53 protein-coding genes, 1 tRNA gene and 1 other annotated feature are annotated in these 53,934 nt (G+C 51.5%); of the genes, 18 read left to right on the top strand and 36 right to left on the bottom strand.

Features of this window, described 5'->3' with window-relative positions:
* The 3 genes from R6U67_RS00945 to R6U67_RS00935 form a co-directional block, all read left to right on the top strand.
* On the top strand, positions 1-732 hold a 732-nt coding region (locus R6U67_RS00945; protein WP_410250797.1), incomplete at its 5' end, for an RNA-guided endonuclease InsQ/TnpB family protein.
* A 120-nt stretch (positions 733-852) separates the two neighbouring features.
* Positions 853-1,284 carry a response regulator gene (locus R6U67_RS00940; RefSeq protein ID WP_410250796.1) on the top strand — a complete coding sequence of 144 codons (432 nt, stop codon included), beginning with the start codon at positions 853-855 and terminating at the stop codon, positions 1,282-1,284.
* Positions 1,285-1,597: 313 nt separating this feature from the next.
* Entirely contained in the window at positions 1,598-3,955 is a 2,358-nt protein-coding gene (locus R6U67_RS00935) for an EAL domain-containing protein (protein WP_410250795.1), read from the top strand.
* A gap of 6 nt (positions 3,956-3,961) precedes the next feature.
* Here R6U67_RS00935 and clpX read toward each other — a convergent pair whose 3' ends face one another.
* The 3 genes from clpX to tig all read right to left on the bottom strand — a co-directional run bounded on the left by clpX (position 3,962) and on the right by tig (position 7,552).
* Positions 3,962-5,290, bottom strand: a complete 1,329-nt coding sequence (clpX, locus tag R6U67_RS00930) for an ATP-dependent protease ATP-binding subunit ClpX (RefSeq protein ID WP_410250794.1) — start codon at positions 5,288-5,290, stop codon at positions 3,962-3,964.
* Positions 5,291-5,445: 155 nt separating this feature from the next.
* Positions 5,446-6,087 carry an ATP-dependent Clp endopeptidase proteolytic subunit ClpP gene (clpP, locus tag R6U67_RS00925; protein WP_410250799.1) on the bottom strand — a complete coding sequence of 214 codons (642 nt, stop codon included), beginning with the start codon at positions 6,085-6,087 and terminating at the stop codon, positions 5,446-5,448.
* A gap of 76 nt (positions 6,088-6,163) precedes the next feature.
* On the bottom strand, positions 6,164-7,552 hold the full coding sequence (tig, locus tag R6U67_RS00920; RefSeq protein WP_410250793.1) for a trigger factor: 1,389 nt from the start codon (positions 7,550-7,552) through the stop codon (positions 6,164-6,166).
* Positions 7,553-8,198: 646 nt separating this feature from the next.
* Here tig and R6U67_RS00915 point away from each other — a divergent pair.
* From R6U67_RS00915 to R6U67_RS00905, 3 genes are all read left to right on the top strand, one after another.
* Positions 8,199-9,257 (top strand): aspartate-semialdehyde dehydrogenase, encoded by a 1,059-nt coding sequence (locus R6U67_RS00915; protein WP_410250792.1) that lies wholly within the window; start codon positions 8,199-8,201, stop codon positions 9,255-9,257.
* Positions 9,258-9,271: 14 nt separating this feature from the next.
* Entirely contained in the window at positions 9,272-10,162 is an 891-nt protein-coding gene (gene dapA, locus R6U67_RS00910) for a 4-hydroxy-tetrahydrodipicolinate synthase (RefSeq protein WP_410250791.1), read from the top strand.
* A 242-nt stretch (positions 10,163-10,404) separates the two neighbouring features.
* Positions 10,405-12,432, top strand: a complete 2,028-nt coding sequence (locus R6U67_RS00905) for a ribonuclease J (protein ID WP_410250790.1) — start codon at positions 10,405-10,407, stop codon at positions 12,430-12,432.
* A gap of 435 nt (positions 12,433-12,867) precedes the next feature.
* Here R6U67_RS00905 and rplL read toward each other — a convergent pair whose 3' ends face one another.
* The 10 genes from rplL to R6U67_RS00855 all read right to left on the bottom strand — a co-directional run bounded on the left by rplL (position 12,868) and on the right by R6U67_RS00855 (position 18,492).
* A complete protein-coding gene (gene rplL, locus R6U67_RS00900; RefSeq protein ID WP_410250789.1) occupies positions 12,868-13,272 on the bottom strand; it encodes a 50S ribosomal protein L7/L12 in 405 nt (134 codons plus the stop codon).
* A gap of 78 nt (positions 13,273-13,350) precedes the next feature.
* A complete protein-coding gene (rplJ, locus tag R6U67_RS00895) occupies positions 13,351-13,908 on the bottom strand; it encodes a 50S ribosomal protein L10 (protein ID WP_410250788.1) in 558 nt (185 codons plus the stop codon).
* Between the two features lie 139 nt (positions 13,909-14,047).
* Positions 14,048-14,185: a sequence feature (ribosomal protein L10 leader region), on the bottom strand.
* 105 nt (positions 14,186-14,290) lie between these two features.
* Positions 14,291-15,010 (bottom strand): 50S ribosomal protein L1, encoded by a 720-nt coding sequence (rplA, locus tag R6U67_RS00890; RefSeq protein ID WP_410250787.1) that lies wholly within the window; start codon positions 15,008-15,010, stop codon positions 14,291-14,293.
* Between the two features lie 126 nt (positions 15,011-15,136).
* Positions 15,137-15,562, bottom strand: coding sequence for a 50S ribosomal protein L11 (gene rplK / locus R6U67_RS00885; RefSeq protein WP_087705582.1), 426 nt, complete (start codon positions 15,560-15,562; stop codon positions 15,137-15,139).
* Between the two features lie 12 nt (positions 15,563-15,574).
* Positions 15,575-16,234 (bottom strand): transcription termination/antitermination protein NusG, encoded by a 660-nt coding sequence (gene nusG, locus R6U67_RS00880; RefSeq protein WP_410250786.1) that lies wholly within the window; start codon positions 16,232-16,234, stop codon positions 15,575-15,577.
* Entirely contained in the window at positions 16,234-16,458 is a 225-nt protein-coding gene (secE, locus tag R6U67_RS00875) for a preprotein translocase subunit SecE (RefSeq protein WP_410250785.1), read from the bottom strand. Before secE ends, nusG begins: the two co-directional genes overlap by 1 nt.
* 216 nt (positions 16,459-16,674) lie before the next feature.
* Positions 16,675-16,747: transfer RNA gene (locus R6U67_RS00870), tRNA-Trp, on the bottom strand.
* Positions 16,748-16,900: 153 nt separating this feature from the next.
* Positions 16,901-17,278, bottom strand: coding sequence for a 50S ribosomal protein L19 (gene rplS / locus R6U67_RS00865; RefSeq protein ID WP_087705585.1), 378 nt, complete (start codon positions 17,276-17,278; stop codon positions 16,901-16,903).
* Between the two features lie 53 nt (positions 17,279-17,331).
* Positions 17,332-18,309, bottom strand: coding sequence for a class I SAM-dependent methyltransferase (locus R6U67_RS00860; protein WP_410250784.1), 978 nt, complete (start codon positions 18,307-18,309; stop codon positions 17,332-17,334).
* 42 nt (positions 18,310-18,351) lie between these two features.
* Entirely contained in the window at positions 18,352-18,492 is a 141-nt protein-coding gene (locus R6U67_RS00855; RefSeq protein WP_410250783.1) for a hypothetical protein, read from the bottom strand.
* Positions 18,493-18,533: 41 nt separating this feature from the next.
* Here R6U67_RS00855 and R6U67_RS00850 point away from each other — a divergent pair, with 41 nt between their 5' ends.
* The gene (locus tag R6U67_RS00850) at positions 18,534-19,163 is read left to right on the top strand and encodes a phycobiliprotein lyase (protein ID WP_410250782.1); all 630 of its coding nucleotides are present in this window, start codon (positions 18,534-18,536) and stop codon (positions 19,161-19,163) included.
* Between the two features lie 189 nt (positions 19,164-19,352).
* The gene (locus R6U67_RS00845) at positions 19,353-20,108 is read left to right on the top strand and encodes a phycobilisome rod-core linker polypeptide (RefSeq protein ID WP_410250781.1); all 756 of its coding nucleotides are present in this window, start codon (positions 19,353-19,355) and stop codon (positions 20,106-20,108) included.
* A 184-nt stretch (positions 20,109-20,292) separates the two neighbouring features.
* Here the strand turns inward: R6U67_RS00845 and R6U67_RS00840 are convergent, their stop codons facing one another.
* A complete protein-coding gene (locus R6U67_RS00840) occupies positions 20,293-21,216 on the bottom strand; it encodes an RluA family pseudouridine synthase (RefSeq protein ID WP_410250780.1) in 924 nt (307 codons plus the stop codon).
* Between the two features lie 281 nt (positions 21,217-21,497).
* Between R6U67_RS00840 and R6U67_RS00835 the strand changes: the two genes are divergently transcribed.
* From R6U67_RS00835 to R6U67_RS00825, 3 genes are all read left to right on the top strand, one after another.
* Positions 21,498-21,773, top strand: a complete 276-nt coding sequence (locus R6U67_RS00835; protein WP_159785454.1) for a SemiSWEET family sugar transporter — start codon at positions 21,498-21,500, stop codon at positions 21,771-21,773.
* An 81-nt stretch (positions 21,774-21,854) separates the two neighbouring features.
* The gene (locus R6U67_RS00830) at positions 21,855-22,670 is read left to right on the top strand and encodes a YdcF family protein (RefSeq protein ID WP_410250779.1); all 816 of its coding nucleotides are present in this window, start codon (positions 21,855-21,857) and stop codon (positions 22,668-22,670) included.
* A 128-nt stretch (positions 22,671-22,798) separates the two neighbouring features.
* The gene (locus R6U67_RS00825) at positions 22,799-23,029 is read left to right on the top strand and encodes a hypothetical protein (protein WP_410250778.1); all 231 of its coding nucleotides are present in this window, start codon (positions 22,799-22,801) and stop codon (positions 23,027-23,029) included.
* Positions 23,030-23,047: 18 nt separating this feature from the next.
* Here R6U67_RS00825 and R6U67_RS00820 read toward each other — a convergent pair whose 3' ends face one another.
* The 8 genes from R6U67_RS00820 to R6U67_RS00785 form a co-directional block, all read right to left on the bottom strand.
* Positions 23,048-23,584 (bottom strand): hypothetical protein, encoded by a 537-nt coding sequence (locus R6U67_RS00820; RefSeq protein WP_410250777.1) that lies wholly within the window; start codon positions 23,582-23,584, stop codon positions 23,048-23,050.
* A 414-nt stretch (positions 23,585-23,998) separates the two neighbouring features.
* Complete coding sequence (locus R6U67_RS00815) at positions 23,999-24,586, bottom strand: TetR/AcrR family transcriptional regulator (protein ID WP_410250776.1); 588 nt, start codon at positions 24,584-24,586, stop codon at positions 23,999-24,001.
* A gap of 86 nt (positions 24,587-24,672) precedes the next feature.
* The gene (locus R6U67_RS00810; protein WP_410250775.1) at positions 24,673-25,617 is read right to left on the bottom strand and encodes a hypothetical protein; all 945 of its coding nucleotides are present in this window, start codon (positions 25,615-25,617) and stop codon (positions 24,673-24,675) included.
* Positions 25,618-25,813: 196 nt separating this feature from the next.
* Positions 25,814-26,947 (bottom strand): HetZ-related protein 2, encoded by a 1,134-nt coding sequence (locus R6U67_RS00805; protein ID WP_410250774.1) that lies wholly within the window; start codon positions 26,945-26,947, stop codon positions 25,814-25,816.
* Between the two features lie 49 nt (positions 26,948-26,996).
* The gene (locus tag R6U67_RS00800; protein ID WP_410250773.1) at positions 26,997-27,773 is read right to left on the bottom strand and encodes an SDR family oxidoreductase; all 777 of its coding nucleotides are present in this window, start codon (positions 27,771-27,773) and stop codon (positions 26,997-26,999) included.
* A 45-nt stretch (positions 27,774-27,818) separates the two neighbouring features.
* Positions 27,819-28,778, bottom strand: coding sequence for an aldo/keto reductase (locus R6U67_RS00795; RefSeq protein ID WP_410250772.1), 960 nt, complete (start codon positions 28,776-28,778; stop codon positions 27,819-27,821).
* Between the two features lie 107 nt (positions 28,779-28,885).
* A complete protein-coding gene (locus tag R6U67_RS00790; protein ID WP_410250771.1) occupies positions 28,886-31,999 on the bottom strand; it encodes an efflux RND transporter permease subunit in 3,114 nt (1,037 codons plus the stop codon).
* A gap of 20 nt (positions 32,000-32,019) precedes the next feature.
* On the bottom strand, positions 32,020-32,730 hold the full coding sequence (locus R6U67_RS00785; protein ID WP_410250770.1) for a cobalt transporter: 711 nt from the start codon (positions 32,728-32,730) through the stop codon (positions 32,020-32,022).
* A gap of 173 nt (positions 32,731-32,903) precedes the next feature.
* Here R6U67_RS00785 and rppA point away from each other — a divergent pair, with 173 nt between their 5' ends.
* Complete coding sequence (gene rppA, locus R6U67_RS00780) at positions 32,904-33,608, top strand: two-component system response regulator RppA (RefSeq protein ID WP_410250769.1); 705 nt, start codon at positions 32,904-32,906, stop codon at positions 33,606-33,608.
* Positions 33,605-34,990: a two-component system sensor histidine kinase RppB gene (gene rppB / locus R6U67_RS00775; protein WP_410250768.1), complete on the top strand. Its 1,386-nt coding sequence runs from the start codon at positions 33,605-33,607 to the stop codon at positions 34,988-34,990. Before rppA ends, rppB begins: the two co-directional genes overlap by 4 nt.
* Positions 34,991-35,072: 82 nt before the next feature.
* Here the strand turns inward: rppB and R6U67_RS00770 are convergent, their stop codons facing one another.
* The 3 genes from R6U67_RS00770 to R6U67_RS00760 are packed head-to-tail and all read right to left on the bottom strand — an operon-like array spanning position 35,073 to position 37,588.
* Positions 35,073-35,885 carry an alpha/beta hydrolase gene (locus R6U67_RS00770; RefSeq protein WP_410250767.1) on the bottom strand — a complete coding sequence of 271 codons (813 nt, stop codon included), beginning with the start codon at positions 35,883-35,885 and terminating at the stop codon, positions 35,073-35,075.
* Positions 35,886-35,910: 25 nt separating this feature from the next.
* Positions 35,911-37,176, bottom strand: coding sequence for a glutamate-5-semialdehyde dehydrogenase (locus tag R6U67_RS00765; RefSeq protein ID WP_410250766.1), 1,266 nt, complete (start codon positions 37,174-37,176; stop codon positions 35,911-35,913).
* Positions 37,177-37,180: 4 nt separating this feature from the next.
* Positions 37,181-37,588 (bottom strand): hypothetical protein, encoded by a 408-nt coding sequence (locus R6U67_RS00760; protein ID WP_410250798.1) that lies wholly within the window; start codon positions 37,586-37,588, stop codon positions 37,181-37,183.
* A gap of 150 nt (positions 37,589-37,738) precedes the next feature.
* Here R6U67_RS00760 and R6U67_RS00755 point away from each other — a divergent pair, with 150 nt between their 5' ends.
* Entirely contained in the window at positions 37,739-38,383 is a 645-nt protein-coding gene (locus R6U67_RS00755) for a YqiA/YcfP family alpha/beta fold hydrolase (RefSeq protein WP_410250765.1), read from the top strand.
* 53 nt (positions 38,384-38,436) lie between these two features.
* On the opposite strand, the gene ftsY is transcribed toward R6U67_RS00755, so the two are convergent.
* From ftsY to R6U67_RS00730, 5 genes are all read right to left on the bottom strand, one after another.
* Entirely contained in the window at positions 38,437-40,014 is a 1,578-nt protein-coding gene (gene ftsY / locus R6U67_RS00750) for a signal recognition particle-docking protein FtsY (protein WP_410250764.1), read from the bottom strand.
* A 47-nt stretch (positions 40,015-40,061) separates the two neighbouring features.
* Positions 40,062-40,739, bottom strand: a complete 678-nt coding sequence (gene nusB / locus R6U67_RS00745) for a transcription antitermination factor NusB (RefSeq protein WP_410250763.1) — start codon at positions 40,737-40,739, stop codon at positions 40,062-40,064.
* A gap of 144 nt (positions 40,740-40,883) precedes the next feature.
* Positions 40,884-41,636 carry a DUF502 domain-containing protein gene (locus R6U67_RS00740; protein WP_410250762.1) on the bottom strand — a complete coding sequence of 251 codons (753 nt, stop codon included), beginning with the start codon at positions 41,634-41,636 and terminating at the stop codon, positions 40,884-40,886.
* A gap of 253 nt (positions 41,637-41,889) precedes the next feature.
* On the bottom strand, positions 41,890-42,789 hold the full coding sequence (locus R6U67_RS00735; protein WP_410250761.1) for a glycosyltransferase family 2 protein: 900 nt from the start codon (positions 42,787-42,789) through the stop codon (positions 41,890-41,892).
* 135 nt (positions 42,790-42,924) lie between these two features.
* Entirely contained in the window at positions 42,925-43,758 is an 834-nt protein-coding gene (locus tag R6U67_RS00730; RefSeq protein WP_410250760.1) for an HpsJ family protein, read from the bottom strand.
* 140 nt (positions 43,759-43,898) lie between these two features.
* On the opposite strand from R6U67_RS00730, the gene R6U67_RS00725 reads away from it, so the two are divergent.
* Positions 43,899-44,816, top strand: coding sequence for a cation diffusion facilitator family transporter (locus R6U67_RS00725; RefSeq protein WP_410250759.1), 918 nt, complete (start codon positions 43,899-43,901; stop codon positions 44,814-44,816).
* Positions 44,817-45,018: 202 nt separating this feature from the next.
* The gene (locus R6U67_RS00720) at positions 45,019-45,768 is read left to right on the top strand and encodes a DUF6920 family protein (protein WP_410250758.1); all 750 of its coding nucleotides are present in this window, start codon (positions 45,019-45,021) and stop codon (positions 45,766-45,768) included.
* Positions 45,769-45,841: 73 nt separating this feature from the next.
* Here R6U67_RS00720 and R6U67_RS00715 read toward each other — a convergent pair whose 3' ends face one another.
* From R6U67_RS00715 to R6U67_RS00705, 3 genes are all read right to left on the bottom strand, one after another.
* A complete protein-coding gene (locus tag R6U67_RS00715) occupies positions 45,842-46,681 on the bottom strand; it encodes a metal ABC transporter permease (protein ID WP_410250757.1) in 840 nt (279 codons plus the stop codon).
* Between the two features lie 26 nt (positions 46,682-46,707).
* Complete coding sequence (locus R6U67_RS00710; protein ID WP_410250756.1) at positions 46,708-47,475, bottom strand: metal ABC transporter ATP-binding protein; 768 nt, start codon at positions 47,473-47,475, stop codon at positions 46,708-46,710.
* 85 nt (positions 47,476-47,560) lie between these two features.
* Positions 47,561-48,697 carry a metal ABC transporter solute-binding protein, Zn/Mn family gene (locus R6U67_RS00705; protein ID WP_410250755.1) on the bottom strand — a complete coding sequence of 379 codons (1,137 nt, stop codon included), beginning with the start codon at positions 48,695-48,697 and terminating at the stop codon, positions 47,561-47,563.
* 206 nt (positions 48,698-48,903) lie between these two features.
* Between R6U67_RS00705 and R6U67_RS00700 the strand changes: the two genes are divergently transcribed.
* Entirely contained in the window at positions 48,904-50,106 is a 1,203-nt protein-coding gene (locus R6U67_RS00700; protein WP_410250754.1) for an RNA-guided endonuclease InsQ/TnpB family protein, read from the top strand.
* A gap of 54 nt (positions 50,107-50,160) precedes the next feature.
* Here R6U67_RS00700 and R6U67_RS00695 read toward each other — a convergent pair whose 3' ends face one another.
* The 3 genes from R6U67_RS00695 to larC all read right to left on the bottom strand — a co-directional run bounded on the left by R6U67_RS00695 (position 50,161) and on the right by larC (position 53,519).
* Positions 50,161-51,222 carry a WD40 repeat domain-containing protein gene (locus R6U67_RS00695; RefSeq protein ID WP_410250753.1) on the bottom strand — a complete coding sequence of 354 codons (1,062 nt, stop codon included), beginning with the start codon at positions 51,220-51,222 and terminating at the stop codon, positions 50,161-50,163.
* Positions 51,210-52,181: a CobW family GTP-binding protein gene (locus R6U67_RS00690; RefSeq protein ID WP_410250752.1), complete on the bottom strand. Its 972-nt coding sequence runs from the start codon at positions 52,179-52,181 to the stop codon at positions 51,210-51,212. The genes R6U67_RS00695 and R6U67_RS00690 overlap by 13 nt, the downstream gene beginning before the upstream one ends.
* Before the next feature lie 93 nt (positions 52,182-52,274).
* Positions 52,275-53,519, bottom strand: a complete 1,245-nt coding sequence (gene larC / locus R6U67_RS00685) for a nickel pincer cofactor biosynthesis protein LarC (RefSeq protein ID WP_410250751.1) — start codon at positions 53,517-53,519, stop codon at positions 52,275-52,277.
* Between the two features lie 110 nt (positions 53,520-53,629).
* Here larC and R6U67_RS00680 point away from each other — a divergent pair.
* Positions 53,630-53,934: L-threonylcarbamoyladenylate synthase (locus R6U67_RS00680; RefSeq protein ID WP_410250750.1), on the top strand; the 305-nt coding region annotated here is incomplete at its 3' end.

Below are 53,934 nucleotides of genomic sequence, written 5' to 3'. Positions count from 1 at the left end.
GTCCGTCGCGCTGATGGATACTACGTTCAGTTCTGTATCGACCAAGAAAGGTTGGAGAAACGAGAACCCACTGGAACAGTTATTGGCTTAGATGTCGGATTAAATCATTTCTACACCGACTCAGACGGTCAGACCGTGGAAAATCCCAGATATCTCAGAAAGTCTGAGAAAGCGCTTAAGCGCCTTCAACGTCGATTATCTAAAACCCAGAAAGGGTCTAAGAATCGACAGAAAGCTAGAAATCGATTCGCGAGAAAGCACCTCAAGGTAAGTCGGCAACGTAAAGACTTTGCTGTGAAGACGGCATTGTGCGTCGTCCGGTCTAACGACTTGGTCGCCTATGAGGACTTGAGGGTGCGAAATTTGGTAAAAAACCCTAATCTCGCTAAATCTATTTCAGATGCGGCTTGGTCAACCTTCCGTCAGTGGGTGGAGTATTTTGGTAAGGTGTTTGGGGTGGAAACGGTTGCTGTGGCTCCCCAGTACACGAGCCAGAATTGCTCTAACTGTGGGGAGAAGGTTAAGAAATCTCTGTCAACGAGAACCCACCGCTGTCCCCATTGTGGATTTGTTGCTGACAGAGACCATAACGCAGCTATTAACATCCTTGAATTAGGATTGTGTACCGTAGGGCATACGGGAATTAACGCCTCTGGAGATATCGACCTCTGCCTGGGTGGGGAAACTCCTCAAGGTAAGTTGAGTCGTGGAAAGAGGAAACCCCATCAGTGATGGTGGGAATCCCACGCTATATTCTTTGAATTAGCGTGGGAGGATGTCAAGCTCCCCGTCGGTCGGCTTGAACCCATTGAAGCTATTTGAGGAGCGGGATTCACTTTGGATGTATTTTGGATGAAACGTCGAAAAATTTTGCTGGTTGAAGATAATTTGGCTCATGTGCGCTTGATTCAGGAAGCGTTTAAGGAAAGCCAGTTATCCCATGAGATGGTGGCGGTGAAAGATGGGGTTGAGGCGATGGAGTATTTACATCAACGTCCGCCCTATGAGAATGCGGTTTTGCCGGATGTGATCCTCCTCGATTTGAATTTACCGCGAAAAGATGGCCGGGAAGTGTTGGCGGAACTGAAAGGAAATCCTAATTTATCTCAGATTCCGGTTTTGGTCTTAACCACCTCAAATAATGAGAAAGATATTCAAGAAAGTTATCGCCTCCATGCCAACTGTTACATCCAGAAATCGCAAAATTTGCAGCAGTTGTTATCAATTGTCGAGACGATTCAGCGCTTTTGGCTAGAGATTGTCACGCTCCCTCTCGATGCTTGAGAGACGGTAGAAGTCATCTCACGAGGACGGAAAAGAAGCGAAATTCTCGACGAGGACGCTTGACAATCTGCACTCAAATCAGACCTCTTGTAGTGGGGATCATTAAGATAATCTTAGAAAAACCGACTGATGTGCGATTTTATGATTGCTACAGTCAGTTCTCTATCGTAAGCGACTCCTGATGGCTTTGGGCTAAGTTGTGATTATTCCCTAACAAATACTAAGTTTTGTATCTATATTCAGGTTCGAGTCCGATTTGGAGGAGGAAAGATTGCATAATATAGACAAGACTTTAAAATAGTTTACTTTTAATATGTCCGTTAACTCAGTCAACATCCTACTGATTGAGGATAATCCTGCCGAAGCTAGGCTACTGCAAGAGCTACTCAAACAAGCCTCCCATACTTGTTTTAGGTGGACTTGTCAGTCTCGGCTACAGGCAGCGATCGCCATCCTGAATGAGCAGTCCTTTGATGTGATTCTGCTCGATCTGACGCTGCCTGATAGTCAGGGGTTGGAGTCTCTGACTGCGATCGCCAGGGTTCGTCCTCAAGTTCCCATTGTGGTGTTAACCAACACCGATGATGATGATTTAGCCCTCGAAGCGATGCGAACAGGGGCTCAAGACTATCTCTTCAAACGCCAGGCCAACACAGAACTCCTGGCCCGTTCCGTGCGCTATGCCATTGAACGCAAGCAAGCCTCAGAGGCGGTTCGCCAAGCCAAGGAGGAACTCGAACAGCGGGTTCACGAGCGCACGGCGGAACTGGCCCGCACGAACCGGCAGTTGCAACGAGAAGTCCGCGATCGCCAACGGATTCAGCAGGCCCTAATTCGCGAGAAAGAACTCGCTCAAGTCACCCTGCACTCGATTGGCGATGCTGTCATCGCCACGGACGCCAACGGCCGGATTCAATCCCTCAACCCCGTAGCCGAAACCCTGACGGGGTGGAAATCCAACGCCGCTCAGGGCCATTCCCTCGATACGGTGTTGCGGCTGTGGGATGAGGCGACGCATACTCCCGTGCAAGATTTACTCGAACAGGTGTTGCGCCACGGGGTTGCGTTAGATCCCTCGGAACGCCGTTTAGTGGGGGCCAATGAAACCCAAGAATTTTTTGTAGAACTCTCAGCGGCCCCGATTCGCCTCGATGATGGCGACATCGTTGGGGGCGTTCTCGTCTGTCGTGATGTCACCCCCGCCCGTAGTTTAGCCCAACAACTCTCTTGGCAGGCTTGCCATGATGCCCTAACGGGACTTCCCAATCGGCGGGAGTTTGAACATCGTCTCGAAGCGGCGATCGCCAATTCTCGCCTGACTAAGACCACTCATGTCCTCTGTTATCTGGACTTAGATCGTTTCAAGGTGGTCAACGATACCTGCGGCCATATGGCCGGGGATGAACTGCTGCGCCATATGAGCGCCTTATTGCAACACCATACCCCCAACGCAGACCTCTTAGCTCGTCTCGGGGGGGATGAGTTTGCGCTACTGCTGCATCACTGTAGCCTGGATGATGCTCAAGAAAAAGTCCAAGAGTTAATTGAGCGCATTCGCACCTTCCGCTTTGTCTGGGACGATAGCACGTTCACCGTGGGGGCGAGTGCCGGACTCGTCGAAATTAACGCCCAAACCGATAGTTGGGCTCATGTTCTCAGTGCGGCTGATACCGCCATGTATGCCGCCAAGGATGCTGGGCGCAATCGCTTACAGATCTATCAAAGTGATGACCATGACATCGTGCAACGTCATGGCGATATGCAGTGGGTGTCGCGGATTGTCAAAGCTCTCGAAGACGATCGTTTCTGTTTATACGCGCAACGGATTATTCCAGCTGATCCACAACGGCGATCGCGCGATCGCTACGAAATCCTACTGCGTCTCCAAGACGAAGATGGTAACATCGTCAGTCCAGGGGCCTTTATGCCAGCGGCGGAACGCTATGATCTCATGCCGGCCATTGATCGCTGGGTGGTGCGGCAACTGTTCTCGCAACTGCGTCATTTACCGGAACAGTGGGAACAGCCAAAACCCCTTTATATGGTCAATCTCTCAGGGGCCAGTTTCAATGATGAGCGCTTCTTGGCCTTCCTGCGAGAACAGTTCTGGCTGCATCATATCGCCCCCTCGATGATCTGCTTCGAGATTACCGAAACCGTGGCGATCTCCAATATCAACCAGGCGGTGCAGTTCATCTATCAACTCAAACAACTTGGCTGTTGCTTCGCGCTCGATGACTTTGGTAGCGGGATGTCGTCCCTCAACTACCTGAAAAACTTACCTGTGGACTACCTCAAGATTGATGGCCACTTTATCCGCAACGTCGAACATGATGCCATTGACGCGGCCACCATCGAGGCTATCAATCATATGGGCCATGTCATGGGCTTACAAACCATTGCCGAGTTTGTGGAAAATCCAGCCATTCTACAAAAAGTGCAACATCTGGGTGTAGATTTTGTCCAAGGCTATGGCATTGCCCGCCCTGAACCTCTAACCGTCCCAAAGTTTGCCCCCTCCCGCAACCGCTCACGACCCCGAAAAAACCGCCCAGCCGTCACCCCGAAAACCCCAAAAGCCGCTGAGGTAGTCTCACTACCTCAACTGACGGCTTCAGGCTACCCGAAATTCCAACCCATGGGCGATTCAGTTGCACCAACGGAGGGCTAGACGGGTTTAAGCGGACTCAGGTTTTGGGAGAGACGATGGGTGCATCACCACCTCACTGGTTGAGCGTTTCTCCACCATTTCTCGGGTAATGACACAACGAGAGACATCCTTACGGGAGGGCAACTCGTACATCACTTCAAGCATCAGTTCTTCAACGATGCTGCGTAAGGCCCGCGCCCCGGTCTTACGACGATAGGCTTCCTTGGCGATCGCTCGCAAGGCATCAGGACGAAACTCCAACTTGACATTGTCCATATCCATCAGCTTCTGATACTGCTTAATCAGAGCGTTCCGGGGTTGGGTGAGAATCTGAACTAGGGTGTCCTCATCTAAGGGTTCTAACACCGCTTCGATGGGAATGCGCCCAATAAACTCAGGAATCAGACCAAACTTGACTAAGTCTCCCGGTTCGAGATTACTGAGGACATCCACCGTCCGTTTATCACGGGGTTTGCTGTCACCCGGCTGCACAAAGCCAATACTCTTTTTACCCATACGCTGTTCGACCAGCTTATCGAGACCGACAAAGGCCCCGCCACAGATAAAGAGAATATTACGGGTATCAATTTGAATACAGTCTTGATAGGGATGTTTGCGGCCGCCCTGGGGTGGGACATTGGCCACAGTCCCCTCCAACATTTTCAGCAGGGCCTGCTGGACGCCTTCCCCAGAGACATCCCGCGTAATGGAGGGATTTTCACTCTTACGGGCCACCTTGTCGAGTTCGTCAATGTAGATAATGCCCCGTTGGGCTTCTTCCACATCGAGATCGGCCACTTGTAACAACCGCAGCAGGATGTTTTCGACATCTTCCCCCACATACCCCGCTTCGGTCAGGGTGGTGGCGTCAGCCACCGCGAAGGGAACTTCCAGGATATTGGCCAGGGTTTGAGCCAAGAGGGTTTTACCGCTACCGGTTGGGCCAATCAGCAAAATGTTCGACTTTTGCAGTTCGACATCATCGCCTTCGCTTTTATTTTGATTGGCACTCAGGCGCTTGTAGTGGTTATAAACGGCGACCGATAAGACCTTTTTGGCGGCCTCTTGTCCGATGACATGGTCGTCGAGATAATGTTTGATTTCAATCGGTTTAGGGATCTGCCCTAGGGAGAGCTTCGCCGAACGAGGGCGACGACGTTCAGGGGATTCAGATCGTTGTGCGCTAGGGGGGGCTGCGGCACCCGAATCGTACAACTCTTCATCGAGAATTTCGTTGCACAAGTCTACGCATTCGTCACAAATGTACACGCCGGGACCGGCGATGAGTTTGCGAACTTGCTCCTGAGACTTGCCGCAGAAGGAGCATTTTAGGTGAGAGTCGTACTTGTTCGGCATAAGCTTTCTCTTGCGGAAATTCAGCCTTGATGGGTTAGGGACAATTTAATCACGAGGGCATGGGGCCGGTGGGTAGCACCAGACTGAGGTAATCCTCAGCTTATGCCTGACGATGAGCTTGGAGAGTGTGTCCCCAACACACTCTCCAAGGCCGATTAGTTTGAGGCGGCTACGGCAACGGGAGTTTGTTCGATAACCGTATCAACTAACCCATACTCTCGGGCTTCTTCTGCGGACATGAAGAAGTCCCGTTCGGTATCGGCTTCGAGACGTTCGAGGGGCTTACCGGTATGTTTGGCTAACAGGCGGTTCAAGGTACTCTTATGGTAAAGAATTTCCTTGGCCTGAATTTCGATATCCACGGCTTGTCCTTGAGCGCCGCCGAGAGGTTGGTGGATCATAATCCGGGAGTTGGTCAGGGACATGCGTTTCCCCGGAGCGCCCGCCGCTAGGAGAAAGGCTCCCATGCTGGCGGCTAAGCCAAAACAGATGGTGACGATATCGGGGCGCACCTGCTGCATGGTGTCATAGATGGCCATTCCGGCGGTTACAGAACCGCCGGGGGAGTTGATATAGAGTTGGATGTCTTTTTCGGGGTCGTCGGCATCGAGGTAGAGCAGTTGGGCGACGATTGAGTCGGGCACGGCGTCATCGACGGGAGTTCCGAGAAAGACAATCCGTTCTCGCAGCAGACGGGAGTAGATATCGAAGGCACGTTCGCCCATCCCAGACTGTTCGACCACCATAGGGATGTTGCCTTGGGGGCCAGAATAGATTTGGGGGTGGGACAGGCTCATCAAGTCATGTCCGTGGGCTTGGGATCTCAACATAAATTTAGATGTTCAGCTCGCAGTGGGTAAACCGTGAGAGTGGTTAGGAGTCTTGGGTTTCGTTCTCGTCGGCGTCGGCCGTCTCCTCGGCCGCTTCATCGTCGTTTGACAAACTGCCTTCGGGAACTAGCTCGATCTTAGCGCGTTCTCGTAGCCAATCGAGGGCTTTCTGAGAAAGGAGATCTTTGGCAACGAATCCTTGGAGGCGTTCTTCGTCGATGTCGCGATCGCTCAGTTGCTCACGAATCTCGGCGGCCCGTTCTTCTTTCTCGCTTTCGGTTGGTTGTAAGTCCTGGAGTTCGGCGATTTTTTCGAGGGCTAGGTCTTGTTTGAGTTTGGCGATCGCCTCGGGACGAGATCGTTCGCGCATCTCGGCCATGTTCTCCTCGTTATAGAGGCTGCGGATATCCATGCCATATTGCTGCAACTGCATGGCCGTTTGGGTCAGCAGGAAGTCCACCTCTTGTTTGATGAGGGTTTCAGGCAGTTCGACTTCGATGCAGGCGGCCATGTTCTCTAGCAGGGCGGCATCGATGTTACTTTTGGTTTTCTGTTCGGCTTCGTCCTTAAAGCGGGTTTCGATGGATTCCCGCAGTTCGGCCATGGTGTCGAAGTCGCTGATGGTTTGGGCAAAGTCATCGTCGAGTTCGGGCAGTTCCCGAGCTTTGATGTCTTTGACGGTGACGGTGAAGATGGCCTCTTGGCCGGCCAGTTCTTCGTTGGGGTAATCCTCGGGGAATTTGACATCGAAGGATTTGGTGTCATCGATGTTCATCCCGACGATGTTTTCGACGAAGCCTTCGATAAAGCGCCCTTCGTTGAGTTCAACTTGGGTATCTTCGGCACTGCCGCCGGGGAAGGGTTCGGGATCGCCTTCGCCATCTTGGGGCCGGAGTTTGCCTTCGTAGTCAACGGTGAGAACGTCGCCAAGTTGGGCGGCGCGATCTTCGACGGGAATGAGGTTGGCCTGTTCGAGGCGCTGTTCTTCGAAAAAGGCATCAACTTGGGCCGGATCATAGACCACTTCTTCGGCGGTGATGTCGAGTCCTTCGTAGTTGCTGACGTTCGCGTCGGGGGGAACGTCTACGGCAATGGAGAAGGTGAGAGGATGACCGGGGGTAAACTGTTGAATCAGCTCTTCAACGGGAGTTTGCAGGGTGTAGTTGCCCAGAACATCTAGGTTTTCTTGGTCGATGGCCTGTTTGAGGCTGTCTTCGATGCTGTCTTCGAGAGCGGCAGCTTTGATGCGTTCACTGCCGAGACGCTTGACCAGAATCTGTTGGGGAACTTTGCCTTTACGGAATCCCGGAATGTTCGCCGCTTGTGTGAATTTTTGCAACGTGCGATCGTAGGTTTTCTGGGAAATCTCCGAAGGAATTTCGATTTCCAGACTAATTTGGGATGCGGGAAGCTTTTCCTGGGTTACTTTCATGCCTTGCTTGACTGTTTGATTCTAGTTTTAACTTGGGTGTAGTTTGCTGCCTGTTGATTTGAGATCATCGTCAATCCCATGGGCGATCGCCGGCTCACCGAAACGACCTCTCAGCGTCCGTTACGGCATCTATGGCACTCTCAGACTGATGGCGTCGGGACTCTGAGCTATCGTCTCTTAGCCATCGTGCATAGCCATCGTGCAGATCGCTGCGGCTGTACGTTGTCCTTAACAACAAGCGAGGCAATCCAATCTAGTCTAGCCTAATACCGAACGGCTGGTCAGATGGTTGAGGCAGCGAGCGATCGTCGAATCTGCGTTATGCTAGATTATAGTCGTCTCTAGGACAGCGCTCTGGCCGGCCGAATCGCCACCATTGCACTCAACAGCTAACTCTGCTATCGTGGCTGTCGATGAGAGTGATCGCCCCAATTTCGGTCAGCCGCGACATCTGTTATATTCAAAACCTATTTGCTGATGGACACTCTTCGCAAGCCCCAACTGGGAGTTTCTGAAGTCTGAGTCCCGAAGCGCCCCCTATTAAACCCCTATAAAAATCGTCATACGAACCGTTACGGCGTTTATCAAACCCTATCAAACCCTATTGCCTAACACAGGATTGAAGACCATTAGGAGGATCTGAAACTTGCCCAAGTCTTATCGAGTTGCTATTCTCGGTGCCACTGGCGCAGTGGGTACTGAGTTAATTGAACTGCTAGAGCGCCGAAACTTTCCGCTATCACAGCTCAAACTTCTGGCCTCCCCTCGCTCAGCGGGGCGGACGGTCTCGTTTCGCGGCGAATCCCTAACCGTCGAAGCCGTGGCGGAGGGCTGTTTTCGGGATGTGGATTTGGTTCTCGCCTCAGCCGGCGGATCGATCTCGAAGCAATGGCTGCCCCAAGCCGTTGAGGCCGGGGCCGTGGCCATTGACAACTCTAGCGCCTATCGCCTCGATCCCCAGGTTCCGCTTGTGGTTCCTGAGGTGAACCCCGAGGCGGCGTTTCAACATCAGGGCATCATCGCCAACCCCAACTGCACGACGATTTTGATGGCGGTGGCCATTTACCCACTACATCGGGTGCAGCCGATTCGCCGCATTGTGGTCTCGACGTATCAGTCTGCTAGCGGTGCTGGGGCGCGAGCGATGGAGGAACTCAAAACCCAAGCTCAAGCGATTCTCAATGGGGAACCTCCCACCCCGTCGGTGTTGCCCTATCCCTTGGCCTTTAACCTCTTTCCTCATAATTCTCCGATTTCTGAAGGCGGCTATTGCCAGGAAGAGATGAAAATGGTCAATGAGACGCGCAAGATTTTTGCGGCTCCTCAGTTAGCGGTGACGGCAACTTGTGTCCGGGTTCCCGTACTACGCGCTCACTCCGAAGCGATTAACCTGGAGTTTGAGCAACCCTTTTCTCGGGAACAGGCCTGTGACATCCTGCGGACAGCTCCGGGCGTGATCTTGCAGGAAAATTGGCAGAGTAATTATTTCCCGATGCCGATGGATGCAACGAGCCGCGATGAGGTTCTGGTGGGCCGTATTCGCCAGGATATCTCTCATCCCTGTGGCTTGGAGCTTTGGCTCAGTGGTGACCAAATTCGCAAAGGGGCCGCCCTGAATGCGGTGCAGATTGCGGAATTGCTCAGCTATCATGATGCGGGCAATCCATCCTCCCCATCGTTGTCGTCTAGCCGCTTACAGCCGTGAGGGAGGGAAGTCACGTGGTCGATTTTGGACGAGTTCTCACGGCAATGATTGTGCCGTTTCACCCGGATGGCACGGTGAATTTTAAGTTGGTTGAACAGTTAGCGGTTCATTTGGTCACTCACGGAACCGAGACGTTGGTGATCTGTGGCACGACCGGTGAATCGCCAACGCTAACTTGGGATGAGGAATATGAGTTGTTCCAGGTGGTTCAGGGAGCCGTCAGCCAAACCGGTGCGAAGGTGATGGCCGGTACTGGCTCTAACTCAACCCATGAGGCGATTCGGGCGACGCAGAAAGCGTCGGCGTTGGGCTTGGATGGCTCGTTGCAGGTGGTTCCCTATTACAATAAACCACCGCAAGCTGGACTTTATCGACATTTTTGTGCGATCGCCGAGGCTTGTCCAGAGTTTCCGCTGATGCTCTACAACATCCCTGGGCGGACTGGGGTGAGTTTGGAGGCTGAAACGGTGGCTCGTTTGGCCCAATTGCCCAATGTGGTAGCTATTAAAGAAGCCAGTGGGAGTCTCGAACGGGCCAGCGAAATTCGCCGCCTAACCGATCCTGAGTTCGCGATCTATTCTGGGGATGATGCTCTAACCTTGCCGCTGTTGTCCATTGGTGGCAAAGGAGTTGTCAGTGTGGCCAGTCATTTGGTGGGCGATCGCCTCCAGGAGATGATTCAAGCCTTTGAGGCGGGACGAAATGCCGAGGCGACGGCGATTCATTTACAGTTAATGCCCTTGTTCCAGGCGTTGTTTTTGACCACTAATCCCATTCCCGTCAAATGTGCGTTGCAACAATTGGGTTGGCCCGTCGGGGGGACACGATCGCCCCTCTGTGACGCTCCAGACTCGGTGGTTGAGTCGATTCAGTCGGTTCTCAAACAACTCAACCTCCTGCACTAGCGTCTTCTCCCTTTAGCTAAGTCATTGTCGTCGTCGGCGCGGCGATCGCGCCACTGAGGTTTAGAGGCCTGCACCGCCCCATCCCTGAACCAAGTCCGACATCAGCGGTTTTCCCAGCAATTTTATCCTCACACTCGACCGTCTAGGCGAACATCCACCTTGCCCTGGGCCGACTCGAACACCGTTTACATTGCTCCACTCTAATCAATCACAGTTACATACAGTTCACCATGAATAAACCCATGCCTTCTAAACAAATCCGCTCTCGCAACAGTAAAACCACCTCCCCGAAAACCACCTCAAACCAAGGTGGCGATCAATCATCTCCCCTGAAGGTGATTCCTCTGGGTGGCCTCCATGAAATCGGCAAGAACACCTGTGTCTTTGAATACGAAGACGAAATCGTGTTGGTTGACAGTGGCCTAGCCTTCCCCACCGACGCCATGCACGGGGTCAACATCGTGCTACCCGACATCGCCTATCTCAAAGAGAACGCCCATAAGATCAAAGGTTTGGTGGTTACCCACGGTCACGAAGACCATATTGGTGGCATTCCCTATCACCTGAAACAGTTTGATATCCCCGTCATTTACGGTCCCCGCTTGGCCCTGGCCCTGCTCGGTGGCAAACTCGATGAAGCGGGACTGCGTAATAAAACCGAACTACGCACCGTCCAACCTCGGGATGTGATTACCCTTGGAGACCATTTCTCCTTTGAGTTCATCCGCAACACCCACTCCATGGCCGACAGCTTCACCCTAGCGGTGACGACTCCCGTGGGTGTGGTGGTCTTTACCGGCGACTTTAAGTTTGACCATACTCCCGTCGATGGCGAAAACTTCGACGTGCAACGGTTGGCAGAATACGGCGAGAAAGGCGTTCTCTGCTTGTTTAGTGACTCCACCAACGCCGAAACACCGGGACTTTGCCCCTCCGAGCGATCGGTCTATCCGAACCTCGATCGCGTCTTTAGTGAAGCCAAAGGGCGACTGATGGTGACCACCTTCGCCTCTTCCGTCCATCGGGTCAATATGATTTTAGACCTAGCTCAAAAACATGGGCGGTCTGTGGCCGTGGTGGGGCGATCGATGCTCAACGTCATCTCCCATGCTCGCAACCTCGGCTACGTCAAATGTGACGAAAGTCTCTTCAAATCCATTCAAGAAGTGCGTAATCTGCCCGACAAAGACGTGCTGATTCTCACCACCGGCTCCCAAGGGGAACCGATGGCCGCACTCAGTCGCATCTCCCGTCGTGAACACCGACAAATTCAGGTCAAACCCGGAGATACCATTGTCTTCTCCGCCAATCCGATCCCCGGTAACACCATCTCTGTGGTCAACACCATCGATCGCCTGATGATGCAAGGAGCCAATGTCATTTACGGTCGGCGTCAGGGCATCCATGTCTCAGGTCATGGTTGTCAGGAAGATCATAAATTGATGTTAGCCCTAACTCGGCCCAAATTCTTTGTTCCGGTCCATGGCGAACATCGGATGTTGATCAAACATTCTCAAACCGCTCAGATGATGGGAGTCCCGGCCGAGAATATGCTGATTATCGACAACGGCCATATCGTGGAACTGCGCCCCGATAGTATCTCCCTTGGCGGCAACGTTCAAGCCGGTATCGAGTTGGTGGATTCCTCCCACGCCGGGACTGTTCAAGATACAGTCCTCAAAGAACGTCAGCAGTTAGCCGAAGATGGCGTCGTCACTACCGCCGTCGCGGTTGGCTGGGATGGCAAATTAGCTATTCAGCCCGAAGTGCATATTCGCGGTGTCGCCACTGGCGTTGACGACCAACACTTACAGGAAAAAATTTCGGAAACCTTACAAACGGTGCTTGAAGACCGTTGGGATCATTACAACAATTCTGACAACGGTGAGCGTTCCGCCGATTGGTCAGGGCTGAAGTCTCGTCTGGAACGGGAGTTACGCCGCACCATTCGCCGTGAACTACGGTGTGATCCTCTGTTGGTGTTTATGTTACAGCCCCCGGCTGATGCGGACTATACACCTGAGACTCAAACGAATGGCAGCTTGGTGACGAGTCGCTCCACCAATGGTCGCTCCAACGGCAGCTCTAATGGCCGCTCCAACGGCAGTAAACCCAGCAAAGTGACGCCAAAACCCTCAACTGCGGTTGAAACCTCGGCGGATTCATCCGAGAAGAAATCTTCGGAACCTTCTAAGACGACTCTCGATGCGGAAAAACGCAACCGCAATCGTCGCCGTCGTACTCGTCCGACGGCCCGAGCCGCCTCCTAGGCGTTGTCTCATCCCCCGGCTCTCTCGTCTCCCTCGTGCTTCCCTCCTCCCTCGTGCCTCCCTCGTGTCATGGCTCTGCCATGATACGGGCGGCTGGCGGCTCTGCCGCCTGAGAGCGGGAGGCAGAGCCTCCCCTGGGGCATTCCTTGGCAGAGCCAAGGAACGAGAAAACGAGAAACCCCTCGTGCCTCCCTCCCTCCCTCGTGTCATGGCTCTGCCATGATACGGGCGGGTGGCGGCTCTGCCGCCTGAGAGCGGGAGGCAGAGCCTCCCCTGGGGCATTCCTTGGCAGAGCCAAGGAACGAGGAGAGAGAAAACGAGGAGAGAGGAGACAACGAGGAGACAACACCAGACAACGAGAGAAGACAAGAAAGCGGGATGTTGTTTACCACAACACCCCGCTTTTGTCAAAGAAACGAATCGGTCAAGACCCGATTATTTAACGGAAACTTTTCCGCCGGCTTCTTCGATTTGTTTCTTAGCATCTTCAGCTGCATCTTTAGCCACAGCTTCTTTGATGGCTTTAGGCGTGCTTTCGACCATTTCTTTGGCTTCTTTGAGGCCAAGTCCGGTCAAGCCGCGCACAACTTTGAGGACAGCGATTTTCTTGTCGGCGGGGACTTCTTCGAGAATCACGTCAAATTCGGTTTTCTCTTCTTCTTCCTCAGCCGCAGCGGCACCGCCACCCATCATACCAGGGGCCATCATCATCATACCGCCGCCAGCAGAGGCAGAGGCATCCACACCGAAGGCTTCTTCGATTTGTTTGACGAGTTCAGAGGCCTCTAACAGGGAGAGGGTTTTGAGTTGTTCGAGAATTTGATCGGTTTGTTCAGACATTGAGTAACACTCCGTTGGGATTAATGAATTGTTGGACGTAAATGAGTTGCCAATACTCACCACATGGGTTGCAGTGATTTATTGTTCTTTTTCGGACACGGCTTTGACGGCGCGAACCAAAGAAGATGGAACCTCTTTGATACCCACGGCCAGTTTCTTGGGAACGGCGTTGGTGCCGACTGCCAGTTTCGTCGGAATAGAATTGATTGCGGCGGCAATGCGTGCAATAAGTTCTTCCTTGGTTGGCAGTTCTGTCAGCGCTTTGACGTCATCAGCACTGAGCTTTTGCCCTTCTAAAACACCACCCCGGAGTTCGGTTTTTTTGGTGTCTTTCTGAAACGCTTGGTAGGCTTTAATGGCCGTTCCAAAGTCGTCTTTCGCGAACAGGAATGCCGAAGATCCTTCGAGGAACTCGGTCATGGATTCCCAGTTCTCATCCCCTTCTACGGCGATGCGCATTAGGGTGTTTTTGGTTACCTTACAGACGGCGTCGGTTTCCCGTAGTCGTCCGCGTAGGTCGGTCATCTGGGCGACGGACAGCCCTTTGTAGTCGATGACTACAGCAAGCTGAGATTCGCTCAGTGTTTCTTTGAGTTCAGCGACGATCGCTTTTTTGTTTTCTAATGTTCTGCCCAATCGGACTCACCTCCTTGTTTGCTGGGCATTCACTCAGTTGAGAAACCCCCTTGAGAATGTCCCAAACTGACACCCGTAAACTTCCGTTTTTGGGTCGTGTTTTGGGTCGGATGCAATTGGCTCAACTGACCCCCCTCCCTCCCTCCACAAAAAGCCCCCAGTCGAGATGCCGGGGGAAGTGTTGGGGGACGCAGGTTGCGACCTCCAGACTCCTCACCTCGGCAGGATATTACGTGTTGAACACCCCTGCTGTCTCGGGTTGAGAGCATATTCAGTTAAGCCAATCTGTTTCGTGTTGTGGTTACCCGGTTGTTTGTGGGTTGTTGATTTGGTTTGGGGAGAGGGCCTCTCCCCACTTCGATGACGGATGTAAGAGCGGGTCTTAGGCCGTCAAGTCTGCCATTTTGAGATCTCGCAGAGCGTTGACATCAACTTCTACGGATGGCCCCATTGTCGAGGAGACGTAGATGCTACGCCAGTAGCGTCCTTTGGCTCCTGAGGGGCGATTGCGCTCGATGCAGTCTTGTAGGGCTTTGAGGTTGATTAACAGGTCTTCGACTGCAAAATCTGCTTTGCCGAACATGACATGGACGATGCCGGTGCGATCGGCACGAAATTCTAGTTTACCAGCTTTGAACTCAGAAATGGCCTGTTCTAAGTCTGTGGTGACGCTTCCCCCTTTGGGTGAGGGCATTAAGCCTTTTGGACCGAGGACGCGACCGAGTTTTGCCACCTGGGGCATCATGTCGGGGGTGGCAATGAGCAGGTCAAAGTCTAGGCGACCTTGTTGGATTTCTTGGATGAGTTCTTCGGACCCATAAACGTCGGCCCCGGCGTTGGCGGCTTCTTGGACTTTCTCGCCGCGAGCGATGACGGCAACACGGATGGTTTGCCCGGTTCCTTTGGGTAGGGCCACGGTGGTCCGCAGTTGCTGGTCGCTGTATTTGGGGTCGATGCCTAGGCGGATGTGAGCTTCGGCGGATTCGGGGAATTTAGCCGTTGCCGTCTCTTTGAGGAGGTTGAGGGCTTCGGTGGGTTCGTAGGGACGCTCCTCGACTTTCTGATGGAGTTCCCGCAAGCGACGTGAGAGTTTTCTGGTCATAGTCTGCGTTGGGGTGGTTAGCGAAGTGAGACACTTCTCCCCCATTCAAATGGGTTTGTTTTGATTTAGGTGGTCTAACTTGGGATGGCTTGAAGTCGGCTCCACTGTTTGGCTCTACTGTGGAGGTTAGCCTTCGATTTTAACACCCATGTTACGTGCCGTTCCTTCGATGATTTTCATGGCTGCCTCGATGTCGTTGGCGTTGAGGTCAGGCATTTTGGTTTCGGCAATTTCGCGCAGTTGTTCCCGGCCAATGGTTCCGACTTGGCTACGGTTGGGTTCACCGGACCCTTTCTCGATGCCGGCGGCTTTTTTAATCAGTACGGACGCCGGAGGGGTTTTGAGGATAAAGGTGAAGCTACGATCTTCGTAAACGGAGATCTCAACGGGAACGATGGTCCCAACTTGTTCGGCGGTTTTGGCGTTATATTCTTTGCAGAATTGCATGATATTCACGCCATGCTGACCCAATGCAGGACCAATGGGAGGCGCAGGATTGGCTTTACCCGCCGGAATGGCGAGCTTAATGAGCGCAACTACTTTTTTAGCCATTGATGATTAACTTTAACTCTGTTTTTCGACTTGGTTGAATTCTAATTCTACAGGCGTATCGCGCCCAAAGATAGACAGCAAGGCTTTCAGTTTGCTGCGTTCGGGGCTAACTTCAATGACTTCGCCTTCGAAGTCTTTAAAGGGTCCGGACAAGACGACGATTTTATCGCCGGCATCCATGTCAATTTTGACGACGGGTTCTTGTTCTCCGGTTTGTTTGAAGATGCGTTCGACTTCTGAGGGACTCAGGGGCATGGGTTTGACATGACCTCGCCCACGTCCGTAACGCCGCTTCTGCTCGGCCCCGACAAAGTTAATCACATTGGGGGTGTTTTTGACAACCTGCCAAACTTCGTCATCCATTCGCATTTGGATGAGGACGTAGCCGGGAAACACTTTTTCCTCGATACTCTGTCTGGCCCCGTCTTTACGAACTTTGACGGCGGGGGTTTGCGGAATGGCAATTTGCAGGATGCGATCGGCAACGTCTAAGGTTTCTTTACGTTGGTCGATGTTGGCTTTGACTCGTTTTTCGCAGCCAGAGGCAACTTGCACCGCATACCAACGAGGGCGCGGCTGTTGAGACTCTTGTGGAGTGGTTTGAAGCTCGTCTGAGTCGTTGTCGTCCCAGGGAGCATCGGATTCGTAGGATTGGTTGGATGAAAACGTCATCAGAATATCTGTTGTGCAGCCCAACCGAACAGGTTATCGACTAAGTAAACGGCACTGGCCAACAGCGTCACCATCAACAGAACGGCGATGGATTCGCTAATGACTTGTTGTCTTGAGGGCCAGACGACCTTAGAGAGTTCCTCTTTGGCTTCTTGAAGGAACTTGATCGGATCGAATTTTTGGGGGCTTGTCTGTTGCAGATTGGCTTCTTTTTTCTTCGCCACAACGGTTAACCTCTTGGGGACGGACTCCAGTCTGGGCTGAACTTAGCCGACTGTGTGCTTCGGGTTGGTTGGTCATTCGGGAGTGCTGAGGCTCGGGCTCGATCCACGCCATACATCAGACAACGCTCACCCGAAAGCTGAACACTCCCTGTTTCCAGGGAAGCAGTTGTCAAGCTTTCGGGTTAAGCGTCTTTTCAAGAAGTTGGAGCGGTTCAACGCGCCCTGGAGGACTCGAACCCCCGACATCAGGTTTTGGAGACCTGCGTTCTACCAACTGAACTAAGAGCGCATCTCGTCTGGTTCAGACGTTGAACCTCTTCCCTATGAGTCTATCACGAGTGGGGGGCGCTTGGGAACGATTTGGCAATTTTTTTTTTGAGTCTCGGGTTGAGACTCGCCAGTCGCCCCCAGGATCGCACCCGGTGATCGCGCCCGGTTAGGCTTATTTACGCGCTTTGGCGATGGGGCGATCGAAACGCTGTTTGAGGCGGGTGGCTTTACCGACGCGATCGCGGAGGTAGTACAGTTTGGCCCGACGGGCTTTACCCCGACGTACGACATTTATGTAACTGACTCTCGGGGAATGAAGCAGGAACACCCGTTCAACGCCAACGCCTTGGAAGACTCGACGGACGGTGATGGTTTCATTGATGCCACCATTGCGCATGGCGATAATGGTTCCCTCGTAGGGCTGAACCCGCTCTTTGCCGCCTTCTTGGATGACGATCCCGACGCGGATGGTGTCACCGACGTAGAGTTTGGGGAGATCGGATTTGAGATACTCAGATTCGATCGCCTGAATGATTTGTTGACCCTTCATAGCTGCCTCGTTACGTTGCAGCCTTTTATCATAGACGCTGTTGAGGCATCCCGTCAATCAACCTGCCGCGCGATAATGGTTCGGTGGCGCGGATCGGTGGGAATGGTCTCGATATGGCTCAAGCCGACCTGATTTAAGGTTTCCTCGACGTTAAAGGTGTAGTAATCGTCGCTCCACGGCTCGGTACTTTTCATCAGGACGAATAACGCCGGGGGTAAATTCTGAATCACTGAGGATTTAGGATTGTTGTCCACAATGGCCAGGAGTCCACCGGGACGCAATAGGCGGCGCATTTCTTGGAAAATCGCTGTGGTGGCCTGACGGGGCAGTTCATGGAGGACGAATTGGAGGCTGATCAGGTCAAAACTGCGATCGCGAAAGTCGGTGGCTTCGGCGTTGCCATGAACCCATTGGCTAATCTGCCCCGTCGAGTCTCGTTGTTGGGCGACGGCCAACATATAGGGGGAGAGATCGAGTCCTACGGTCTGAATGGGCTGGGATTGACGAGTCTGTAGGTTGCGGTGAAGAAATTCTGTGGAAATGCCGATGGAACAGCCGACATCGAGGACATTTTCGATGGTTTGGGGCAAATGAGGGGCGATCGCCTCTAGGAAGGAGTGTCGCAGTCGTTGCTGGGCGACATCGGGGCTGAGGGATTCGTCTTTCCAAACCCGTAACGCCATCGATTGGGTGGCCGGTTCGGCTTCGAGGGCCGCCAACCAGCAGAGATTCCCGGCATCATAGGCATGGAAGGGAACTTGGTAATAGTCGGGATAGCTGAGATCGGGGTTGCTGATCTCGGCTAAACTGGCTCGTAACTGTTCGCTGTCGAGTTCAGCGACGCGATCGCGCCAGCGAACGCCGTTTTTCTCGGCAGTTTTAATCAAAACCCGTCGTGCTTGCTGTTTCATAAGCCGATACAGCAGCGGTGTGGCAATGAGTTGGTTGACGAGACGAGCGAGCCAGTCATCGCCGGCCCAGGCGGGTTTGTTGGATTGATTCTTCGACGGATTGGCAGAGGTGGAGGTCATAGAAAGGCGCTGATAATTAAGGTCGGGAAACTCTGGGGCTGATTATCGAAGAATCGTCATCGAGTCGTCAAGCTCGGGAGCGATCGCCGGTTTCCTCTTGCGGGACGTCCCCGCGATCGTCAACCATGAGGGAACATCAAACAAACTGTTACCCATTAGTCGTCGCTCATTGTCGTCGCTCATTGTCGTCGCTCATTATAGAAGTATTGGAGACTCAGCCCACCATGACACAAACCAGCCAAGTGATTCCCGCTGACGCGATGGAATTCTTCAAACAAAGTGCCGGAACCTGGCATTCTCAACGAACCACCCATCATCTGCCCTTCCGTCGGGCTGAATTGGGCGGATCTGAGATTTTTGTCGAAACCCTCCCCCCCGACGATCCCCGAGTGGTGGATATTTGCCAAATGTACGAAATCGACCCCAAAACTGCCTCCGGTGGCGCTTTTGTGCGCTGGAATGGCTCCATGCAGTGGGATCGTGACAATGACGAAAACCATGCCGGTTCAACGGTGTTCGCCATTGTCCCGGATGCAGACAATCCCCGTCAGGGTAAGATGTTGCGGGAACGGGGCTATGCGGAAAAAGTGCCGGTAGCTGGGCGATATGAACTCGATGATGACGGGGGCATGAGTTTGATTACAGAGTATGAAACCATGAGTTCGGTGGAGCGGTTTTGGTTTCCCAGTCCGGGGGTGCGGATGCGCACGAGTACGGTGAAACGGTTTGGCGGCTTTAACACGGCTACCTTTTGCACCGAAAGTCGGGTTGAGACCTCCAATCCGGACATGAGCGGCATTCCTGAGGCTGGAGATGAGGCCAGTCAGACCTTTTACTCGTTGTTGGGCTGGTAGACGACCGGGAGATGGGGAAAGGCGATCGCCTGACAACCTCAAGGGGCAAATCGTAAATTTTCTTTACCTTGAGTGTTAAAAATTGTTGCTGACGTTCATAAAAATGGGACTCGGTTGAAGCCAATCCCCTAATCTAAAGGTTGACTAGTCCACAAATAGCAAACCCTTTAAGCTTACGGAGATATTAACGTGGCACTTCCCTTACTCAGTTACACGCCGAAAAGCCAGAACGTGCGTGTCGCGGGATACGTCGTTCCCGGCGACGAAGAACCCTATGTGTTCGATACGGAAAACCTGCCCACAGGTTCGGACATCGACGAGTTCATCTGGGCGGCGTACCGTCAGATTTATAGCGAACACCAAATCCTCAAAAGCAACCGTCAGACCTTTTTAGAGTCTCAACTCAAGGATGAGCGCATTACGATGCGTCAGTTCATTCGCGGTTTGCTGCTGTCGGACCCGTTCCGCCGTCGTAACTTTGAACCCAACAGCAACTACCGTTTTGCTGAACTCTGCGTGCAACGGGTTCTCGGACGCGATGTCTACAGCGAACGCGAGAAAATCGCTTGGTCGATTGTCATCGCCAACAAGGGCATTGAAGGCTTTGTTGATGAACTCCTCAATAGTGAGGAATACTTGGACAACTTCGGCGATACGATTGTGCCGTTCCAACGCCGTCGCAATCTGCCTCAGCGGGCTATGGGTGAAACGCCCTTCAATCTGAAAACTCCCCGCTATGGTGCGTACCACCGTAATCAACTGGGCTTCCCCCAGATTGTTTGGCAAAACGCTGTACGTCGCTTCCGTCCTCAAGAGAAGCAACCCACCGAGGGCAATCCCGAACGGTTCCTCGGTATGGCACGGGCTGTGTCGTCAGGTCAACCCTCGGCACCTCGTCCTTCGGTTCAAAACCTCAACTACATGGCTGCGGTTCCCCGTCGCTAAGGGGGTTTAACGGTTATCGAATTGTTTTGATAACCGTTGTGACAGCGACTGATGATTGCTCAGAGATGGGTGGTTGTCGGTCGCTGTTTTTTGGGGAACAGGGAACAGGGGAAGAGAAGGCAAGAGGCATAACCCACCCCTAACCCCTCCCTAGAGGGGATGGCAATAGGCAAGAGGGGGGACTTTAGCGGCGGCGTTTGAGGACTTGGAGGAGTGTGTCGAGGTGGGGGGGAAGGGGGGCGATCGCCTCGATGGTGTCTCCCGATTGGGGATGTTCTAGGGTCAACTTCCAGGCGTGGAGGGCTTGGCCGGGTAGGTTGACGCCTAGGGAACGACCGGAACCGTAGAGGGGGTCAGCCACAATTGGATGCCCAATGGAGGCACTGTGGACGCGAATTTGGTGGGTGCGACCGGTTTCGAGACGAAAATGAACTAGGCTGTAGTTTCCTAGGGCTTCCTGGACGTTCCAATGGGTGACGGCAGTGCGGCCGCCTTGGTCTTCGGGGACGATCGCCATCTTTTTGCGATCGACGCGATGACGCGCGATGGGGCGATTGATGGTTCCTGACGGCTGGCTCGGCGATCCATAGACGATGCCTAAATACTCACGACGGGCGGTTTTGGCCTGGATTTGGGCTTGTAAATGCTGATGGGCGCGATCGCTTTTGGCAATGACGATCGCCCCGGTGGTATCTTTATCGAGGCGGTGGACGATTCCGGGACGCTGTACGCCGCCAATCCCGGAGAGGCGATCGCCGCAATGGGCTAACAGGGCGTTGACGAGGGTATCGTTGTAATGGCCGGGGGCGGGATGAACCACTAGCCCAGCGGGTTTATTGACGATGAGGAGATGGTCGTCTTCGTAGAGGATATCCAGGGCCATCTCTAGGGGTTGGATATCTAGGGGGGTGGCCGCCGGAATCTCGATGCTGAGGCGATCGCCGGCCTGAACTTTGAGTTTTTTGGAAAGACAGGGTTCTCCGTTGACACGAACACAGTTCTGTTCGATGAGTTGCTGGATGCGCGATCGCGAGAGATCGGCGAGGTTTTGCGAGAGGATGCGATCGAGGCGATCGCCCGATTCGGTGACGTCGAGGGTGATAGTCATGGAACAGCGAAATTGGCAAGAGAATTCGGGTTTTATAATTCTAGGGGATAGTCTCAGACAAATTTGATGAAGATTGCTTATGGTCAAACAAGTTATGGTCAGATGCCCGTCATATCTTCTATAATTGCCTATCGACGCGCTCAAAATGCGTCAAGTTCGTCCTTCCAGTCTCTTAACCTCGCGTTTCCAAGGCTTAACGAGATTATAAACTCAATTTAATCTCACTCATTGATCTGCCAAATATGCCGGGGCAAACTTACGCTTAACAACAGGAGCCAGCTATGCAAGATGCAACCATTCTAGGATTGTTGGCGGGAACGATGACCACAATCGCCTATCTCCCCCAACTGATTAAAACTTGGCAGTCGAAATCGGCTGACGATATTTCTTGGAGTATGTTAATTATCCTCTGTTTGGGGATTCTCTTGTGGCTGGTGTATGGAACTTCGGTTCACGATTTACCTGTCATTTGCGCCAATATTCTGACATTAATTCTTTCATCGACCATTTTGGGTTTAAAGGTTCACTATCGCTTGCGGCGGGCTTCTATTGATTAGATACTGGGGTCGTGAGTTGGTCTAAGTCACCTGTTTTAAATCACCGGTTTTAAATTAGCCCTTTTAAATCCATGGCAACCCATGGATTTTTTGTTAAGCCTGCCCATGTTCTTTTTTCTCTCAAAGCTGCTTCCGTCCCTAGTCTATCCTTTGGGGTTGGCTTGTTTTTTGATGTTACTGGCGTTGGTTCTCATCTGGAAACGTCCCGCTTGGGCGAGTCTTGCGATTCTGGTGGGGTTTGTGGCCTTGATGGCGGGAGGAAATGGGTGGGTGGCGTCGAGTTTGGTGCGATCGCTCGAACGACAACAACTTCCGGTGGGGGAACTTCCCCAGGCTGAGGCGATTGTGGTGTTAGGGGGGGCGACGCGATCGCCGACACCGCCCCGTCCTTGGGTTGAAGTGAATGAAGCCGGCGATCGGCCCATTTACGCGGCCCGCTTGTTTTTAGAGGAGAAGGCTCCCTGGGTGATTCTCTCGGGGGGACGCATCAGTTGGACTGGGGAGATTGGTTCTGAAGCTGAGGATATGGCCCAACTGCTACAGGCCTGGGGAGTCCCTGAATCGGCGATGTTGCTGGATCATACCTCTCTCAATACTCGTCAGAATGCAGAAAACGTTAAAGTCATTTTGGACGACCAGGGAATTGAGGAGATTTTGCTGGTTACCTCGGCTATTCATATGCCGCGATCGCTGCGAGTGTTTGAGAAACTGGGCATTGAGGCGATTCCGGCCCCAACAGATTTCCTGATTGCTGACGATCCCAGAGGCCAAGAGTCCCAAACTTGGCAGACGATTATCCTCAACCTCATCCCTGACGCTCACCGCCTGGCGTTGACAACCCGGAGTCTCAAGGAATATCTAGGCTTGTGGGTGTATCAGCTACGAGGATGGGCCTAATCCATGGGCCTAATCCATTGATGTTCCCTGCGTAAATTGGCAAAAATCTTTTACCATGGGGGGAATCAGGGGTGGCGATCGCATCCCACCCACCCGCCACGAGTCTGTTATTTTCTCAAAAAATCGTCATGTCTGATGGAATCAACCGGATCGTCTTCATTCCACCGCCAACGATTGATGAACAGATTGAGCGTCATCATGTGACGCGGGAGTTCCACCGGGAAGTCCATTATCGACAAGATTTTCAGGCCCATTGTCAGTGGTATCGGGAAACCGCAGAACGCCACCGTCAAGAGTTAGAAAAGATGCGAGGCGATATCAATCTGTTCGGCTGGTTTTCCCGGCGGCGTGGTTCTTAAACCTCGATTGAGGTTATCTCAGTTTCGTATCTCCGTAATTTGCAATTGTGCGCCTCCGCCGGAGCTTTCTCCAAAGGTTCCCACCCAAATGTCATATTGTCCAGAGAGGGCAGGTTGAAACATGACCCTGGGACTCACGGCTCCATCAAAATCATCGTTGCAATACCAGTTTCCATCAGGACCATTGATGAGTAATGTTGTGTCGCCGCCTCCGGTCACATTGAAGCTGAGGAAGCTAGAGTTACCGGCTTCGTAATTGACCCGGACATCGGGATTTGAGGCGTTGATAAAGCCCACACAATCACTGCCTAAATCTAAATTGGAGGCATTCGTTGAGCCTCCGGGCATGACATCCACTGGGTAGGGATCTGGGGTAAAACCAACGGTTAAGTTGACCGTTCCATAGAGCGGGTTGGCGCCGACGTTTTGGGCGATCGCAGCGGGAGATTGAAGCGCGAGAACGGTCAGTCCTAAGCTCAATGTCCCCAAGCCAAGGGCAGATTTTAGCCCAGGTTTGGAAGCAGGAATACTCGGAATGATTGCATTGTGTTTCATGATAATCGACTCGGCTTTTAGTTGGAGTGTTTTGGGGTTGAAAATATGCGGTGTTTTCACTCTAATCCTTCACTCAAATGCTTGACTAGAATCGAGTTAATACCAGTTTTCGAAATACTTGCTAGACATCTGACATCAAGGAGGGCGAACAGCCGTCCCCTCCACGGTCGGGGTTAGGGGTGGGTTCCCCGACAGACATCTAGGACACGACTTCTGAAAATGGGTAGAAGATTGAATAATAATCAAGCATTAATATAGTGATAGACTTGCTGCGTTAGTGATATTCAAGTCTGCTCTAAGTTTAATCGAGTTTCAAGCAAGTTAGGGATTTAGTTTGCATTTCTTAATATATAAGGATTGCCAAATAAAAAAACGCGAAAACCAATCCCTAAAACCCAAACTTAGGCAATTATTTTAATAGCTGAATAAGGTTGACAGAGTAATATCAGCTAGGTCTTGAAGAGTTGGCTGGTTGGGCTGAATCTTCGCTGTAATTCGTAATCCCTGTAGGTTAACGAGCAGGTATCGAGCTAAGAGGTGAATTTCTCCGGAATGGGTTAACTCTCCGTTCTGACGCGATCGCCATAAAACGGCGGCAAACGTCTGTTCAATTTTCTCAAAAGAAGCCGCGACTTGTTGGGCGATATCAGGATCTTGAGATGCCAATTCAGCAGCGGTATTGACTAACAAACAGCCTTTGCGATCGCCGTCGTTCAAACTCCAGTCCACCACTGACTTAAAGAAATCGACTAAAGCGCCCCTAGACGCATCAGGCTGCTGGAGAGGGGCAAAATTATGAGCAATAACCGTGCGATCGTAATGCTCCAGACTCGCTTTAAACAAAGAATGCTTATCCCCAAAGGTATCATAAAGGCTACCTCGATGAATCCCCATCGCCTCAAGCAGAGTGCGAATCGAGGTCGCTTCATAGCCTTGTCGCCAAAAGGTTAGCGTGGCCTGGTTGAGGACATCGTGCCGCTTAAATTCCTTAGGTCGGGCCATCAGCTTAAGTAAGACATAAGAACACTTCCCATCTTATACCAAACGTTAGCCTAGCCCATTTGCCTCACCCATACCGCCAATCCGACCTAGCCAGCAGATTCCAAAATTTCGACCTGAGCATCGACTTGTTGTAAAACTTGAGTTAAGGCCGGCAGCACCTCTAAATGCTTCTGTGACAGACTGGGATAGCGTTGACAAGTCTGATGGATTTCTCCGAGTTTCTTTTGCAGAGTTTGAGCAGTCATCAAGGCTTCTTGGCTCAAATCAATCAATTTTTGTTGCTGATAGAACTTCAAGGCCGCACCACGCAACACTTGTAACGTGGCTTCTTCTCCCTCCTCGCCTCGCATCACCCGTAACCGTAACAAGACAGGGTTGGTTTCATAGGAGCGTTCTAACTCCACTTCCTTTTGCTGACGCACGGGCAACAACGGAAGGCCCATAAAGCGTTTTAACTCATTAATCACACCCTGAAACACCGTCAGCGGCAGAGCTTTTAAAACCGATTTAGGAACACCATCTTGACTCCAAAGAATCGTCCCTGATTCAGCTTCTCGGGCAAAATGTAAGCGTCCAATCCCCCCCATCAGGACTCGTGCTAACAATTCCTGAATCATTTGGGGGGGGGACAGGAGTGCTAACGCGGTCACAGGACCGGTTAAATGTCGGGGGGTTAAGTTGAGGGAGGGCCATGCTGGCGGCGGTTGGAACGCCGAGGGTTCACGGGCGTTGGTCTCTTGGCCCGGTTCAGTTGAACCCGCCTGATTGGTGTGATTGAGATAAGCCGTCAATAAGTCCTGATGGTCCTGATTGGCGATACTTTGGGGAACCAGAGAACAGTTGAGATAGCCCAATAAGGTTCGGAGGTATTCTAAGGCGGCTGTGTCATCAGGATTGACCATCCCGAGGTAAATCCGGCTTCCTTCCATGGACAGCGGAATCACCTGGTGGTACAAGCAAACCTCAAAGGGCAAAATCTTATCGATGGAGTGAAAAATCCAATCGGAGTTCATGGTGAGGGTTTTCAGCATAAATGGACGAGTTTGAGAAGAACCCAAACCTAACTACGATGCAACCCTGATGAATTCATGACAATCGAGACGTGACGGTCAACGAGAAACTGGCTAGATGCGTTGGTTGCTGCTGGCTCATTGATGGCCAGGGGAGTGTAAAGCTGAGGCGCGAGTAGTTTTATTTTAGTTGAAATTACAGAGATGCGATCGCCGATTACTCCGTAGAATTACGGATTTGTTGAGCGGCGAGGTAGAGTTTCCCCCATTCACTGGTGATCTGACTGCGTTTCAGGTTCAGATGTTGAGCGATCGCCTCAGGAGATTCCCCGGCCTTGAGGCGATCGAGGATGTCTTGCTGTCGAGCATCCAGGCTGTGATAATACTGCTCCCACTGGCTACTCGTGAGTCCGAGTTGATGGTCTTGTAAGGAGGTTTTGAGCCAATTGGCCACCAGTTCCGGGGAATGTTTGAGACTAAAGACGCGAATGGCGTGATAGCCGACCTTTTCCCGTAAACGGTAGAGCTGTTTGATGGGGACATCAAGATAATCGGCGATCGCCTCTTGACTGTATCCTTGCAGATAGAGTCCCAACCATTGGGCCGCCAGAGGACTCACTTGATCTTCGAGATATTGAGCAAATTCGCGGGCGACAATGTCTCGGAGGGTTTGCTGTTCCTCCCAAGCGCGATCGCGGTCATAATGGTCTAAGGTTTGAGTATCGAGGAGATTCACCCGCTCTTGACGATGATTGGGAGCAATTTCGACAGACACCAGGCGCACCAGTTCCTGAGAGGGAACCTGAGTCAATCCCCCTCGTTGGCTACGTCGTAGATAGTTGACAAAGCGATACACCAATAGCGGCTGATTGCGAATCGGCCGTAGACAGTATTCCTCTAAGCTGGCGAGAACCAGGGCATTTTGCAGATGGCGATCGCCGCCACAGCGAGTAATGCGGCGCATTTCCCCTTGTAGATAGCGATCGCTGTTGAGCATTTCTTGCAAAACCTCCTGCACGACATCCACCACCGTCCGACGGCGATCGCGACTCAGGGAAACCCAAGTGCGGATTTTATGACGCAGCAGCACCAAACTCCCGAGACGGCGGATTAAATGGCGATAGGCGGACTCCGGTGACACCCCAAGATAGCGTTGACAGAGGATGCTATAACAAAACTCCATCGACTGTTCGAGGACTTGCTGATGAGAGGCCTCTAATTGGTCAAAGTCCTCCCCCTGGTCCCCCAACAGCCAGCACAAAATCGCCTCCCGTGTTTCCCGAGGGCGTTGTGGATGGTCTGCATTTAGTCGCGATCGCCACTGTTGGACGACCTTCTCCCATGTCCTCATAAACCGTCTCAGGGGGGACTTAGGACTCGTCTAGGGAATTTTAACAAAATCAGGCGATTGACCCCGATTCAGTGGACCCCGGCGTTGTTCGGGCAAACAACGCCGCAAAATCGCGAGTGGCCAGACCGTCAGGATTTGAAATCACATCAAAAGCCGTATTGCGAGCCGTCGGTTCCCGCAGGGCCTGAACCACCAATTCAGCCACATCAGCGCGAGGAATAGACGGTTTAACTCCCTCTGGGGGCTGGTTCAACAACTCATCGTTATCGCCAACCAATAACTCGCGATCGCCGCCGGGTTCATCCAACAGCCCCCCGGCCCGGATAATCGTATAGGTCAATCCCGAGTCCATCAGATACTGTTCAGCCTTGCGTTTCCAAACCAAAATCTTGCCATTCCCGATGCGATTGAGAAAATGATTCTCATCAGTTCCCCCCATCGAACCCACCAAAACCACCTGTTGCACGCCAACAGCCTGAGCAACGTCAATCTGATTGACTTGGCCCTGATAGTCTACAATTTCCGGTTCAGATCCCGGCGCAAACCCCATCTGGGGTCGTTCTCCCGGTTCCGACGGCGGCGCGATCACCTGGGGAACCGCACTGGTGAGAATCACCAATCCTTGACAGCCGTCCATGGCGGTTTGCAGACTCTGGCGATCGCAGATATCGCCAAATACCAGTCCTTCCGTCGATCCGAACCGCTCCTGAGCCTTTTCGGGCGAACGAGCCAAACCGACGCCAGCAAACTCCTGAGACTGTTGCAATTTCTCAAACACGAGTGATCCGGTTCGCCCCGTTGCACCCGTTACTAAAACCCGTTTCATGGTTACGTATCTCCTTTCGTTTGTCCCAACAAATTTGTCTAAGTCCTACAACCAGGGGCGACTCGCTTGCTCTAAGCGCGTCCAATCCTCCGGCGAGAGAGTCCACCCCAAGGCCCCGGCGTTTTGTTGAGCTTGTTGGCCATTTTTGGCTCCGGGGATGGGAATCACGCCTCCTTGAGCCATGAGCCAATTGAGAGCCACCTGGGCCGGGGTTTTATCATACCGTTGTCCTAACTCACGCAATATCCCTAATAGGGGTTCAATGCGTTGTAAGCCTTTAGCACTGAATTTCGGGTCCATTTTGCGCCCGCCGCCGGGGTTGCTGGCGTTTGAGGTATATTTGCCGGTGAGCAAGCCTTGAGCGAGGGGACTATAGGCCAAAAGAACCACTCCTAAGTCTTTGGCGGTGTCGAGAATCCCTTGGGTTTCGATCGCCCGAGATAGTAAGGAGTAACGCACTTGATTCACCGCCAGGGGAACCCCGCGACGGGCCAGAATCTGCTGTGCTTGCGTCATCTCGTCGGCGGAATAGTTGCTGACTCCAATCGCTTGAATCCGTCCCCGTTCGACTTCATCGGCTAGGGCGTTGAGTAGGGTTTCCTGGGACATGAAGCAGGTGAAGGGCCAATGGACTTGGTAGAGGGGAATACAATCGAGTTGTAGGCGCTCTAAGCTGGCGCTGACGGCATCATAGACGGAGGATTTGAAGATGCGCCAGGGGAGTGGCCCGTATTTGGTGGCGATTTGCACGGGGGTCTCGCACTGTTGGCTGAATTTTCCTAGGAGTCGTTCTGATTCGCCCTGTCCATAGACTTCAGCGGTATCAAAGAAGGTGACTCCAGCGGCGATCGCCGCTTCAAAGGCTTCCCGCACTTGGGTTTCACCGTACTCGCTACCATATTGCCAGAAGAAGCGATCGCCCCAGGCCCAGGCCCCAATGCCCAGGGGACGGACTTGGAGGCCGCGATCGCCTAAGTTCACTGTTTCGTCGATCTGTTCTAGCATCTGTTGCCAATCCTCTTTATTCAGGACTTTATCATAATTTCCTGGGGGGGTTCGATCTTCTGATGAGTTATCTTTGATTCTGGGCGCTGAGTAACCTGGGGAGTTGGTCAGCGTCTTGCGCCTAAATGCTGACGGGGAATTAACCATTTCCCAAAATTAGCATATAAAGCTGGAATGACCAACAAGGTTAAGGCCGTTGAGGTAAACAATCCTCCTAAAACCACAATCGCAAGAGGCTGAAGAATTTCATTACCCGCTCCACTGGCGATCGCCAACGGGAGCATCCCCAATGCCGAGGTTAATGCGGTCATTAAGATAGGATTTAAACGCTCAAGAGAACCTTGAGTAATCACATCTTTTAACACCATCCCTTGAGCAAATTTCTGATTGTAATTATCCACCAACAGCAACCCATTACGAACCGCAACACCAAATAGCGTAATAAAACCAATTAGCGACGCAATTGAGATAACTCCTCCGGTTAAGAGAATCGAGATAATCCCACCGACTAACGCCAAGGGAAGGTTAAGCATAATCGCCACCGTTGCGGGCAAAGACTTGACCGAAAAAAACATCAAAATTGTAATTACAATTGCCGCAATCAAGCTATATAACACCAGATTTCCGGTTGCCTTTTGCTCAGCTTCAAACTGTCCTCCATATTGAATAAAATACCCCTGGGGTAACTCAACAGAGTCACGAATTGCCGCTTGAATATCATAGACAACGCTCCCTAAGTCGCGCTGATAAACATTCGCAGACACCACAATTAAACGAGATACATTTTCTCGATTGACCACATTCGCACCCAGACCATAGTCAACGCGAGCGACATCACCTAGAGAAATCATGTCTCCGGTGGGAGTCGATAGAGGAATTTCCCCAATAGCATCTAAATTATTACGGGCAGATTCTGGTAAACGAACCACAATATCAATCAGTTGTTGATTCTCAGGAATTTGCGAGACCACTTGACCATTAAGCGCCGTTTGCACGACCTCAGAAATTGCAGCCATAGTCAACCCATACCTCGCCGCCGCCTCGCGGTCATAATGGATTTGAACTTGGCGAATCGGTAATTGCGGTTCTAATTGTAAATCCACCACGCCGGAAATGGGTTTTATCGCATCTCGTACCTGTTCCCCCACTTGGCGCAACTGCTCTAAATCGGGTCCAAAAATCTTGACGGCGATCGCACTTCTAACCCCCGACAACACTTCATCCATACGATGAGAAATAAAACCGCCAATATTGGGCGCAACTCCCGGCAATTGCAGGAATTTTTCCCGTAATTGCTGAACACTCGCCTCCCGATTTTCCAGAGCAACATCACTCAATTCAACATCCACATGAGCCATACTGACTCCAGCGCCATCAGCATCCCCCGGAGCGCGTCCAGCACGAACTTGCACCCAGTCATAAAGGGGATTATCGTCTAGGGAACGCGCCAGCGCCATCCCCGCTCGATTGGTCATCTCCAAAGAGACACCGGGGAATAAAACCATGGAGTTGACCATCGATTTTTCCTGAAATTCCGGCAGAAAAACTCGTCCCAAGGATGGAATAACGGCTATTGTTGCCACCAAAGACGCTAAGGCTAATCCTAAAATGAATTGGGGCGTTCTCAGAGAAAAATTGAGCAAAGGGCGATACAAACGTTCTGCACCCCGTGAAATAAATGTACCGTCTTGGGGGAGTCTATGCTGGGTTAATAAAATGGCACAGAGGGCAGGAGAAAGAGTCATCGCGACTAAAGTTGAGGCGCCAATCGAGAGCAAATACGCCAATCCCATTGGCGCAAAAATTCGCCCTTCTACCCCCGTTAAACTAAAAATTGGCGCAAAGACAACGATGATAATAACGGTTGAAAAAATAACCGCTAAACGAACAGAAACAGAGGTTTCATACACCACTTGAAACGGAGGTTTTGGGGTCTCTAGAACTTGATTCTGTCGCAAACCCCGATAGCAGTTTTCCATATCGACAATGGCATCATCGACGACGGAGCCAATCGCCACCACTAAGCCGCCCAAGGTCATTGTATTGATGCTTAACCCCACCGCTTTCATTAACATTAAGCCAATCAGCAAAGACAAGGGAATGGCACTTAACGTAATGATGGCCGTGCGCCAATTCATTAAAAAGAGCAACATAATCACTGAAACAATGATAATTCCTTGAATCAGAGAGCCACTGACGTTGTGAATGGCAGAATCAATAAAGTTTGACTGACGGAAGGTGCGTTGAACGTCCACATCAGCGGGAAAGGTAGCCTGTAATGAGTCCATCACCGCTTCCACAGCTTGGGTGACGGTGGGGGTGTCTACATCCGGTTGCTTGTTAATCATTAACACCACCGCTGGCTGTCCATTCAAGCTGGCGTCTCCTCGTTTGAGTGCAGCTGAGGTTTTGACCTCGGCGACATCTTGCAGCAAAATCGCTTCACCATCTTGAACTTTCACCACCGATTGCTGCAAGTCTTCGAGGCTGTTTACCTGTCCCAGACCTCGGATGAGTAACTCTTGACCGCCACCGACGAGAAACCCCCCTGGTGCGTTGGAATTAGCTTTCCTTGCTGCTTCAGTGACGTCGTTCAGGGAAACTTGACGCGATCGCAACTGTTCGGGATCAACCAACACCTGTTCTTGTCGTTCATCTCCCCCATAAATAGTCACCTGAGACACACCAGGAACCGAAAGAATCCGATTTTTCAGAGTAACGTCCACCAGACGGCGCAAATCCATCAGAGAGGTGTTTCCCTGACTATTCACCGTAAAAGCGTACTGCAAAATCGTCCCCAACGGTGAAACTAAAGGAGACATTTCTGGGGGATGAATCCCCTGGGGAAGTTGACTCATGACTTGTTGGAGTCGTTCCGTTACCGACTGTCGCGCTTGGTAAATATCAGCCTCTTGGTCAAAGACAACATGAACCATAGAGAGTCCCACTTTAGAGGACGAACGAACCAAGGTTACGCCGGGTAAGCCATTAACGGCACTTTCAATAGGAACGGTAATTTGAGCTTCGACTTCCTCCGGGGCCAAGCCAACAGCCTGAGTTTGGATATCCACTTGCGGCGGTGCAAAGGGAGGAAAAACATCTAAAGGCATTTGAGTGACACCCACGACACCCCAGATGGTGATGAGCATGGCTGCTATCACGATTAACCATCGTTGAGCAATGGAATTTTTGAGAGTCTGATTGAGAATTGTATTGAACATTAATCAACAATAATCCCCCCTTATTTGTCAGAAAAAATACGTTTCTGACGACGACTCTTTGTCCAGAAGAACACTCCACCGCCGATGATTAAAACGGCTCCTCCCACTGTGGCTAATGTCCCCACTGGGAAACCGTTGCTTGTGGGTTGCGCTAGAGTCTCTTCCGCATCCTCTTCTTGGGGGGTACTTTGAGTTTCAGCTTCAGTGTCGGCTTGAGTTTCAGCTTCAGTGTCGGCTTGAGTATCGGCTTGAGTATCGGCTTCATCAGTGGGAGTGGTGGCGGTGTCTGAACTCGTTACCGTGTCGGCTGTTTGGGTTTTCCGAGATTCAGCATAGAGGGATAAACTACCCTGAGTGACGAGTTGTTCGCCAATGGATAACCCTTCGGTGATTTCGACCAATTCCCCTTCCGTTGCGCCAAGTTCAACGGGAACGGGTTCATAGAAACTTTCATACTGTACGAAGGCTAACGGCTGGCCATCGTTATCCACTAAAGCCGTCATGGGAACCAGAACCCGAGACGTACCATCAGCTGCTGGGGTAATGGCGGTGACTTCAATCCCGAGGAGAGCGTCGGTATCTGTGTTGACGGGAACCCGGTCAATTCCGCCTTCAGCCTGAAATTCGTCCCCATGTCCAACATGAGCCAGGGTGAGGGTGGGTGCGCCGACGACTAGGCTGAGCGCGAATAGGGGGCCAATCATAGAGCCAATCATAGATGTTGTATTCATCAGCGTTCCTGCAAAGAAGATCGGTTTGTCTGGTAAAGCCGCTCTAGTTTGCCAAAGGGTAGATGAAATCCAGGTGAAATCCCCCCCCTTTTTCTGCCACGGTCTGCTAATCTCGATCGCAGTCGTCTGCTAGAGACATCAGATTGACGCTGTTTGGTCTCTCACCGCTCACCATGCGAATTCTGTTAGTTGAAGATGAAGTTGAATTAGGTTTGGCGATTAAGCAAGTCCTAGTCAACGAGAAATATGTGGTCGATTGGGTGGCGGATGGGATTCAGGCTTGGGATTGTTTAGAGAGTCAATGGACGGATTACACCGTTGCAATTATTGATTGGTTATTACCCGGATTATCGGGGTTAGCGTTATGTCAACGTATCCGCTCTCAGCGGAACCCTCTGCCGATTTTGATGTTAACGGCTCTCGGACAACCGGAACATCGAATTACGGGTTTAGATGCGGGGGCTGATGATTATTTAGTGAAGCCTTTTGTGATGGCGGAGTTATTGGCTCGATTACGCGCACTTCAGCGGCGATCGCCGACCCTTCAACCTCAAACCCTGACTGTTGGTGCGTTCTCTCTCGACTATGCCAATAATACGATCTGTCACCGATTCACCCAACCGCCACAAATGATTCCCTTAACGGTCAAAGAGTTTCAGATTTTTGCCTATTTAATGCAACATCCTGATCGAATTATTCCGGGGAGTAAACTTCGTTATCAACTTTGGGATTTAGACAACGAACCGATTAGTAATGTTGTCGCGGCACAGATGCGTTTATTACGGCGGAAATTAGCTCGTCATGGCTGCGGCTGTCCGATTGAAACTATCCGAGGCCAAGGCTATCGTTTTAATAGCACCTTGTTCATGGAGTCATGAATAGCTATCAACTGTTTCGCCGTAGCAGAATCCGTCTTGCGCTCTGGTACACTCTAGTTATGGGAGGAATTTTAGGGTTATCGGGGTTTGGGGTGTATCGCTCCCTAATTCAGTCGAATTGGACGGCGATGGAACGGGAAATGGAGTCGATTGCCGGTACACTTCATGATAGCTTAGAACCCATGCTCCCCCAATCGGGAGATCTCACGGGTATCCTACAACAAATTTTTCCCGACTTATGCCGACAAGGACAACCTTGTAACCATAATCCAACCTTAATTCAGCGCCATACGATTGGCATTAGCGATCGCAGTACCTATTATATCCGGGTGTTCAATTATCGCGGCGAACTTTTAGCGTTTTCCCCTAACCATCCCCTCCCCTTACCTCAAACGTTAAACCCGACCACTTGGCAAACTTTTCGCAGTTCCAGGGGGACACGCTACCATCAATTTACGACGATTCTTCATAGTGGTAAGCTGAACTCTCAAACCGCAGTACAGTCGAATTCCTCTTGGGGATATATCCAAATTGGTCGAACGTTGGCGACGTTTGATGCAGAAGTTAACCGCATCAGATGGATTTTAGGTCTTGGTTTTCCTCTGGCGTTAACGTTAGTTGCGGTTGCGGGTTGGTGGCTGTCGGGATTAGCGATGCAGCCGATTTACGAGTCTTATCGACAGCAACAACAGTTTACGGCTAATGCGGCTCATGAGCTTCGTTCTCCCCTGGCGACTCTTCTGGCTACGATTGAGGCGATTGTACGGGTTCCTCCCTCGAATCCTCAGCAAATGCAGACGATGCTACAAACTCTTGAACGACAGGGACGACGTTTAAGCCATTTGATTGCGGATTTACTGTTTTTAAGTACTTTGGAACATCAGTCTTCAAGCCAAGTGTTTGAACCCTGTTGTTTAAATGATTTAATTGATGATTTAACGGAGGAATATGCAGAATTTTCAACGTTGGCGGACATCAATTTAAGGCAAGAGGTTCCGGCTGAGGATATTTATGTGTTGGGTCATGAGTCTCAGCTTTATCGTTTAGTGTCAAATTTAATCGCGAATGCGATTCAATATACGCCTAAAGCGGGGGACGTTGTGGTCAGTTTAAGGGTCCGCGATCGCACCGCTTGGATGACAGTCCAAGATACAGGAATTGGCATTGATCCGGCTGAACAAACTCGGATTTTTGAGCGGTTTTATCGAGTCGATAGCGATCGCTCTCGACAAACTGGGGGGACGGGATTAGGTCTCGCGATGGCACAGGCGATCGCCTATCATCATCAGGGTTCTATTATGGTCAAAAGTGAACTGGGACAAGGGAGTTGTTTTATCCTGGAGTTACCTGGAGTCATCAAACCTAAGACGCGGCTTCCCTGAAATCCCAAAGAACTCCGCATCAGGAACCCAGCATCTCGATGTCTTGAATCCGGGATGATACTGGGAGTATGATTGTTTTTGTCTAGCGTTGTTCTTTGCGGACAAGTTGGCTGAAGGCCGCTAAGGTTTGGGAGTAGCGAAGGTCCGCGACATTTAAGAGGTTATTATGTCCCGCGCCTTCGACCCAGAACGACTGTTTGGGGTCATTCGCCGCCTCATAGAGGCGTTCCCCATGCCAGATGGGAATAATCTCATCTTCGGTTCCATGAATAATCAAGACAGGACTATAAACATCCGCCATTTTGTCGAGATTATTGAATTTATCAAAGGGAAATAGACGCGCTCGTGTCACTACCCGAAAGGCACTGACAAAACCACTCTCAACCGCCAAGGCGGCAACAGCTTCTCGGGAGGCTAAATCCACCGAGGGACCACTGCCGACGGAACGACCATAGACGAGAATATGACTCGGGGAGATGTTCAGAGTTTCGGTCAGGTAACGATAGGCGGCGTTAATATCCCGATAGCTGTTATATTCCGAAGGACTCCCCTGACTGGTTCCATAACCTTGATAATCGTAGGCGAACACCCCAAATCCAAAGCTTTGTAATTCTGCCAATCGTGGCAAGATCATGCCTAAATCCTCAGCGTTTCCATGACTATAAAGAATGGTATAGTCCGCTTCAGCTTGGGACAGGTAAACCGCTGAAATCTCCGTGGTTTCGTCCACCGGCAATTTAATGATTGCTTCGCTGTCACTATAGCTGGCTGGAGGAGGCAAAAAAATCGACCGCTCGGTGCCAAAGTAGGCATAGAGGCAGATGCAGAAGTAGATAAACAGAACAGAAGCAATCATGCGTTTGAGCGAAAATTCACCGATGAGATATCGTCGCATTTTTTATTTAAAGACGAATTAAAGACTAATTATGTCCTTGAATTACGTGTTTGATGCGCGTTAGTGCTTCGAGGTTAATAAAACCTCGATAATACCCACTTCGATTAGACATCCCTAAATAAACAGTGTGATTAGGTTTCGGAAGTCGAGAAAACCGAGGAGAGATATTAATATAAACCGAGGCACTTTTAACACCTAACGAAAACTGACAACTTTCTTGATAGGACTCGGTGACTAAACAATCGGCATGACCACTACTATGTTGGTTAATCCAACGCATTCCATCGTCGAGGCTGTCCACCCGTTTAAAGGCAATGGTTTTGGTTAAATAGGCTTGTCGCCACTCGTCGGGTTCTGCTAGTTCTAGGTCAGGAAATTCCCCGACCAGCGTTTCATCGCCGCGAATTTGAAAGCCTTTATCCTGCAATCCATTCCAGAGACTGAGCAACGATGAGGGTTTTTGTTCGGGGTGAATCAGGACTTTTTCGATCGCATTGACTGGATCCGGTTCACTTTGATGACTATCCCAAATCATCGAGCGAACCAGGTCAAGACTACCGCTAGGCGACCAATACAGGTAACAGTTACCGATCGCAGAACGCAGAACGGGAACGGTGGCTTTTTCCACAATCGGCTGCACTAAACTCTCGCGGCCATGGGGAATGATCAGACTCAAATACCGGTCTTGACTGACCAATTCGCGAACAGAGGTTCCCGTATCAGAGGGGAGGAGTTCGAGACAATGATCCGGGAGTTGGCTATCGGCGAGGGCCTCTTGCAAGACGTTCGCGATCGCGATATTGGAGTGACTGGCTTCGGTACTGCCTTTCAAGACGAGGCTATTCCCGGTTTTCAGACACATCCCCGCCGCAATGGCCGCCAGTTCTGGGAACGCTTCATAGATGAGGGCGATGGCCCCGAGGGGCATCAGTTGACAGTAGGTTTGAGCTTGTTCAACCTGGAAGGGAGCGTTAATCACCCGCCGAATGGGGTCTGGAAGCTCGCTTAAACAGTGCAGAATATTGATGGCCCCTTGGACTCGTTCCGGGGTCAATTTGAGCCAATCCAGGAGCAGTTCCGGGACGGCCATATCGCGACTGGCTTCTAAATCCAGGGTATTGGCTTCGAGGATATCGCTGGCGCGATCGCTCAAGGCCTGGGCCATTAACCGCAGGGCCTGCGATCGCTCGCTACTCAGAGTCTGTGACAACTCCAGGGAAGCTTGATGAGCGCGACGGACGGCCGCTAAAGGATTCTCGCTAGTCTCAATCTCAAATGAGTCGTTCGCCATGACGCTAACGTCGGTATGCCAACCAAACTAATACTGCGGGCAACACTGCTAAGAGTACCACTAAAATAATCCAAGGCAGAGTATTGGCCCCAACGGATAACCGTAGAGCAATGGGCAACCAGACAATGGCTAAGACTAACACGACCCCCACCGCTAGGGGAAAGTACATATCTTTAATCCCGGTTCTCGCTCGTTTCCAGTGAGTTCCCGTCCAACGCCACATCTGTTTATAGGGATAGTGGGTGGAGAGTTGCTCAATTGAGAAGCCGCTGTCATCAACCACAAAAATTTGCTGACAGCGATCGCATCCCAAGGCCTCCGTCAAGGTAATTGGCTTCAAATGGCCGGGACGGCGACAGGGACACGGGTACTCGCGATCGAGTTCGATTTTCTCTCCTTTGGGGGGATACACCAATTTAAAAACCCTCAACCAGTGCTTGTTTACAGGGTTGGTGCTGAGTCGAGATTCAGGCAAAACTCAGCGCCTCAGATTTGGCAAAACTCACACGGGACAATGACCTCAGAAGTTGATCCCGCCGCCGCTCAATTCTAACAAAAACCCATGTCAAGTGATGATTACCATTCAGAATTAACCGTCCAATGGTTTTATCTCCACGGCTTGGCCTCAAGTCCCCAGTCTCGGAAAGCTCAACGACTGCGCGATCGCCTCAGGGAACAAGGACAAGTCCTACATCGGGTCGATCTCAACCTGGGCGGCTTTTCCCAGCTTACGGTCAGCCGCCAAATTCGCCAGGTTTCGGCGCTGATTTCCCCACATTCTAGGGTCGCCCTCATTGGCTCCAGTTTAGGGGGCTTAACGGCGGCCTGGGTCGCCCAGGAGAGCGCCCATGTCGAACGACTACTCCTGCTCGCTCCCGCCTTCGGCTTTCCCGATTGTTGGCTGACTCCCGCACAATTGCAGCATTGGCAAGACTCAGGGTATCGGGACATTTACCACTATGGCGAAGGGCGATCGCTCCCCCTGCATTATCACTTCGTCGAAGACGCACGCCGCTACCTACCCCAAGGCCTCACCCATCCCGTTCCCACCACCATCCTCCACGGAATCCATGACGAGATCATTCCCATCCAGGCCAGCCGCGACTACGCCGCCACCCGTCCCTGGGTTCACCTCATCGAGGTCGACAGCGATCACGCCCTAACCCACCTCGATCGCCACCTCTGGCCATCCCTCCTGAACCCTTAACAGCAACCAATCCCCCCTATTCCCTATTCCCAGTTCCGGTGTTCCCTATTCCCTCAACCATTCAACAACGCCTCAACAAACTCATAACTCGAAAAGGGGCGCAAATCTTCAATCCCTTCCCCCGCACCAATAAAGCGGATTGGTAAACCCAACTGTTTCACCACCGCCAGAGCGACACCGCCTTTAGCACTTCCATCGAGTTTTGTCAAGACCACGCCACTCAATTGAGCCGCTTCCGCAAAAACTTCCGCTTGACGTAAGCCATTTTGTCCCAACGTAGCATCGAGAACTAAGAGAGACTCAATTCGACAATCGGGGGCTTTTTTATCGATAATGCGGCGAATTTTGCTCAACTCTTCCATCAAGTTTTTCTTATTCTGGAGCCGGCCCGCCGTGTCAATCAGCAACAATTCCGTGTTTCGGGATGTTGCGGCGGCGATCGCGTCAAAGACGACGGCCGCTGGATCGGTATTTTTACCAGGGTTGGCGATGACGTCGGTATTACTACGTTGTCCCCAAATTTTGACTTGCTCAACGGCGGCGGCCCGGAAGGTGTCGGCGGCTGCAATCAGACAGCGATAGTCGGATTTTTGGGCCAGATGAGCGAGTTTACCGATGGTGGTGGTTTTTCCGGCACCATTGACTCCCGTCATTAGCCAAATGTTGAATTGGTCTTTCTCGGGGATGAAGTCCGGCTCGTAGCCATTTTGGTAGGGTTGGTCGAGCAAGTCCCGTAGAATTTGCTTGAGATAGGCGATCGCCTCGTCGGGGGGAAGACTCTCGGCTCGTAATTTCTCTTGTAGGGTTTCGATCACGAAATCCGTCGCCTCAATCCCAACGTCGGCTTGCAACAATAAGGCTTCGATTTCAAAGACCGCATCTTTATTCAGCGGCCCCTGACCCACGATCGCCTTTAATTGGTTAATCAGTCCTAGACGGGTTTTCCCTAACCCCTGACGCAGTTTTCTGAGCCAAGTAATCTCTTCGACGGAGATATCCTCGGGTTTACGTCCCTGAGCGGCCAGGACTTCTGCAGACCAGACAAAGTTTTCGTCGAAGCTGATGGCCGGTTCAGGTTCGGCTTCGGGTTCGTCTTCAACTGGGGTTTCGATCGCCTCGGCTTTTAACCGTTCGAGTCGTTCTTGACGCTCCTCGCTCGCTTTCATCCAAGCGGGAACCGTCTCAGCTTCAGGTTCTGGCTCAGGTTCTGGCTCAGCTTCCGGCTCAGGTTCTACGGGAGTTTCGGCAACTGGCTCAGCTTCCGGCTCAGCTTCCGGCTCAGCTTCCGGCTCAGCTTCCGGCTCAGCTTCCGGCTCAGGTTCTACCGGAGTTTCGGCAACTGGCTCAGGTTCCGGCTCAGGTTCAGGTTCCGTCTCAGGGGAGTCTGTTGTGATGGTCGTCCCCTGTTGCTGTTGAATATTCTGATACGCGGCTTTGGCCCAAGCGAGATAGTCCTCTTGGGGAGATGAGTCAGATGTCGGTTCAGACTCAGCCGTCTCCTCCTCGACAGGCTCAGAGACATCCTCGGACTCATCCGCCGTTGTCGCCTCTGGACTGGGGGGAGTTTGCTCGGGTTCGTCTTCTTGACTGCCGCTGCGATCGAATTTACGACGAAACCAGTTAAAAACCATAATGCGCGTATTAAAACTAGACGAGTTAAAGGGGTTAACCTATGCGATCATAAACTGGAGCGGGTTTCTGAGGCGATCGCATCATCAGATTGCCCGTTTGGCTCCTCTTCCGGGCGATCGCGCAGTTCCACCAGGCGGCGTAATACGCCATTGACAAAGCGATAGGCCTTCTCACTACTGTAGCGTTTGGTGAGTTCGACGGCTTCATTAATGGCAATCTGATCCGCCGTACCGACATAATAAAGTTCTGCGGCAGCTAAACGTAAGATATTCTGCTCAACATGGGGGAGTCGTTCGAGTTGCCAATCGACAATGGTGCGATCGAGGCGTTCATCAATCTCTTGGCGATGTTGCACCACCGCCAGCAACAGTTCCAAGGCGTAATCTCGAACTTCGGCTTGATTGGCCAACTGGACAAATTCCGGGAGTTCGATGGCCATTCCCAGGCGATCGATGGCGTGGCGAGTCAGTTCCATCGCCTCGCTCAGACTCGCTTTTGAGCTAGTGATATCACTGTCGCGGATCTCCTCATCCATGAGGCGATCGTAACCCCGCTTCAGTTCAGCCGCCGCCGTCTCCAGAGACTCATGAACCTCCAGCGTCATGGCCCGAACCGCCGCCACAATAAAATCATTCAGTTGATGTTGGCTGAGTTTACTAGAACGTTTAGGAAGTTGACTTAGACTCAACAAAGCCAATTCACGGGAGATGCTACGAGCTTGCATTTTAAGTTAAAACTGTCAGTTAAAAATGAATAAAGCGAAAAGGGAAACGTCAGACTCAATCCGGCACTGAACGCTGAGAACACCGTCACAGTTGAGACGGTTCAAGGATGAAGCCTCAACCCTGAACCGGGGGACTAATTCCCCTTACCCTTCAACGGTTTCGGCATCCTCTTCAATCACAGGGACGTTGGTCTCAATCTCCGACTTGTTTTTACGACGGGAGAGCAGTTGTTCTAGGGTCGGCCGTTGCGATTCAGCCAGTGCTTCCGGCGGTGCGGGACAGACAATTCCACCAGAAATTAGGATCTTAAACGCATCTTCAATCGAGAGATTAACGTTGATGGCCTCATGTTCGGGAATAATAGCGTACCATCCCGACGTCGGGTTGGGGGTCGTCGGGACAAACACACTCAGCATCGACTCCGACATATGGCTTTGAATGCTGCTGCTGATCGTTCCCGTCACGAAACCGATGGCCCAGATCCCCTTGCGGGGATATTCGATTAAAATGACCCGACGAAACTTGCTATTTGAGTCTTGTAGGAGTGTCTGTAAGAGTTGCTTTAAGGTTTTGTAAACCGATCCCGCCAGGGGAATCGCTTGGACTAGAGTTTCTCCAAAATCGAGTAGCCAGCGGCCAACGATATTTCGCGCCATCAAGCCAATCAAAAGAATCCCCAACAACGGAACAGTCAACCCCACCAGGAGATTTAACAGATTCACCAGAATTGGGTTGAGTCCATCAAAGGGATTAATTTGCTTAGGAATGCTGGTTAAAAAGTCAATCGTCCAGTTGGCAATGACCAAGGAAATCCAGATGGTGGTAGCCAACGGAATAATAACCAGCAATCCTGCGATTAAATCGTTTTTTAAATCTTGCCGTAAACGTTGCAGCACGGATACCTTACTCTCATCCAAAAGAGCGATAACTGAGTTGACGGACCTCATCCCCTAAACCGGCGTCAACCAGCGCCAGGGCTTACGGATCGCCGTTAAACGTGATGTCCTTATCTTAGAAGATGTGAAGAATTGTTGCAAAGGGGGCAGGACGGCCAACGGAGGTCGCGACTCGGGCGACTCGTTGAGGGGATCGCTAATCTCCCTAGTTCAAGGGTAACATCCATCGGATCGTCCCTAGGGACCCAACCCATCAAAAGGGGGTTTTGACGACTGAATTTTTTTCCGAAGAGGGTGGCTCAACGCCATCGCTGACTGGCTTGGGTCGAGGGGGGACATAACCTTGTTGTTTCAACTCACGGACTTTCAACAAGATTAGATATTCATAAAATGATTGTAAGGTACACCAAGCAACGCCGGCTTGTCCGTCGAGAAAACCACCGAGAAAGATGTACATATAGAGAAAACGCACCAGGGGACGCAGAGGAAGCCTCAGGGACAAGTCTTTCAAAGCTCGTCGCCGCTCGACTTCCGTGGCCCCCCAGAAGAGGTTGCGCCATTGAATTTTACCGTAGTGAAGTTGGCGCAGGGTTTCTTTGGCCTCATCGCTCGAATAGCGGTTATGCTTTTCAATCCAGCGGTTTAACCCTTTCCCACAGGTATAGTGGGGATAGGTTTCGTGTAAAAAGGAGGTCGGGCCATCACAGACTTCTCGTTCAGTATGGCCGTAATCATCAAACCAAACTCGATCCTTGCGGAATAAACGCAGTTGGTAGCGGGGGTATTGGGTGCTGTGGCGAATCCAACGCTCCATAAACATGACTCGTTCGGCCACATAATAGCCGATAACCTGGTCTTGCTGAGTCGCGGCCAGGCATTCGGCGAACAGTTCGGGAGTCATCCGCTCATCGGCTTCTAGGATATACACCCACTCATGGCGGGTGGGAATCGATCGCAGCATCCAAGTCCGCTGTTTCCCATGGCTTTCAAAGGCGTGTTGCTCGACACGAACCCCATAACTCTGAGCAATCTCGACGGTGCGATCGCCACTAAAAGAATCCACAACGATAATATCGTCTGATCCTTGAGCTGACTCAATACATTCAGCAATATCAATTTCTTCGTTGTAGGTCAGGATATAGATCGAAAACATAAACTCGGGGACAACAGCATAGAGTAAAAAAAAGGAAACCGAGACGGTGTCCCCTCGCCAATTGGCTCAAAAAGCCTAGAGGCTGGACACCGTATTGGTTTGAACAGACCCACCCCAATCTGAGAATCGTTTAACCTAGTTAGCCGATGGTGCTTGGCGTGTGGCCCGGCGGGGACGCATCATACCCTTGAGTCCAGTCCAGCCGATGAGAATGTAGCCAATGGCCAACAGCAGCGAGCTAGTCCCAATGCGGAACGCCGATTTCCACGCCGCCAGACGGGTCTGTCTTTCTAGTTCTAACTCTCGCTGGCGGATTTGTCCGCCGAGCTGTTCGGGAAGTTGTGCCGCCTGCTCGTCTAAAAAGCGATCGATCTCCTCAGGATTTTCCTGTGAGGCTTCCAACAAGGTTCGCAATTGCTCAGGAGTTTCCTGACTGTCCAAGAGTTCGTTCACCTGAGCCGGATTCTCTAAAAGGCCTCTCAATTGGTTTTCGAGTTGAGTGCGTTGTTGAGTGACTTGTTGTTGAAACTCCTCACTCCCTAACTGCATGTTTAACTCGGTTTCTGCTTGACGTGCTTGCTGCTGGATATCCTGTAGACGAGTGCTGCTTTGCATCCGCACATCGTTAAAGTGAATCGCTGTCACTAAAAGAAAGACCACACCGAGGACACTTGAGAGAATTAGCCCCCAGAAGCGCAAATCCTGCCATTTTTTACGAGGTAGAGCCGTCGCCGCACCGGAAGTATCCATCCAATATCCGGCAAAGGTTAGGGCAATCCCAATCATGGGGATGATACCGCGATCGACAATCGTTGAGGCGAACTGAAGTCGCCAAGGTAAGTCTAAGGGTTGATAGGGAGCCGGGATAATCAAGACGTCAACCAAGGCCGACAGAATCAACAATATGCCGACGACTTTCAGGCTTCGTGCTGCTAGAGATGATGGTTTACGGGAATTTGAAGTTTTCATGATATAGGTGGTCTTAAAGCGCTTCTTTTCTAAATTAGCCGATTAGACTGATTTTGCGTAAAATCCGTGACTCTGACTCATTTAAGCCGATGACTGAGTTACGTTTTATGAACTTTTCTTGATTTTGGAGCCGACCGACTATGGTTGTAGATCATCGCCCTCAAGTCCGCCAGGTGTTGCTGGTCACCTTGGCCCTGAATCTATTAGTGGTCATCATTAAGGGAAGTTTAGGATGGTGGACTGGCTCTCTGAGTTTAGTCGCCGATGCGCTCCATAGCACGACCGACAGTGCCAGTAATGTCCTAGGATTGGTGACGAGTCAGTTATCCTCTCCCAAACCCGATCGCGAACATCCCTATGGACATCAGAAGTTTGAAGCGATCGGTGCGTTGGGAATCGCAGCCTTTCTCGGGGCGGCATTTTTCGAGATTCTCAAGGGGGTGCTCGAGCGTTTGTTGTCCGATGAGAACCCCGTGACGATGTCTCCTGTGGTTCTCTGGCTCATGCTCTTTGTGTTGGGGGTTAACATCCTGGTCACCTACTATGAGCGACGAGTTGGGATCAAACTCGGCAGTAAAATTCTCATCGCCGATGCTCACCATACCATGAGTGATGTCTGGATTACGATCACGGTCATGCTCGGGTTGATTGGCGTTATGCTCGGGTATCCTCAATTGGATATTTGGCTGGCGGTTCCCGTGGCTGGGTTGGTGTTCCGTAGTGGTTGGGAGGTGTTGCGGGAGAATCTACCCTGGTTGATTGATGAGATGGCGATCGCCCCCGAAGCCATCCATAATCTAGTTATGGAGGTTCCTGGAGTCATCAATTGCCATGAGATTGCCTCACGGGGACTGATTGGTCGCCAGCTTTTTGTGGAAATGCACGTCGTCGTTGATGCTCAAGATTTGGCAACGGCTCATGGTATCACTGAAGATATTGAAGCGAAACTTGAAGATCGTTTTTCCCCCATTCGCCTCACGATTCATATGGAACCGCCGAACTATCAATCGGAGAAGATCAGTTACGGCGAGGACTCCGAGAATGGTAAAGATTGTTGATGGTTTGGGGTCTTCTGCGTTTAGGGTGATCAGGAGAATTTATGACAGATTACATCCGTTGCTGTAGGGGCGAAAAATTTTTCGCCCCTACTCCGCGAAAAATTTTCACCCCTACAATTTGGTATCCCATGCTATATCCAGAAAGACCCATGATTTGTTTTAGATGATGGATGATTAGCCGTTAATTCCTACATCAAATAATATGCCGAAAAAATCTGCCCTAAACCACCTCTGGGAGTCTGCAACGTCTAATTCTCAGGTCTTCGACCCCCATCGCCTGACTCATCTTCCCGACCCCGTACAACGCTACCTGAACCATAGCATCGCCCCAGGAACACCCCTGGCCACCGCCGTTCGCCTGCGGATGCACGGCCAGATCAAACTCAACACCTGGACTCCCTTCCAAGCTGAACAAGTTATCGCTTGGGATCAGGGCATGATTTGGAGTGCAACGGCCTGGATGAAGGGCATCTTACCCATTTTTGGGGCTGATTCACTCGTCAATGGCGGCGGACGCTTAGCGTGGAAACTCCTAGGACTGATTCCGGTGATGACGGCGGATGGAGAGGACATTACCCGCTCAATTATTGGACGAATGCAAGGCGAAAGCATTTGGCTTCCCTCGGTTTTAGCCAATGGCGATCGCCCCTGGACAGTCCTCAATGACCGGGAGATTGAAACCCCGATTCACCTATTGGGAGAAACCACGCGGTTACGATTACAGCTTAGTCCTCAAGGACAACTCGCACAAATGAGGTTTCAACGTTGGGGAAATCCTGATGATACGACCTATGGCGATCGCCTATTTTCCGGGGTCATGGAGGCAGAAACTGAGGTCAGTGGCTATCGAGTTCCGAGTCAGTTTTCCGTCGGTTGGGGACAAGTTGAGTCAGACAATCTCGACGAGACGGCCTTTTTTCAGGCGACCCTCGATCGCATCACCTACCGCTAAACCAACCGCCTCATTAGTCCAAGACACTCAACTCGCTCAACCCCGTTATCAACAAACCGTAACTCTCCACACCTTAAACGGCAAGTTTCCGCAAATAGGGAAACGACGCAGCCAAGAAAAATAAGCTTAACTGAGTAATCACAATACTCGGACCCGAGGGTAAATCAAAAAAGGCGGATAATACCATCCCTCCCACGGCACTGACCGCACCAATTATGGCAGAAATAACGATGTAATGGGAGAATTTACCCGTCATCAATTGTGCGGTACAAGCGGGAGTAACCACAAAGGCACTAATCAGCAAAACACCAATCGCCTTAATCGAAATCGCCACCACCAGGGCTAAGAGCGTTGTAAATATCATGCGATGGATTGAGACGGAAATTCCCCGAGCCATCGCCAACTCTTCATGGAGTGTCACTAACATTTGTGTTCGCAAAGTCAAGCCGATAAACACAATACAGACTCCGAGAAGAACAGAGCTAAACAGCAAATCTCCAGGACGGATTGCCAGGATATCTCCAAATAAGAGGTTGTTTAATCCTCCTTTATATTGACCCACAAAACTCAGGAGGATAATTGCCGACGCTAGAGACGAGGAATAGACGATATTTAATAAAGCATCAGTCCAGATTTTAGTTTTTTCTAATAAATACGATACGCCCAAAGCAAAGACAACCGCGAACGGCAATAAAACCAGAGTTGGATTAACCCCAAATAAAACCCCTAAACTAATCCCAAGTAGAGCGGAATGTCCTAAAGTATCACTAAAAAATGAGAGTTGTCGCAACACAGCAAAACTTCCCAAAAGCCCTCCAGTCGCCCCGGTGAGAACTCCTCCGATGAGGGCGCGGTGCATAAATGGAAGTTGGAATAAATCTGTGACACGAGCGATTTCAGCCGAAAAAGACATGGGAAATAATGGGAAATAATTAGAGGTTACGAATGGGAATGATGGTACGGCGATCGCTCGTTTCCGTAGGCGGCGACGAGGTTTTCCGGTGAAAGGGCGACGTCAGGAACTCCCTGACAGCGTAAGGTTCGGTTCAGACAGAGGACGCGATCGCAATGTCGCCGGACCATATCTAAATCATGGGAAACTTGCAAAATTGCCCAGCCTTGTTCTTGTTTCAACTGATAGAGAAGTTGATAAAACTCCGACTCACTTTGAATATCTAAACCCGCCGGTGCTTCATCTAAAATCAAGAGACTGCGGGGACGCACTAAACAATAAGCCAACAAAACTCGCTTCATCTCCCCACCCGAGAGACGGCTGATGGGTTGCGATCGCAAATGGGCCGCATCCACCCGTGCTAAGGCCTGGCGGACTTGGTGAAACCGCTGTCGTCCCCCCAGCCAAGGAAATCGGAGTCCAGGGGGGTCCCAACCCAGACCCACCAATTCCTCGACTGTAATCGGAATACGACGATCAAAGAGAAACTGTTGAGGAAGATAGGCCAGTTTCTCACGCACAGCAGAAGGGAGAGACCCCTGACGGCTCAACGCTTGTCCCAAGACAAAAATATCACCCGATTGTCTGGGTAAAATCCCTAATAATGCTTGAACCAGGGTACTTTTTCCCGCACCATTAGGACCCACAATCGCCGTGTCTGTTCCGGTTTCAAGGGAAAATGAGACATTCTGCACCGCTGCATAGGTCTCACGATAAACCGTTAAGTTTTCAACGGTCAGTACAGTATCACTCAAGCTTTCCCTCCGTTATCTTAGCTAGCATTAAACCAGTATTTTACCGCTAGATTGATGGTATCTGTTTGCGGTCTTTTGCAGTCTTTTAATGACTGACCCGGGCCAGCTCAGGTCTCTCAAGCTCCCACCAAGACTGAGCCGAACCCGCAAAGGCTGACTGGAGATTCGCCAAATTCTCACGCATCATCGTCAGATAGGCCTCAGGTTCCATATCCTCAGGACCGAAGGCCACTGCGACAGGACTAAAAATACTAACATTGATGTCTAAATCTCGGGCCAAAGCACTAAAGGTCTCTTGTCCGGCTTGAGGTTCAGCCAAAAGGGTTTTTAGATTGGTTTTGGCCACCTGTTCCGAGATTCGCTGTACATCTCCGGGAGATGGGTTGGATTCGGGGATATCCACCAAGAAATCGCTTTCTAAATTGTAGCTCTCGGCAAAGTAGGGGGCAAAGTCATGGAACACAATAAAGGTTTCTCCCCCATAAGGCTCTAAGGCGTTGCTAATGTCAGCATCGAGATCTCGTAACTGTTCAATATACGCCGCTGCATTGGCGGTGTATTCAGCCTCTCCCTCGGGATCATGGGTAATTAGACCATCGCGGATGTTTTCTACTTGTTGGATCGCTCGCTTGGGATCGAGCCAGATGTGGGGATTGTATTCTCCATGGTCATGTCCATGATCATGTCCATGAGCGTGGTCATCATCGTGGTCATGCTCATCGTGGTCATGCTCATCGTGGTCATCATCGTGGTCATCATCGTGGTCATGTTCGTGACCTTTGCTGTCCTGATTCGAGAGAACCGCGATTTCCTCACTGGTATCGATGATCAACAAATCGGGATTCTCAGCATTAGCGATGAGGCCATCGAGATAGAACTCCATCCCCAAGCCATTTTTCACCAATATATCCGCCTCGGCCAAGGTTTGAACTTCGGCGGGCCGAGCTTGATAGTCATGAGGATCAACGCCAAGGGGTAACAGTTGGGTAACCTCGGCCCGATCGCCGACAACGGCTTTAGTGAACTGAGTCATCGGTAGAAAGCTGGTGACCACTTGCAGTTCCTCGCTGTCGGCTTCCCCTTGAGGCGTTGCAGAGGTACTATCAGGGTCCGTAGCACAACTACTCAACCCGACTAGGGTAACAGAGGTGGCGATCGCCCACAGAGGACGACCCCAACGACGGGGTAAGTTCAGAAGCGTTGGTAGATAAGGAATAGACATAGCTGACGTTCTCGGTAATAGGATCGCAGATCGAGCTATTTTTGTGAATGATAATCATTATTGCAAACTTTGTGAGACTTTAGCAATCCCGCGAGAATCCTGCGTTTCTAATCTCCGATTGAAGCGCAGATGAATTGTGGCGGTAACGTGGCGGGTAAGCCGTTCGATCTGTTATCCTAGCATTAGCACAAAGCTAGCTATCTCTAATGAAAGTCGTCAAGCTGAGAATCTATCCCACGAAAGAGCAGGAAGTCGCCCTTGCGAAAGCCTTTGGCTGCTGCCGTTTTGTGTGGAACCGTTCTTTGCAACTGACGACGGAAGCCTACCGCCAAACCGGGAAAGGCATCTCGGGGATGGAACTCAAGAAAATGCTTCCCCAATGGAAGCGAGAGTTGGAATGGCTGGGAGACACCTATTCTCAGTGTTTGCAAAGTTCGGTATTAAACCTGTCGAGAGCGTTTATCAACTTCTTTGAAAGACGCGCTCGTTACCCACGCTTTAAAAGCAAGCACAGACGACAATCCCTTCAATACCCGCAAAACGTCAGACTCGAAGGCGATAAGTTGCATCTTCCCAAGATTGGAGAGGTGTACTGTCGGGTTCATCGCTGGTTTGAAGGGCAAATCAAAACTGTAACTATCAGTCGCAATCCTGATGGACGGTATCATGCTTCAATCTTTATCGACGATGGTTCGGAAAAACCCGAACCCAATGCTGACGGCAAAGCCATTGGCATCGATTTGGGGTTGAAGCACTTTGCCGTGACTTCTGACGGTGAAAAATACAACAATCCTCGTCACCTCAAGAAGCACGAGCGCAATCTCAGACGCAAACAGCGAAAACTGTCAAGGAAGCAACAAGGCTCGAACTCTCGCCAAAAAGCCAGACGGCTTGTGGCGCAGGTTCACAGCAAGATTGCCAACTCTCGAGCCGATTTTCTCCACAAGCTATCCCGCAAGATAGTCAACGAGAACCAAGTGATTGTGGTGGAAAATCTGGCCGTCAAGAACATGGTCAGGAATCACAGCCTTGCTAAGGCAATAAGTGATGTGGGTTGGGGTATGTTTTCGACCCTGCTCAAATACAAGGCTGAGGGAGAAGGGAAAGTCTATTTGGAAGTGGATCGATTTTTCCCCAGCACTCACCTTTGTTCGGCAACGTTGTTGCCGCTTCCCACGATGGGACTCGACGTGCGATCGTTTGAATGTCCGCAATGTGGGCAGATTCACGATCGAGACATCAATGCGGCAATTAATCTCAAAAACGAAGGCTTGCGGATCATGGCCTCGGGAACCGGGGCTTCTGCCAGTGGAGGGAATGTGAGACCAAAGGGAGGTCGAATTCGTTCGACACTTCCCGAGGCAATTCCCACTGAAGCTCGAAGCCACTCATCAATCGCCTCGCGATGATGAGTGGTAGTTCACATCCTCAAATCCTTAAATCCCGTTCTCTGAGGACATCTCCTAGAAAAATCCGGTTTTGGGGCGGCGTTGCTGCCAAATCAGCCAGTCTCCCGTATCTCCCAGAGCCGCCAAAGCCGTACCATCGGGGTTCCAGGCCAGAGCCGAAAAACCGCCCTCCGTTCCATCGAGGAGTTGCACCACCTCAACCGCATCTTGCCAAAGACAAATCGAGCCATCTTCCGAGGCCGAGGCCAGGAGTTGAGTGTGAGGTTGAAAGGCGATCGCACTAACGCGAGCATGATGCAGTTCCAACACTTGAGGATTCCAACCTTGGTCATCATCTTGATGTTTATCCCAGATGACAATCCCCTCACGACTGCTTGATGCTAACAGGGGTGCGTGTCCCAACCACAACTCGGACCAAGCCAAATCTCGCACCTTACCCGGAAAGCCTTGCATTTGCCAAGGATAGGGATTACCCATCGCCCAAACCACCAGAGTGCGATCCATATTCCCCGAGGCCAGATACTCCCCATTGCTAGACCAGGCGAGACAGAGACTAGCGGCGGGAATCTCATAGACTTGAGGATCATCATCCCAAGCCTGGCAACTCCAGACTTTAATCCCCTGATGGCCCCCCGTCGCTAACTGAGTGCCTTCGGGATGCCAAGCGAGATCCAACACCGAAGAGGCTTCAAACATCAGGGTGGTGACCACCTCCGCCGCCTCAGCATCCCAAACTTGGACATAAGGACCGACCCCAAAGGCCACCTCATTACGATGAGGATGCCAGGCCAGGTGTTCAACCCAGGCTCGGGCATTTTCCAAGCAAGTGATCAGTTGGGGAGACTCTCCCAGCCGCCAAATCATCACATCCCCGGCTTGTCCCCCAGCGGCCAGGAACTGTCCATCATGGGAGATCGATAGAGCATCAATAGACTGTCCATCGGGGTCTCGCAGCACCTGTTGCGGTCTGCCGTCGAGGGCAATGAGGACAATCTCTCCGGCGGCGGAGGCCATGGCCACTTGATGGCCATCGGGAGTCCAGGCCAGAGCCGTTCCATAGTCGCGCAACTGACCCCGACGTTCTTGTTTGAGGGGAGATTTCCTTAGACCAGACACGCGCGAAAATCCTCTCGTAACTGCGTTTCATCGAGATCGCGGCCGATGAAGACTAACTCATTTTTGCGGGTTTCCTGGGGCTTCCAGGGGCGATCGGGGGAACCATCGAAGAGCATATGCACCCCTTGAAAGACAAAGCGATCGTCTTCTCCATCCAGATTCAAAATACCTTTCATGCGAAAGATGTTCGGCCCCTGGGTTTGCAACAACTCACTCAGCCAAGCATTGAGTTTCTCAGCATCGACGGCCCCGGATTCCACTAGGGCGATCGATCCCACCGTCTCATCATGCTCGTGAGCATCTTCGTCGAGGAACTGGGGATCAACCTCCAGGGCTCGATTGAGATTAAAGGCCTTGACGCCGAGAATATCATTCATCTCAATGGCAGCATCTTGCGTGCGATAGACCTTGGCCATGATATTCATAGAACGGATGCGCGTTTCCAGGTCTTGTAACTCGGCTTCGCTGACTAAATCCGTCTTGTTGAGCAGAATCACATCGGCAAAGGCGATTTGTTCTTGAGCTTCATCGGCATCCCAGTGATCATGGATATGTTTGGCATCGACAACCGTGACCACCGCATCTAGGTTGAGCTGTTCCTGCATATCTTCATCAACGAAGAAGGTTTGAATCACTGGGGCGGGGTCCGCTAGTCCTGTGGTTTCAATCACTAAGTGGTCAAATTTATCGCGCCGCCGCATTAAATTACCAATGATGCGAATTAGGTCGCCTCTGACGGTGCAACAGATACAGCCGTTATTCATCTCAAAGATTTCTTCATCGGCATCAATCACCAATTGGTTATCGATACCTACCTCACCAAACTCATTGACAATCACGGCGACTTTTTTGCCATGTTCATAGGTGAGGATGCGGTTGAGAAGCGTGGTTTTTCCGGCTCCCAAATAGCCAGTCAGGACGGTCACGGGAACGGTGTTGAGCATGGGGGTATTGACCATAAATCTTGAGGCTGTGGCGAGTCGCGACTATTGTAAATGATAATTGTTTTCATTGTCGAGCCGTTCGAGATCCAGAGTCATCATCCAGAGTCATCATCCAGAGTTAACCCAAGCCTCTCGGGCCTGTTGCTGAACCTGTTGCCAGGGGCGTTGTTGTATACGGGCGATCGCCGCCACATCCTCATATTCCGGCTGAACATTGACCACCGCCCCACGTCCATCCGTGGCAATTTTGACGCGAACCGGTTGGCCGTCAACGGTGACCGTCTCAAGGCGACGATGGAGAATCGAACGCTGTTGTAGCCGTTGGCGAATGCCGAGAGTGGTGGTTTCTTGGAAAATCACCTGTTCACAGATCCCTTGTTTCTCGGGGGGACAAATCACCGTCAACAAGATTCCGGGGCGAAATTTCTTCATCTGAACCGGCTGAGTCAAGACATCCAAAGCACCCATCTCGAACAGGCGATCGCAGGTATAGCCAATCACCTGAGGCGTGGTGTCATCTAACTGAGTTTCCAAAACACAGACGCGATCCCCCCCCGCCAACCTCTCCTCGATTTCTCCCAACCACAGACGCAATAGATTCGGAATCGGCAACTCCTGAGTTCCCGCCCCCAATCCCGTGTGTTGAAGCCTCATCGCCGGAACCGAGCCAAACGACTCGGCCAACGTCACCATCAAAGCCGCTCCCGTGGGGGTGACTAACTCTCGCTGAATGCCATTGTCATACATCATCACCCCGCCCATTTCCAGCAGTTTCAGCACCGCCGGAACGGGAACCGGCAGCCGTCCATGAGCCGCTTTCACCGTACCGCCACCGCTAGGGAGAGCCGAACAAAAAATCTGGTCAACCTCAAACCAATCCAGGCCGATACAGGTTCCCACAATATCAACGATCGCATCCGTTGCCCCCACCTCATGAAAATGGACGCGATCGGGGCTAATTCCGTGAACAGCCCCCTCGGCCGCCGCCAAACGTCGAAACACCCTCAAACTCCAGTCCGTGGCACGCTGGCTCAAATTCGCGCCCTGAATCATCGTTTCAATCTCAGGCAAATGACGAGTGCCGTGATGGTGGTGATGATGCCCCTCAAACGTTGCCCCCTCAAACGTTGGCGGTTCTTGAGTGACCGTGGGTAACTCCACATGGAGCTTTAACCCCGCTTGACCGTTGCGATGGACTCGTTCAGCCCGCAACCCGAAAGCATCGGCCAGACCTAAACCGGCCAGTTGTTGTTCGAGATAGTCCAAAGGGAGGCCAGCATCGAGCAACGCCCCGAGACACATATCCCCAGCGATCCCCGTTGGACAATCAAAATAGGCAATGCGACGGCTCATCCTTAGCTCTGTTGCCCCCTTAACCCGGTGTGATAGCAAATCCAATGCGATTATAGGGTGGCAGGGCGCTCCAATGCACCCGATTGATCACCTTTCATTATTGCAACCCTATGGCAACCATTTACGAAGTTCATCCGGACACCCCGCAACCTCGACGAATAGAGGAAATTAAGGATGCCCTAGCTCAAGGGGCCGTGATGTTATATCCCACCGATACGGTTTACGCCATCGGTTGTGACATCAGCGTCAAGTCTGCGGTGCAACGAGTTCGTCAAATTAAACAACTGTCCAATGAAAAACCATTAACCTTTCTTTGCCCGTCTCTGTCGAACATTGCCAGTTATGCCCAAGTCACCGATCCGGCCTATCGAATTATGAAACGTCTTATCCCTGGGCCGTTTACCTTTCTGTTGCC

This window comes from Sodalinema sp., from assembly GCF_046483825.1.
In the GTDB taxonomy this organism is placed as follows: Bacteria; Cyanobacteriota; Cyanobacteriia; order Cyanobacteriales; family Geitlerinemataceae; genus Sodalinema.
Note: the sequence above shows the minus strand (reverse complement) of the source record. Positions and strands in the feature narration are given on the sequence as shown.

Coding starts and splice junctions, on each gene's coding strand:
- R6U67_RS00940 (WP_410250796.1), top strand. CDS start 853: ATGAAACGTCGAAAAATTTTGCTGGTTGAAGATAATTTGGCTCATGTG.
- R6U67_RS00935 (WP_410250795.1), top strand. CDS start 1,598: ATGTCCGTTAACTCAGTCAACATCCTACTGATTGAGGATAATCCTGCC.
- clpX (WP_410250794.1), bottom strand. CDS start 5,290: ATGCCGAACAAGTACGACTCTCACCTAAAATGCTCCTTCTGCGGCAAG.
- clpP (WP_410250799.1), bottom strand. CDS start 6,087: ATGAGCCTGTCCCACCCCCAAATCTATTCTGGCCCCCAAGGCAACATC.
- tig (WP_410250793.1), bottom strand. CDS start 7,552: ATGAAAGTAACCCAGGAAAAGCTTCCCGCATCCCAAATTAGTCTGGAA.
- R6U67_RS00905 (WP_410250790.1), top strand. CDS start 10,405: ATGCCTTCTAAACAAATCCGCTCTCGCAACAGTAAAACCACCTCCCCG.
- rplL (WP_410250789.1), bottom strand. CDS start 13,272: ATGTCTGAACAAACCGATCAAATTCTCGAACAACTCAAAACCCTCTCC.
- rplA (WP_410250787.1), bottom strand. CDS start 15,010: ATGACCAGAAAACTCTCACGTCGCTTGCGGGAACTCCATCAGAAAGTC.
- rplK (WP_087705582.1), bottom strand. CDS start 15,562: ATGGCTAAAAAAGTAGTTGCGCTCATTAAGCTCGCCATTCCGGCGGGT.
- nusG (WP_410250786.1), bottom strand. CDS start 16,234: ATGACGTTTTCATCCAACCAATCCTACGAATCCGATGCTCCCTGGGAC.
- rplS (WP_087705585.1), bottom strand. CDS start 17,278: ATGAAGGGTCAACAAATCATTCAGGCGATCGAATCTGAGTATCTCAAA.
- R6U67_RS00860 (WP_410250784.1), bottom strand. CDS start 18,309: ATGACCTCCACCTCTGCCAATCCGTCGAAGAATCAATCCAACAAACCC.
- R6U67_RS00855 (WP_410250783.1), bottom strand. CDS start 18,492: ATGAGCGACGACAATGAGCGACGACTAATGGGTAACAGTTTGTTTGAT.
- R6U67_RS00850 (WP_410250782.1), top strand. CDS start 18,534: ATGACACAAACCAGCCAAGTGATTCCCGCTGACGCGATGGAATTCTTC.
- R6U67_RS00840 (WP_410250780.1), bottom strand. CDS start 21,216: ATGACTATCACCCTCGACGTCACCGAATCGGGCGATCGCCTCGATCGC.
- R6U67_RS00835 (WP_159785454.1), top strand. CDS start 21,498: ATGCAAGATGCAACCATTCTAGGATTGTTGGCGGGAACGATGACCACA.
- R6U67_RS00830 (WP_410250779.1), top strand. CDS start 21,855: ATGGATTTTTTGTTAAGCCTGCCCATGTTCTTTTTTCTCTCAAAGCTG.
- R6U67_RS00825 (WP_410250778.1), top strand. CDS start 22,799: ATGTCTGATGGAATCAACCGGATCGTCTTCATTCCACCGCCAACGATT.
- R6U67_RS00820 (WP_410250777.1), bottom strand. CDS start 23,584: ATGAAACACAATGCAATCATTCCGAGTATTCCTGCTTCCAAACCTGGG.
- R6U67_RS00815 (WP_410250776.1), bottom strand. CDS start 24,586: ATGGCCCGACCTAAGGAATTTAAGCGGCACGATGTCCTCAACCAGGCC.
- R6U67_RS00810 (WP_410250775.1), bottom strand. CDS start 25,617: ATGCTGAAAACCCTCACCATGAACTCCGATTGGATTTTTCACTCCATC.
- R6U67_RS00805 (WP_410250774.1), bottom strand. CDS start 26,947: ATGAGGACATGGGAGAAGGTCGTCCAACAGTGGCGATCGCGACTAAAT.
- R6U67_RS00800 (WP_410250773.1), bottom strand. CDS start 27,773: ATGAAACGGGTTTTAGTAACGGGTGCAACGGGGCGAACCGGATCACTC.
- R6U67_RS00795 (WP_410250772.1), bottom strand. CDS start 28,778: ATGCTAGAACAGATCGACGAAACAGTGAACTTAGGCGATCGCGGCCTC.
- R6U67_RS00790 (WP_410250771.1), bottom strand. CDS start 31,999: ATGTTCAATACAATTCTCAATCAGACTCTCAAAAATTCCATTGCTCAA.
- R6U67_RS00785 (WP_410250770.1), bottom strand. CDS start 32,730: ATGAATACAACATCTATGATTGGCTCTATGATTGGCCCCCTATTCGCG.
- rppA (WP_410250769.1), top strand. CDS start 32,904: ATGCGAATTCTGTTAGTTGAAGATGAAGTTGAATTAGGTTTGGCGATT.
- rppB (WP_410250768.1), top strand. CDS start 33,605: ATGAATAGCTATCAACTGTTTCGCCGTAGCAGAATCCGTCTTGCGCTC.
- R6U67_RS00770 (WP_410250767.1), bottom strand. CDS start 35,885: ATGCGACGATATCTCATCGGTGAATTTTCGCTCAAACGCATGATTGCT.
- R6U67_RS00765 (WP_410250766.1), bottom strand. CDS start 37,176: ATGGCGAACGACTCATTTGAGATTGAGACTAGCGAGAATCCTTTAGCG.
- R6U67_RS00755 (WP_410250765.1), top strand. CDS start 37,739: ATGTCAAGTGATGATTACCATTCAGAATTAACCGTCCAATGGTTTTAT.
- ftsY (WP_410250764.1), bottom strand. CDS start 40,014: ATGGTTTTTAACTGGTTTCGTCGTAAATTCGATCGCAGCGGCAGTCAA.
- nusB (WP_410250763.1), bottom strand. CDS start 40,739: ATGCAAGCTCGTAGCATCTCCCGTGAATTGGCTTTGTTGAGTCTAAGT.
- R6U67_RS00735 (WP_410250761.1), bottom strand. CDS start 42,789: ATGTTTTCGATCTATATCCTGACCTACAACGAAGAAATTGATATTGCT.
- R6U67_RS00730 (WP_410250760.1), bottom strand. CDS start 43,758: ATGAAAACTTCAAATTCCCGTAAACCATCATCTCTAGCAGCACGAAGC.
- R6U67_RS00725 (WP_410250759.1), top strand. CDS start 43,899: ATGGTTGTAGATCATCGCCCTCAAGTCCGCCAGGTGTTGCTGGTCACC.
- R6U67_RS00720 (WP_410250758.1), top strand. CDS start 45,019: ATGCCGAAAAAATCTGCCCTAAACCACCTCTGGGAGTCTGCAACGTCT.
- R6U67_RS00715 (WP_410250757.1), bottom strand. CDS start 46,681: ATGTCTTTTTCGGCTGAAATCGCTCGTGTCACAGATTTATTCCAACTT.
- R6U67_RS00705 (WP_410250755.1), bottom strand. CDS start 48,697: ATGTCTATTCCTTATCTACCAACGCTTCTGAACTTACCCCGTCGTTGG.
- R6U67_RS00700 (WP_410250754.1), top strand. CDS start 48,904: ATGAAAGTCGTCAAGCTGAGAATCTATCCCACGAAAGAGCAGGAAGTC.
- R6U67_RS00690 (WP_410250752.1), bottom strand. CDS start 52,181: ATGGTCAATACCCCCATGCTCAACACCGTTCCCGTGACCGTCCTGACT.
- larC (WP_410250751.1), bottom strand. CDS start 53,519: ATGAGCCGTCGCATTGCCTATTTTGATTGTCCAACGGGGATCGCTGGG.